The following is a 56504-nucleotide window of genomic DNA, read 5'->3' on the forward strand; positions in this document are numbered from 1 at the left end:
AGCTGCAACGCGGCGCCGAGGCCGCGCAGGCCGACACGCAGGTCGCCCAGGCCGCGATCGACCTCGCGCGGGTCAACGTCGCCGCGCAGGTGGCCGGCAGCTACGTGGAGATCTGCCACGCCAACCACGAGCTGCACGTGGCCGAGCATTCGCTGCAGTTGCAGCAGCGCAGCCGCGACATCACCCAGCGCCTGATCGCTGCCGGCCGCGGCACCCCGCCCGATCTGGCCCGCGCCACCGCGCAGGTGGCGATGCTGGAAGCGGCGCTGCCGCCGCTGCGCGCGCGCCGCCAGGCCGCCGGTTACCAACTGGCCGCGCTGCTCGGCAAGACGCCCGGCGAGGTGCCGGCCGGCGTGGACGACTGTGCGCACGCGCCGGCCCTGCAGCGCCCGATCCCGATCGGCGACGGCCGCGCGCTGCTGGCGCGTCGCCCGGATGTGCGCCAGGCCGAACGCCGGCTGGCGGCAGCCACCGCGCGCATCGGCGTGGCCACCGCCGAGCTGTATCCGGATATCCGTCTGGGCGGCTCGATCGGTGCCACCGGCCTGCTGGCCGACTTCGGTGAGCCGGCCACGCATGCCTGGTCGTTCGGCCCGCTGATCTCGTGGACGCTGCCATCCGGCGGTGCGCGTGCGCGCGTGCGCGCCACCGAAGCCGGCGCGGACGCGGCGCTGGCGCAGTTCGACAACACCGTGCTGCAGGCGCTGCGCGAGGTGCAGACTGCCTTGTCGCGTTACGCGCAGGATCTGGACCGCCTGCACCTGCTGGAACAGGCGCAGCAACAGGCCGACCTGGCGTCGGCGCAGAACCGGCGTTTGTACCAGGGCGGGCGTACGCCGTATCTGTCCAGCCTGGATGCCGAGCGCACGCTGGCCACCGCCGACATGACGCTGGCCAATGCGCAGGCGCAGGTCTCGCAGGATCAACTGCAGCTGTTCCTGGCGCTGGGCGGCGGCTGGGAAGCAGCCGCCGGCCGCACCGACCCGACTGCCGCGCGATGAGTGCGCTGCTGCGCGATCGCCAGGCCTGGCTGTTTTCGGCCAAGACCTTCGCCGCCTCGATCGCGGCGTTGTACGTGGGGCTGGCCGGCAATCTGTCGCGGCCGTACTGGGCGATGGCCACGGTCTATATCGTCTCCCAGCCGCTGCTCGGCCCCACCCGCGCCAAGGGCGTGTACCGCGTGCTCGGCACCTTGCTGGCCGGCGCGGCCACCCTGGTGATGCTGCCGAACCTGGTGGAAACGCCGCTGCTGCTCAGTGCGGCGATGGCGTTGTGGCTGTCGGCCTGCCTGTTCCTGGCGCTGCTCAATCGCGGCCCGCGCGGTTATGCGTTTTTGCTGGCCGGCTACACCACCGCCTTCATCGGCTTCCCGGCGGTGACCGCGCCGGAGGGCATCTTCGACACCGTGGTGGCGCGCAGCGAGGAGATCATCCTGGGCACGGTGATGGCGGTGCTGTTCGCCGCGCTGGTCTTCCCCGCCTCGGTCAAGCCGATGCTCACCGCGCGCATCGGCAACTGGATGCAGGACGCCGCGCAATGGTGCCGGCAGGTGCTGCAGCGCGGCCCGTCGCAGGCACCGCGCAATCGGCTGGCCGCCGATCTGGTGCAGTTCGAGGCCTTGATCGCCTTCGTGCGCCACGACGACCCACGCCATGCCGGTGCCGTCCCCACGCTGGAGCAGCTGCGCGCACGCATGCTGATGCTGCTGCCGGTGCTGTCGTCGATGGCCGATCGGCTGGATGCGTTACAGCGCGATGGGTCTGCGTTGCCGCTCGCCACCGCCGCGCTGCTGGAGGACGTCGCAGCCTGGGTGGGCCAGGGCGAGGACGCACCCAGCGATGCGGACGTCGACGCCTTGCGCGCACGCATCGTCGCACTGCGCCCGGTGGTGGATCAGGACATCGAGCATCTGCTGCTGGCCAGCCTGCTGCTGCGGCTGGAAGAGCTGCTCGACCTGTGGCAGGACTGCCGCGCGCTGCAGCAGGCGGTGGTGCACGGCACGGCGACGCCGGTGCTGCGCGCGATGCCGGGTGCGGCGAGACAAGCTGCAACGGCGGAATCATCCGAACGGGCTGACGCGGCACACAGCGAACCTGCTATGCGTTCGCGCATGCACCCCTCGGTGCTGCAGCGCATGACCCGGTCACCGCGCGACACAACCGATGCGCCGGCAGCGGCCAGCACCACCCGCCATATCGATTTCGGCATGGCCGCGTTTTCCGCACTCAGCGCGGGCTTTGCGTTGATGGCGTACTGCGTGCTGTGGATCGGCATCGGCTGGGAAGGCGGCGGCAACGGCGCGATGATGGCGGCGGTGACTGCCGCATTCTTCGCCGCGCAGGACGACCCGGCGCCGAGCATGCTGTCGTTCCTGACCTGGGCGGTGGTGGCCAGCGTGGTCGCCGGCATCTATCTGTTCGGCATCTTCCCGGCCATCCACGATTTCCCGATGCTGGTGTTGGTGCTGGCGGCGGTGTTCCTGCCGATCGGCGCGTTGCTGCATCGCCCCAAGACCATGCTGGTCGCGCTGCCGCTGGTGGTGAACCTCACCGCGCTGCTGAGCCTGCAGAACACCTACAACGCCAATATCCAGAGCTTCGTCAACGCGGCGGTGGCGATGGTGCTGGGGATTGGATTTGCCGTGGTGCTGACGCGCTTGTTCCGCTCGGTGGGCGCCGAATGGAGCGCGCGCCGGCTGGTGCGCCAGGGCTGGCGCACGCTGGCCGATGCCGCCGAGGGCCGCGGCGCGCAGGACCGGCAGCACTTTGCCGCCCGCATGCTGGACCTGCTTGGCCTGCTCGCACCCCGGCTGGCATTGACCCCGGAAGGCAGCGAGCTGGCCTCGGTGGATATGCTCAACGAAGTGCGCGTGGGCTTGAACATCCTGCAACTGCGCAGCGCGCGGCATGGTTTGCCGCAGCCGAGCGTTGAGGCCGTGAACGCGATCCTGGCCGATGTTGCCGCGCACTACCGGCAACAGATCGCGCACAAGCGCCCGCTGCCTGCGCCTGATGCGCTGCGTGCGCGGCTGGATGCCTCGCTGGCGCGCGTCGGCAAGGTGCCGGCGGGTGCGCATCGCGATGAGGCGCTGCTGGGGTTGATCGGCTTGCGTTACAGCGTGTTTGCGCAGACGGCGCCGCATACCCAGGCAAACGCCGGTACTCGTCCGCCCTTGGCCCCTCTCCCTGCGGGGCGGTAAGGCACTGCCTGCGCGCCACTGGCGCGCGTGCCCTGGAGCGCCCGCGCTGCTGGCGGGGGTTGGGGTGAGGGGTCGTGTACCAATCCACGACCGCAGGATCGATGCTTCACCTTGGCGGCGCGTGGCGACGCGCTCACCACGGTCGGCGTGCCAGTCACCGGAGGTGCCCCGCATCCGCCCCTTCGGCGCCCTTCTCCCGACGGGAGAAGGACAAAGCAGATCAGCGCTTGCGCTGATGCATCGCCGCTTCGTCGTCCAGCCAGTTGCTGCCCTTGTTGGTCAGGAAGAACATGTAGACCACCAACGACACCGCGATCACTGCCGTGGCGTAGATCACGAACTCGCTGACATGGCCGGTCTTCAACGAGGCCTGGTACAGCAGCGGCGCGGTGCCGCCAAAGGCGGAGTTCGCCAGCGCATAGCCCAGGCCCACGCCCAGCGCACGCACATGGGTGGGGAACAGTTCCGCCTTCACCACCGCATTGATCGAGGTGTAGCCGGTCAGGATCACAAAGCCCACGGTGAGGATCGCGAACGCGGTCAGCCAGTCGGTCTGCTTGGGCAGCTCCATCACCAGGAACCAGGTGTAGAGCACCCCACCGATGCCGAAGAACACCAGCAGGCTCTTGCGCCCCACGATATCTGACAACCAGCCGCCAACCGGCTGCATCAGCATCAGCACCGTCAGCGCGACCAGGTTGATGATGGTGCCGGCCATCACGTCGCCACCAGCGAACGCGGTCTGGATCATCTTCGGCCCGGTGACCGAATAGGTGTAGAACGCGATCGTGCCGCCGGCGGTGATCAGGAAGCACAGCAGCAGCGGGCGCCACTGGTTGACGAACAGCTCGCGCATCGAGCCCGACGCCTTGGCCTTGCCGGTGCGCGAATCGGCGATGGATTCGGAGCTCAGCGACTCGTCCATGGTCTGGCGCAGCCAGAACACCACCAACGCACCGATGCCGCCCAGGCCGAATGCCACGCGCCAGCCCCACTCGGACACCTGCGGCGCATCGAAGAAATGCAGCATCACCAGCAAGGTGGTCTGCGCCAGCACGTGCCCGCCAACCAGCGTGACGTAATGGAACGAGGACAAGAACCCGCGCCGGCCGGGAATCGCCGCCTCGGACATGTAGGTGGCGCTGGTGCCGTACTCGCCGCCGGTGGCAAAGCCCTGCAGCAGGCGCGCCAGCAACAGGATGATCGGCGCGGCGATGCCGATCGTGGCCACCGTCGGCGTCACCGCGATGACGAACGAGCACAGCGCCATCATCGACACCGAGATGGTCAACGCCAAGCGGCGGCCGTAGCGGTCGGCGAAGCGGCCGAAGTACCACGCTCCGATCGGGCGCATCAAAAAGGTCATCGCAAAGATCGCCCACACGAACATGGTGGCGTTCTTGTCTTCCTTGGAGAAGAACTGCGATTCGAAGTAGGTGGCAAACACCGAGTAGACGTAGACGTCGTACCACTCGACCAGATTGCCGGCCGATCCCTTGAGCGTGTTGGACACCGAACGGCGAAGGCTACCGGGGGCTGCGCCAGAACCGGCGGCGATCGGAGACGTTGGGGGTGCGCTCATGCAGTCAGAACCTTGTGGGTGGGACACCCCGGAAGTATAGGTGCGTGCTTGTGTGACGCATGTAAGCATTTCGGCGCATATACAGGCCCGGCAACGGCCGGCAGCGGCGCGCGCTTCAGCCCGCTTCCGACGGTCGTCGGTGTGGTGCTTGCGGCCGCGGGCAACAGCGCAACTGCTGGTTTCTGCCAATGACGCCCGGCACTCGCTACGGCAGCACCTGCCTGAGCGTCTCGATGAATGCATGCAGCCCGGGGGAATCTGTCGATGCCCCTTGGTCATACAGCACCAGTCCCGGCACCGCCGGGCACCACGGCTCGCGCACGCGCGTTGGCCACCTGGATGCGTCAACATTGCCGGCATCACTGGCCGCAAGGACGCTTCGGGCGCCGCCGCATGAGCAAGCACCACACCGACATCAGCAAGTTCCTCAGTTTCGTGCTGCGCCACGAACCGCAGGCGATCGGACTCACGCTCGACTCGGAGGGCTGGGCCGAACTGGACGCGTTGATTGCCGGCGCCGGGGCCCACGGCACCGCGCTCGATCTGGAGCTGATCCAGGCGGTGGTCGCCGGCAGCGACAAGAAACGCTTTGCGCTGTCTGCTGATGGGCAACGGATCCGCGCAGTGCAGGGGCATTCCACCCCAACCGTGGCCTTGCAGCTCGAAACCAGGGTGCCGCCCGAGGTGCTGTATCACGGCACCGCCACGCGCTTTCTCGAAGCGATCATGGCCGAGGGCTTGCGCCCCGGCCAGCGCCACCATGTGCATCTGTCCGACAACCCGCAGACCGCCGCATCGGTGGGGCAGCGCTACGGCGAGCCGGTGGTGTTGCAGGTCGACGCCGGGCGCATGCATCGCGACGGCCTGCCGTTCTTCCAGGCCGACAACGGCGTCTGGCTCACCGCGCAGGTTCCGGCAGCGTTCCTGACCCGCCCGCGCTGAGCTGACGCACAGCAGGCCTGCCACCGGCTGCCTGCCACCGGCATCGGTGCGCGGTGCCGGCCAGCACCTGGGCCGGCATGGACACGCGCAGACGCCGGACGCATCCCCCCTTCACGGCCCCCATGCCGCCCGCCTTGCCAGAATGCCGGCCGCTTGGGGCTGTCGATGGCAGGGGAACCGGAGTTGGATGCATGACATGGATCATCGTGGCCACGGTCGTCACCACGCTGGTGGTGGGGCTGCTGCTGCTCAACTTCGCCACGCCCGAGAAAAAGCTCGAGCACATCCCCAGCCATTGCTACGACGTCGCCGACCCGCAGTTCAAACGCGAGATGTCGGTGTTGCTGGGTCCGGCGATCCTGCCCGGCAACAAGATCCAGGTGCTGCACAACGGCAGCGAGATCTTTCCGGCGATGCTGGCCGCCATCCGCAGCGCGCAGCGCACCATCACCTTCGAAACCTATATCTACTGGTCGGGCGAGATCGGCCGCGAGTTCAGCCAGGCGCTGTCCGAGCGCGCGCGTGCCGGGGTCAAGGTGCGCGTCACCATCGACTGGGGCGGCAGCCTGAAGATGGATGCCTCGCTGGTGCAGGACATGACCGACGCCGGGGTGGAGGTGCATCGCTACCGCCCGCTGACCTGGTACAACCTGCACCGCGTCAATAACCGCACCCATCGCAAGCTGCTGGTGATCGATGGCCGCATCGGCTTCACCGGCGGCGTTGGCGTGGCCGACCAGTGGATGGGCGACGCGCAGGACCCGGAGCACTGGCGCGACTCGCATTACCGCATCGAAGGCCCGGTGGTGGCGCAGGTGCAGGCCGCCTTCAACGACAACTGGATCAAGAGCACCGGCCGCGTGCTCAACGGCGCCGAGTACTACCCCGAGCTGGCACCGGCCGGCGACAGCGACGCGCAGCTGTTCGTGGCTTCGCCCGCCGGCGGCAGCGAGAGCATGCACCTGATGTATCTCATCGCCATCGCCGCGGCGCGCAGCTCCATCGACCTGGCCGCCGCCTACTTCGTGCCGGATGCGCTGATCACCCGCTCGCTGCTGGAAGCGCGTGCGCGCGGCGTGCGCATCCGCGTGCTGCTGCCGGGCAAGCATATCGATGCGGTCTCGGTGCGGCTGGCCTCCAAGGCCAGCTGGGAACCGCTGCTGCAGGCCGGCATCGCCATCCACGAATTCCTGCCCACCATGCTGCACACCAAGCTGCTGATCATCGACGGCCTGCTGGTCTCGGTGGGCTCGACCAACTTCGACATCCGCTCGTTCCGCCTCAACGACGAGGCCAGCCTGAATGTCTACGACCGTGACCTGGCCGCGCAGATGACCGAGGTGTTCGAGCGCGACCTGCAACGGGCCGAGCTGTACACGCTGGAGCGCTGGCGCAAGCGGCCGCTGCGGCAAAAGCTGGGCGAGAAGCTGGTGGTCCCGTTCCGCTCGCAGGTGTAGGCAAAGGCCTTCCCCCACCTGGCAGTGAGCGCACCCGCGCTCAGCGCTGCACAGCCTGCAGCCGCAGCTGGCGCAGCCGCCACCACAGCCCGCCAACGTGCACCAGCGAGTACAGCACCAGCGCTGCGGCAATGCCCAGCGTCAACGGGCTGGCCTGCGAGCCGGCCGCCGCCGCGCCCGCGCTGAAGGCGCCATCGGCCCAGCGCCAGGCCAGGCGCCCGAGCAGCACCAGCGTCAGGCCGCCGCCGATCCACGGATTGGGCGTATACCAGCCGCGCCCTTCCACCCATTCGGCATGCGTGTAGCGCAGCGACAGCGCGCCCAGCCCGATGCCGACCAGCGTTCCGGCGGCGATCCCCAGCCGAACCTGCGGCAAGCCATACACCGCAAACGCCAGCGCTGCCGCCGCAATGACCAGCACCACGGTACGCAGCGCCGTGCTCACCGGCTTCCACGGCTGGCGGCCGAAGCTGCGCCGGATGCGCCGGTAGTAGAGCAAGGCGATGGCCGCCATCGACAGATACGGCGTCAGCGGTGCGATGGCAGCAGCGGGCATGGCGATTCCTTTGCGGGGTGAGGTGACCGACGCAGAATGAAACCGGCCCCCATAACGAACAAGGTGCCAAGTGTCACTTTCTGCGCACACAGGCGGCTTGCCCGGGTGGCCGCCGCCGCGCGCGGCAATCGCGACAGGCAACCGACCTTCGCGCAGGACCGGCCTGCCGGCTACTGCCGGTGAACGCCCCAGCCGCGCGCCAGCCATTGCCACACGCGAAGCGGAGCCGCACGGGTAGACTTGCCGGCAGAGTTCCCCCACCGCAGTGCCATGTCCGCCATCAAGCAAGAAGCCCGCACGCTGATCGACACGCTGCCCGAGACGGCAGGATGGGACGACGTGGTTCGCGTCGTGGACACCGCCAGCTTCGAGGCCGCCGTGCTGGACGGCATGGCCGCAGCGGATCAGGGCGCCTTTGCCGCGCCGGCACAGGTGAGCGCACTGTTCGCCAGATGGGGCGTTGATGTTGCGGCGTGACTGGACTGTCCCGGCCGCCAGGCAACTCGCACACGCCCAGGATCACTACCACGCGCTCAACCCGACCGCCGCCGCCGCGATGGCGCGGCAGGTGCTGGAAGCCACCCGCACCCTGGCCGAGCAACCCGGCCGCGGCCGCGCCGGCCGCGTCGCCGGCACCCGCGAATGGGTGGTCAAGCAAACGCCCTACGTGCTGGTCTACCGCGTGCGCGACGACGCGCTGCAGCTGCTGCACGTCCGCCTGCAGACGCAGGACTGGCTGCCGCGCACCGAGCCGCTGATCGAACGCATCGAACCCTGGATCGCCGCGCTGATCAGCGCCCTGCTGCACGTGCTGATGCTGCTGATCCTGCTGTCGGCCTCCACGCCCACCATGACCCCGCCGCAGGGCTCGGCCAGCGGCGGCCGCACCAAGGTGGATTTTGTCGGCGACACCTCCACGCCCGAACAACCCACGCCCTCGCCGACACCGACTCCGCCGTCGCAAACGCCCGCGCCCGTGCAACCGCCGCCGGCCGCCTCGCCGGTGCAGTCCACCCTGGTCAAGACTGCCAAGAACCCGATCCCGCCGGCAGGCAACACCCGCCGCGGCGGCCTGGTCGAGCAGCGCCAGACGCAACCGGTGCAGCGCCCCACCCCGCCGCAACCGCCGGCAGAACCCTCGTCGCCGCCGCAGCGCCGCCCCGAAACCTGGACCGGCCGCCCACCGGGCATGCTCGAAGAAGAAGCTGATGCCGCCGAAGACGGCATGTCCAACACGCCCACCATCAGCGAAGGCCGCCGCCGCGATCGCAACAACGCCCAACCCAGCATGGATGTGGGCGGCTACCAGGTCTATTACGAAGTGCGCAGCGAAACCCAGCTGCGCAATTGGCGCGACCAGGGCATGAAGGAAGTGGCCATCATCCTGCCCGGCACCCAGTACCGCATGGTCTGCCCGCTGGAAGTCGCGCTCAAGCGCGGCTCCAGCAAATGCCGCCTGCTGCCGCCGGACTCGCCGGAGCTCAAAGACATCGGCGATGCCCGCGAGGTCATCAACATGATGGAGGTCTACAAGCAAGGCGAGCCGGTATGGCGCGGGCCCGGACCGTATCGGTGAGTAGTGGGGCCAGGTTGGCCCCGGATTTCACTTCTTGCTGGTGCGGGGATGACTGCTTCGATACCGGGTGACGTTGTGTGAGTGCTTGCACTTTCCTGAAGTGCAAGCAACCTGATTCCTGCGCGAGGGCGGCATGCCTTCTTTCACCGTCCGCAATATCCCCGACGACGTGCATCGCGCGATCCGCGCGAGGGCTGCACTGCACGGCCGCAGCACCGAGGCGAACAAGCCGAAGCTACCTTCGGCGCGTTCACCGATTACCCGGCGGTTGCAGACATCAGCGCCCCTGGTCTTTGCCCAACTTGGTACCCAGGGCTCCCTTCAACGGCGCCGGATTGCTGGTCACCAGGCAGTTGTAGGTCTTGTCGCTGTTGAGAACCAGCACGGACGACTGCGGCCCCTTGAAGTCCAGCCCGACCGAGAACAGCACATAGGTGTTAGGCAGCGCGCTCGGCCGAAATGCACCGAAGGCATACTCCCCGGACAAGCCCAACGGTGACAGCGGTATCGTCACCGTCATCGGCTGCGTGCCCCCCGGGGATGGCAGCGACGAGGACGCAGACATCATCTTGGACTGCACGTCGATGGAGTACTTGGTGGTGACCGCCGAGCCCAGGTACTTGGAACCCGGTGCGGAAACCTGCTTGCGACAGGCCGCGATGTCGTCGGGTTTCTGATCCTGCTGGCCCGTCTGCAGCGTGGCAAAGACATGGCTCAACGTGACCGTATCCGCCCCGGTCACCGGTGCGGCAACGGCAGCGTCCATGCACAACGCGGCCACGACGAGTGAGAGGCCGCAGGCCGCAAGCGCACCGCGATAGCTGGTTTTACGTTTCATTTCGATCGTTCCCTGGTGTGTGATGCAAGGTGTCCGCAGCGACTGCCGCTTGCGCCTTGAATGGACATTCGCAACGGCACCTGTGCATAACGCCAAGCGGCAGATGATCGATTGCGTACGATGACGACATGCGTGTGTGTGGCAGCACCACACCTACGCCACCCAGCTGGCCACGCCGCTGGTGGGTTCATCGTTGAAGACCAAGACCTCGCAAACCCGGCAAATCGTCTCAACGACGTCGTTGCGTGATGCAGTTTGAAATTCGGTGCAAACACCGTGTCTGTTTCTCGAATCAGACATCAGTCGAGACCGCACGCAACGCATCGACCACAAGACCAAACATAATCGGCCGCAGCAAGTGCGCCTCACCGGGAACAAGCGAAATCTAAAGCCGACATCAGATTGGCTGTCTGTCAGACATTTACCGGGTTGAAACTGACGCTGGCTTTCGCTTTGGTTACTTGGGGCTGGCCCAGCTTCACGTTACCGCTTGCGATGCCGGCCGGTGTCTGTGTCGCGTCCGGTTGATGATGTGAGCGCTGGAGCGGGCAGATCGGATACGGTGACCAGACCTCGCGTTGGTGGCGCACGGCCGGCCGGGAACTGGCTACAGTCTGCACAGGGCCGTGTGCGCCCGCTCCATCCACCTGCGTTCCCAAGGATCTGCATGTCTCTGCATCGTCTTGCCCCCCGCCTGGGTCTGGCCGTTGGCCTGTTGTGCGCCTGCTGCGCGCACGCCGCCGCACCGGCAGCGGCCCATCGCCTGCTGCGCGTCACGCTGGACGGGGCGAGCGACCAGCCCGTGTCCGGGCGCCTGCTGGTCTTCGCCACGCTGGCCAAGGACGCCCAGGCCGCGGCCAAGGATGGCAAGGACGGCAAAGCCGGCAAGGTGGAGGAGGTGAGCGTGAACCCGTTCCGCCCGACCGCGGTGGCGGTGGCGGCGCAGGAGGTGACCGCGCTTGCCCCCGGTGCCAGCGTCGAGATCGACCTGGACAACATCGCCTTCCCCAGCGGTTTTTCCGCGTTGCCGGCCGGCGAGTACCTGTTCCAGGCCGTGCTGGATCCGGACCACAGTTACAGCTATGCCGGCCGCGATGGCGGCGACCTGTTGAGCGAGGTCACCGCGGTGACGCAGGGCAAGGGCAAGCCGTTGCCCACACTGAAACTCAGCAAGCAGGTGCCCGCGTCGGACGACCCGTGGCAGGTGTCGCCGCGGGCGCCGCAGGCGATCCGCGACGCTATCCCGGAGGCCAGGCTGCATAGCGCGGACGCCTCGCTGGTCAGCCCGTCGCTGAGCGCGTTCTGGGGCCGGCCGGTGTCGCTGCGCGCCCGCGTGCTCACCCCGCCCGGCTACGACGCCAAGGCCGCCACCCGCTATCCGACCGTGTATGTCACCCACGGCTTCGGCGGCAACTACAACCGCTTTGCCGGCAGCATCGCCGCCACCTGGAGCGCGATGGCGGCCAAGCAGATGCCGCCGATGATCTGGGTGTTCCTGGACCAGTCCACGCCCACCGGCACCCACGAGTTCGCCGACTCGGTCAACAACGGCCCCTGGGGCACCGCGCTGACCGAAGAGCTGATCCCCGCGCTCGAACGGCAGTACAAGATGGACGGCAACGCCAAGGGCCGGTTCCTCAACGGGCATTCTTCCGGCGGCTGGGCCACGCTGTGGCTGCAGACGCGCTACCCCAAGCTGTTCGGCGGCACCTGGTCCACCTCGCCCGATTCGAGCGACTTCCACGACTTCACCGGGCCGGATCTGTACGCGCCCAATGCCAACGTCTACCGGCGCCCGGACGGCAGCCAGTTCCCGCTGATCCGCGACCAGGGCAAGGTGGTGGCCGACCTGGAAACCTTCGCCAAGCTCGAACGCGTGTTAGGCCCGTATGGCGGGCAGATGGCCTCGTTCGACTGGGTGTTCTCGCCGCGCGGGCCCGACGGCCGCCCGGTGCCGATGTTCGACCGCGACACCGGCAAGGTGGACCCGGCCGTGGTGGCCTACTGGCACACGCACTACGACATCGCCGCGCGCGTGGCCGCGCAGTGGCCCACGCTCAAGCCGGATCTGGACGGCAAGATTCACCTGATCGTCGGCACCGCCGACACGTTCTACCTGGATGGGGCGGCGCGCAAGTTCCAGGCGGTGCTGGACGGCCTGGGCGCCAGGAGCGACTTCCGCTACCTGGAAGGCCGCACCCACTTCGACCTGTACAAGGAGGGCGAGGACAGCAACGCCTTGATGAAGAAGATTGCCTGGGAGATGTACGCCGTGGCGCGGCCCAAACAGTAAGCGCGCCGGCGCTGCCGATCGGCGTGCCGGCCACCGGCACGCCAGGGCGCAGCATCACCGGCCCCGCTGCTCAGGCCGAGCGCTTGGGCAATTCCCACTCCAGCTGCTGCCTGAGCACCAGCAGCAGCACTTTCAGGCTGCCGCTGCGGACCAGCGCTGCCGGCGTCTGCCCGTCCAGCGCGTTCATGGGCTTGCGGAACCAGCCGATCAGCGCCTCGTTGTTGCCGGCGTTCAAGGCCCAGGCGTGGCAGACGATCTCGCCCAGGTTCTCGATGCCGGTGCTGCCCAGCAGCTTGAGGTGCTCCGGCGTGAAGGCGAACAGCGACAGCACCAGCTCGGCGTCGGCGGCCTTGCCGTGGTCGACCGCCATCTGCTGGCTGTGCGCAGTGTTGTAGGCCGCCCCATGCGCGCGGAAGTCTTCGGCACGCCGCATGCCGGTGAGCAGTGATGCAATGAGGTCGGCGCGTTCCATAAAGCAGTCCAACGGTGTGATAGCGCGCACGCTATCCGCGTCGCCGCCGCCGCTCAATCAGGAGTCTCCTGACAGCGGCGATGGGCGTCAGCGGCCGTTGCATTACGCGCCGGCGGGGTTGGCGGGCCGGCGGCGGCTTCGGTGGCCGAGTCCCGCTTGCGCGCCCGCCTGGAAGGGGCGCCAACCATTGGCGGCGCTTAACGCGGGGCTTGCTAGCATCCGGGCGCGTCACTGGCAGCAGCCCGCCTGCAGGGCTGCCGTATTGGAGTGTCATCTCATGAGGAGTTGTCAGATGCCCTGGAAATCCGCTCTCGCCGTACTTGCCCTGTCCACCGCCGCGCTGCCGGCCTTGGCCCAGTCCGACCGCCAGGTGGTCGAGGACATGCTCACCCGCTCGGCCAATGTCTGCCCCGGCCACAGCACCGACCGCACCGGCCCCACCGTCAAGGCCGTGCCCGTCGGCGCGCTGCGGGTGATGCTGGAACGCGGCCTGGTCATGTGCCCGGACCGCCGCCTGGATGCCGCCGCGCCGGCGGTGTTCTACGGCCGCCTGGGCGTGTTCGCCTGGAACCCGGAAGTGCCCGCCGGCAAGACGGTGATCGTCAAGCAGATCGACACCATGACCCGCAACGAGGAATACCCCGCCGAGACGCTGGTGTGGGATGCCAAGGGCACCGCGCTCAAGCAGCAGACCGTGCCGATGTTCGAGCCCAAGCCGGGTGCGGCGGTGTTGTACAAGGTGCGTTGAGCGCAGGCACACGCCACCGATGCGCGACCCATTGCAACCACACACCCTGCGCCCGCGCGATCGCGCAAGGCGACGCAGGCGCAGGGTGTGGCTAGGCATCGGTATTGTCCTGCTGCTGGTCGCACTGGGCGGCTACCGCTGCACGGCAAGCCCGGCCGAGCAACGGCAGCAGACGTACTGGCGCGACAAAGCCGAGCGGGAACTGACACCAGGCATGTCGCAAACGCAGGTACTGGCCTGGGCGGAGCGCAATGCGCTGCGTACCGCCATGGGCATGGGCCCCACGCTCATGGCCGCCCCCGTGCGAACGCGGTGGCCGCATTTTCCCTGCGCAACCACGTTCACCATGATTTCGCTGACGTTCGATGCGCAGGGAATGCTGGTTTCCTTCCGAGTCGGTCGAGGGGGCACCTGTCTGTAGAGCGGCAGTTGCCGCCTGGTCCACGACGCGCGCTGCATTGGCTGGTTGCGCTGCGTGTCAGGCCTCAGCGAGCGTCGATTCCGACGCCGGCACCCGCCGGGGCTGCGGACAGCCGCACGTGCCGGCGCGCGGCGTTGGCGATGGCGCTCCCCACCACGTGGATCAGCAACGGCACCGCCCAACTGGCCCATAGCAGCGCCGCGATCGTATCGGGCGATGGCGCCACCCCGGCCCCGACCGCTGCGTAGAGCAACACACGGAACACGACCGGCGCCAAGGTCACCAGATACGCCCGCACCATCCAGCGTCGGTGCCGACCAACCCGCCCGCAACGGATGGCCACCAGGCCCACGGACGCCACCACCAGCCACGCCGCTTCCGTCGCTGCGAAGGCCACGCGGATCGCCATCGGCGCAGGCGAGGTGGCGATCAACCCGGTGGCGCCAAGCATCGCCACCAACATGCCAACGAAATACGCACGCCCAACCCAGCGGTGCACCCATGCATGCCTGCGCCAGCCTTGCGTGGCGAACTGCAGCGTGCCCAGGGCGATGCCGACGGCGCCGCCACCCAGATGGCACCACAGCCAGCCGCGCCGGGTCAGGAACATGGCGTATGCCGGCGACTCCAGCGCGGCGTACTTCAGGTACACATGGCGGACAAACTCGGCCGCGAACACGGCCAGCGCAAGCCACAACAACGCCCACGCCACACGGGCAAACGGCCTGCTACCCGCTACCTCGACACCTTCGCGCATCGGATCGACCCGCATGCCCCGCTCCTTCGGCCAGCCTGCTCTCGGCAGCGGAACGCTAGCATGGACATGCAGCAGGAGCGTGGGCGCGATCGTAGGTGCGGCGCGGAGGGAAGACTTACGCCTGGCGCTGCATTGCGTGCGATGCCGGATCAACACCGTCGCCACCGAGCCGCTGCTCGTAAATCTCATCGACTACACCGCGTACCGCGCGGGCGGCATTGAAGATGCTCTCGCCCAGAACCGACAGACTGGTGGCATCCAGCGGCTTGCCGCTGCACACCGCCACCATGTCGCTCTGCGCAGTGATCGTGCGCAGCAGCGTATGGAACTGGTCGATCTGCTGCAGGGTGACGCCGAAGGTGAAGGGCTCTGCGTGCGCTTCTATCTTGGCCGCTGGCCGCACGCGCTGCCGAGTATTGGTCGTAAGGGCTTTCGAAGTGGTCATGGCGTCCGTCCTCGACGTGAGCGGACGTATGTCCGCAAAGCCACCGTAGCGCGCTTTTTCGGATATCTGAAAACCAGATATTTCGCCTGATTTTTTTAGCGAAGCATAGCTTTGCGTCTCAAGCCGATTTTGTCGGTTCGATCGTCGCGGTGAAGCGCCGAAGCTCACCAGTGATCGGGTCATCGAATGCCAACGTGTGCGCGAACAACTGCAGCGGCCGCTCCGGATCATCGGGCCGCTGATCTTCCAGCTCTGGATAGAAGCGGTCATGCAGGATCGGCGCACCCAGCGCAGCCATGTGCACGCGCAACTGGTGCTTGCGCCCGGTGACCGGTTCCAATCGATACGTCCACGTGTCTGCGCCGCGCGCGACCACATCGATCACCGTCTCACTGTTCGGCTCGCCCATGCCCTCGCGCATGCGGAAGAACGGCTCGCCCGGCTCCAGCCGGCTGCGATGGACATACGGAAACCTCAGCCCCGGCAGCGGTGGCGCGACTGCCAGGTAGTGTTTGCGGATACGTCGCTCGCGGAACAGCGCCTGGTAGATCCCGCGTGTGGCCGGGTTGGCAGAGAACAACACCAATCCGGCAGTGTCACGATCGATGCGGTGCAGTGGCACCAACGCGGGATTATCGAAATGCCGCACCAGCCGCGTGAGCAACGTCTCGCGCACATACACGCCTGCGGGCACCACCGGCAGAAAGTGCGGCTTGCACGCCACCACCACGTGCGCGTCGGCATGCACCACGGCTTCAGCCGCCGCGATGACGGGCTCATCTGCCACTTCGCGGAAGTAATAGATCTCCGCACCCAATCGATACGGCGCCGACACATCCAGCACCTGCGCATTCGCGTCCAGCACACGCCCACGCGCGAAGCGGTCACGCCACGTGGCCGCATCCACACTCGGGAAACATGCGCATAGCGCCTCCAATACCGTGGCCCAGCTTCCCATTGGTAGCTGGAACTGGCTGGCGGCCATGCCACCGAGGATCGGGCGTGTTGAAACCATGGCGACAGCGATGCGCGCTCAAACAGATGGGGTTGGATCGTACCGCGCGCGCGCTTGACTGTTGCACAATCTGCGCAGCGACATGCGCACCTCATCGGCGAAGAATGACTTTCGGGCGATACGCGCGCAGCCCCATTAGGTAATGCTGCGGCTCTTTGCCGAGAGATGGAACTCGATGCGTCGTCCTACGATCTACGCGGCCGTTGCCTGCCTTGCTGCATTCCTTGCACCGGTTGCCGCCGCGGCGCAGACGCCACCGCCATCATTCACCGCATGTGCCGACGCTGCGGCACACACACCATTGGTCGGTAGCGAATGCCTGATCACCGACGTGCCGCTGCGTCATGAAGCCGCGGATGCTGGCACGATCGAGCTATTCGTTCGACGTTTTCCTACGCCGGACCAGAGCAAGCGACGCGGCGAAGTCTGGCTGATTGCGGGCGGGCCGGGCGAAGCCGGCGCATCGCTGTACCCGATGATCAGCACTTACCGGCGCGCCTTTCCCGGCTATGACCTGATCATTCCGGACCATCGCGGCACTGGGCGCTCGGCCCGCCTGTGCCCCGCGCAGGAAGCGCCGCAAAGCGCAGACGGCGTGGGCCTGGCCGGCGCCGAATGGGGCCCGTGCATCGGCGCGCTGTATGCAGATGCGCAAAGAACCAAGGCCTTCACCATCACCGAAGCGGCGCAAGATCTTGCACTGCTGATCCGCCAGCAACGACGCAAGGGCAAGGTGCTGCTATACGGCGTGTCCTATGGCACGCAGCTGGCACTACGCACCCTGCAAGTGGCGCCCGTGCCATTGGATGGGCTGGTGCTGGATGGCCTGGTGCCACCGGAAACTGCCGCGCCATGGGACTTGAGCCACCGCACCGCGGTGGTCGATGCGGTAGGCCGCGCGCTGTTGGACGACGCACACATCGCCACCTATCGCAGCGTGCTCGATCGCAGCGATAGCGCCGCATGGCGCACGCAAATCCCCGGCAAAGACCTCAAGCGCTTTCTCGGCATGCTGCTCAACTTCCCCACGCTGCGCGACCGGATCCCCGCGATCATCGACGGCCTTGCCCGTGACGACGCCACGTTGCTCACTGCCACTATCACCGATCTGCAGACATCACTTGCAGCCATGGGCCAAGGCGGCGACAACCAGCCCGCATTGCCGCTGGTCATGCTGATTGCCGCGTCCGAAAACAATGCGCGGCCAACCCTCACCCGCGAAACGGTCGCGACCGAAGCCAAGGACGCCCTGTTCGTCAGCCCCATCCCCGGCCTGCTGGTGGACGCCGGCCTGCCCACCTACCCGCGCGACGCCTGGTTCGGCCGCAGCCCCGCCACCCTGCCACGCACGCTGGTCATTCACGGCACGCTAGATCCCAACACCCCGTACGCCGGCGCGCAGGCGCATGCCGCACTGCTGAAAACGGCAGGCCCGATGACCTTCAGCACCGTTGAGCGTGGCGCGCATCTGCTCGCGTTTGCAGCCCCTGCGTGTTTTGCGAGTGCGGTTGCGGATTTTGTGGGGCGCCGGAAAGTCGCTGAGCGCTGTCGTGAGCCTGGGGAATGATGATGGGCTATAGAACTGCCATCTTATTGCTCAGTATTTAAAGCGCTCCTCGTCTGCGGCCTACGAAGATGCGCTGATAGCGACACAAGCAAACTCAAGCATTGGCACAACGGCGAGCTCTACCGCAACGGAGCACTTAATGCAGCGCAGTTAATGGGAGATAGATCGCAACGCCGGTTGGTTTGCTGACAAACCTTGTTCCAGCGGTTATGTTCGAACCTGGAACGGGGGTTCTTGCATGGGACGCAGAAAGAAGCAGAGCGGGTTCGAAGCGTTGGCCGCATTGCCGTGGCCGGTTGGCTTCGTGATGGGAATCGCTGCATATCTGGTGGTGCGCTATGGCATCGCCTGGTGGTTCTCTCACCAGAGCGGAATGCTGTCGCAGGGCTTCGCCCAGCAATCGAGTGGAATGTTCGCGCCATTGGCGTGGACGCTGCTCGGCGTCTGCTGGCTTGCCGCGCTGTTCTCCTACCTGGGCACACGCAGCCGGCGGCGCTTTCTGGAAACACGCACAAGCCTGGAGAGCCTGGCCGCCGGCGGCTGGCGCCAGTTCGAACTATTGGTGGGCGAAGCATTTCGCCGCCAGGGCTACAGCGTCGAAGAAACCGGCCTGGGCGGCGCCGACGGCGGCATCGACCTGATCCTGCGCAAGGACGGCCGCCGCACGCTGGTGCAATGCAAACAGTGGAAGCGCCAGCAGGTCGGCGTCAGCGTCGTGCGAGAGATGTACGGCCTGCTAGCCCATCACCAAGCCCACGCAGTAAAGATCGTCTGCATCGGCACCTACACAAATGACGCAGAGCATTTCGCCCAAGGCAAGCCTATTGAACTGATCGGCGGCGAACAGCTGCTGGACATGATTCAAGCGGCTCAACGACAGCCGCCTACCCAACCGATGCAACCAGCAGCGCGCGTCGAGCCTGTATTTGCTTCGGCTGAGTCTAATGCTTCTGCAAACATCACCTCTCCAAGCTGTCCGCGATGCGGCAATGTGCTTGTGCGAAGAAGGAATCGGGGCACTGGCCAAGAGTTCCTAGGCTGCAGCCAATTCCCCGCGTGCAGGGAGACTGTGTAAATGGACCCTGTCCTGCTTGTTCTTGAAATGATCCCTGAAATAAGAATAGGTTTTGAAAATCATGTCATTTAAAAAAATTGCTCTTTTTAATAATAAGGGTGGCGTCGGGAAAACAACAATAACGGTTAATCTCGCCACTGCCATCGCAAAGGCCGGCGCGAAGGTCCTCATGGTTGATGCTGATCCGCAGTGCAATCTCTCGGCTTTTTGCTTGGAAGAAAATGAGCTCGATAATTATCTCCGCAAAAGTGAAGAAGACAAAGGATCAACGACAATTTGGGATGGGATTAAGCCTATTGTGCTTGGTCGAGGCGATATTGCAGAAATAGACGTACTAGAAATATATAAGAACGTCTTACTTCTCGCCGGAGATGTTTTGATATCGCAATATGAGGAAGAGCTTCCGGCTGCGTGGACGGATTCTTTTGCACGAAAGAGTCGCGGATATGATGTGATGGGTGCATTATCAAGACTGGTCAACAAAGTTGCTACTGATTATGGCGCTGATTATGTACTCTTTGATGTAGGCCCGAACGTTGGGCCTTTAAATAGGGCGATACTTCTAGATTCTGATTATTTTCTGGCCCCGGTGGGATCTGATCTTTTTTCACTTCGAGCATTGGGCGCAGTTGGAAAATCACTTCACAGGTGGATTTCAGATTGGAACACCGTCAAATCACTAGCGTCCGACTCATCTAAAGCAACTTTATTGCAGGGACGACCGAAGTTCTTGGGCTATGTGGCTTCCGCGTACAAAGTGAAAACGGGAGGAAAAAGTGCAAAGCCCCATGAACACTGGGAATCAAAAATTGGGCCCCGCGTAAAGCAACGCGTCGTAGATGTTCTAGCTAATTTAGGAGCTGATTTCCATATAAATCCCCCTTACAAACTTGGCGAAATCAAACACTTTCAGTCCCTTGCCGCTGACGCACAAAAATTGAAGCTTCCCTTCAGCGAATTAAAAGGCAAAGTTAATCCAGGACATAATTCTCAGATTTTAAAGGCTGGCCAAGTCTTTGATAAAATTGCCCATGAAGTCATGACTCGAACAGGAGGCGAAAAATGATTTCAAAAGCACACAAATCGGCATTAAAAGTATTCAGTGAGCAAGAACATCGGATCAAACTATTCGCCAGCACTGTTCTTCAATTTTTCGTCTCCCACCCGAGTTTGTCGACAGACGTTCACTCAGTTAAGCTAAGAATCAAGAATAAAGATAACCTTCTCGGAAAATTAAAAAGAAAAAAGGAGTTAGGGGTTGCAGTTTCAGAGAAAAACATATTTAAAGTTATTACCGACCTTGCCGGAGTACGTGTTTTTCACATCCACGCAGCCCAATTCAAACCGATCCATGATGCGATTATGACGCAAGTCAAGTCGGGCGACTGGGTGTTGGGAGAAGACCCAAAAGTTTTCAGTTGGGACCCGGAGGCTGACGAATTTTTCAGAGGATTGGGTTTCGATCCGGAAATTAGACCTACCTTTTATACATCTGTCCACTATCTAGTTCGCCCTAGTGCTGAATCCGATCTTTGTTGCGAGATTCAAGTCCGAACCCTTTTTGAAGAAATCTGGGGGGAAGTGGACCACTCCATGAATTACCCACGACCCGTGCAAAGTATTGCTTGCAGAGAGCAATTACGTGCTTTATCAAAACTCGTTGGAACGGGTGGTCGCTTAGTTGATTCCATCATTCGATCGCGAGCGGAAGCTGACACTTTAAATGCCAGTTTGAGCGCTGTATCTGGAGCTTCATCGATATCCACTAATCGTCGCAAGTCTTTATCTTCCGTACCAAAATAGGGATATAAATAAGCTGGGACATAATTCTTAAAAATTTTCTCCGTTCGATATCTTTGAGATCTTGACCTCCCATACATCCCCCACCCGCCATCCTCGCTCCAGACTCAACTGGAGAACACACGATGATGAAGTGGATGGGCACCGCGCTGGCCGCGGCACTGCTGGTGAGCGGTTGCGCCAAGGAGGAGGGCGAGAAGTTCGTCGGCCACTGGGTCAACGTGCAGACGCAGGAAGAGACGATGGACATCGAGCGCAATGGCGAGACCTTCATGGTCCGCAGCACCACGCCGAAGTTCTTCAGCCGCAAGCCCAAGACCGAGAGCTACCCGGCGGTCTACAAGGACGGGGCGCTGCAGGTCACCAACGATGGCGAGACGGTGAATTTCGCCATCGACGCGGCCAACGGCCACCTCAACACCGGTGGCGAGCAGTACCAGCGCGTGCCGGCCAAGTAAGGCCGCCGCTGTCGCCAGCGCCCGCGTGTGGACCTTGCCGGTCGCACGCGGGCGTTTGCGTTTGCGGCCCTGCCGGCCACGCAGAAGAGCTACTGGTGCACGCTGCGTCGCGCAGACGCCGGGCCGGACACACCGCCCGTCGCCCGGCCTTGCGCTGCCGCTGCCATTCCACCCCACGCAAGCCGTACAGTGCGCAGGCACGCCAGGGTCATGGCGCTGCCCGACCGATCAATCCAGCAACTACGAGGGTGTCATGAGCAAGGGGATGGACCAGAAGAAGAGCCAGAAGAAAGAGCCGACCAAGACGCTGAAGGAAAAGCGCGCGGCCAAGCAGGAAAAGAAGGGCAAGTAAGCCGCCCGGCCTGCCAGACGGCAGACGAGGTCAGGCGCAGGCCTGGCCTCGCGGTGTGATGCCGTGCCAGCCTCAATGACCGCCCAGGCGTAATGGGTGCTCAGGGTTCTCACGGATGAAGCGATCGACCTCCGACAGCTTGGCTGGGAGAGCAACGCACGGATGGCTGCGGTAACTGAAGAACCGAAAGCCAGCGCGATACAACCGCTCGACCTTGCGCCATTGCGCCTGGTTGCGGGCCGGGGGTGCCTTGAACGAACGCCCCATCACGCACAGCGCGTTACCGCAGCCAGGACAGGGGGCCACCTGCTCGCGCGGAGCGATCTTGAAACTTCTGCGGCAACCGAAGCAGGCGTGCGCTAGCCGATAGGCGGCGCTGGTAACGGGCGCCTTGGCCACACGCGGCTGACGAGCACCGACGGCATAACGCAATGCGGTGCGATGGGCTTTGTCGGTGGAACTCATTGACGTGCCTCCGGGCCGACCACGGCTGGCTGACGCTGCACGACATACCGAGTACTGCCATCGCATGACGCAGTGCCGGCCCGATGCGTGGCGGGCAGGATCGCTGCGACCTTGTCAGGCAGAGCCAGTTGCCAATCCAGGTTGGGAAAGGTGGCCGGGAAGGTAGTGCCATTCGGATTGGCAGAGTGCGCGTAGATGCCCGTATCCATCGTGTCCTCACTGAGGTCTGCCCACAGTTGCACCGCTGCACCACGCTGCGCCAGACGTGCTTCCAGGTAGCACAACACCCGCACTGCAACCGCGTTGACCATCTGCCGATGCTCAGCAGAAGAGTGGCCGCGGCCATTCCAGTCCACATGCGTGTGCCACAGGTCGAACCAGCTTTCCGGATCCAACCGGTCAACCGCTGCACGCGCCTTGGCTTCTGCCCGCACCCAATAGCGCTCCATGCGTTTGCGGCGACGTCGGTCCATCGGTGCGGTCCTGTTTCGGGAGCGCAGTTTCCGTCAAAACACTGCACGGCGTCACCCGAGCTGGGGTCCCAAAGCTCTGCAATCGGTCAACCAGCCCAGATGCGCTAATGTGGGTTTGTATGGATTTAGGAGCGCGTCATGAGCCGTTTGACCATTGATCTAAGCGATCAGCAGCATCAGAGCCTGAAGGCGCTGGCGGCTCTGCAGGGCAAGACCATCAAGCAATACGCGCTTGAACGCCTGTTCCCTGGCGACCTAAACGCCGATCAGGCATGGCAGGAGTTGAAGACCCTCCTTGGGGGACGTGTCGAGCAAGGCCTTGCCGGCAAGGTTTCTACCAAGAGCATCAGCACCATCCTGGATGAAGAATTGGCCGGGGGCCGTCGCGGTTGATGCACGGCTACGTCCTCACCGATGCAGCCGAAGCCGATCTGCGCGGGATCATCCGCTACACCTCGGCACGCTGGGGCCAGGCGCAGGTTCGCCAGTACATCGCAGACCTATCGAGGCGTGATCTCGATGCTGTTGGATGTAGCAGTCTTCAGCGACGTCATATCGGCTGAGGTGGTTTTACTCTTTGATTCCTGCTGCTCCCGATAACGTATAAGTGGGTGTACCCCGACCGAGTAATTGCGCCCAGGCATGATCTGGTAACTCAATGACAGATTGAGCGTCCTGACGATTGACTGCCCCGGCTTCAGGACAAGAGATGGCGTGGAACCTCGGACGTTGTGCACATAGATGCCGTGATAGTCGACGGGGCTGCCGTCCTCTTGCATGACCTTGAACAGATTGGTCTGCAACACCCCGCCTTTGTCTACGTCTGGAACATACGAGGTAGCTCGATGGGCTGGTCACCTGCGTTGGCCATCGTGACTGAGACGGATGCTCCAGCTGTCGCTGTATGCGCTGCCTGTCTGTTTTGGAGTCTGATCTCCAGCCTCCCAGCCGCAGTCGCGCTGGAGCAGGCTGACAGCGCGAGAATCCCAAGAACCCATATCGCCTTCATCGTTCACCTCTTACGCGCAAGCGCTTCTTTGTCACCAGTTCTCATGCCATCTCTCCGGCTTGGGGTACGAGCCCTGGACGGGCGGAACCACCGTGGCGGGCGACTCCTGGGCAGACGCTAGTCGCGATTCATCCTCGGAGCGATCTTTCAATCCAACGTGCACTATCGCGCGCGGTTGGGGACCTGACGCTTTGGCGCTTCCCACATCACCGTCTAGCGCAAGTCCTCGTCGGCACCGTCCACCCGGTCTCCTGCATCAAGCTGCTGCAACACGCGATCGAAATCGCTCACGAACAGCTGGTCCTGCACGATGCGGTACTTTTCGAACTCGCTTTCCGCATGCGCTTTGGCGATCTCGGCGGTGACGCGCCCTGCGTCCTGCAACACCTGCCGGTCGGTTGCTTCGATGAAACGATTCAGACGTGTTTCCCAATCCTGCATGGTCATCGGAATCTGCCGCAGTGCCATGTCCTCGGCCAGGTCCAGATAGGCCGATACGAGGCGTTGCAACTGCGCCATCTCGCCGGTGGTCAGGTAGTTCTGGGCAACCGCCACGTCGAACTTCTGGATCTTCCCGCGCGGTGCATCGGCCCAGGTGGTCAGGCCCATGTGCTGCTTGCCGGCATCGGCTCGGTGGTAGACGACTTCTGCTGCGGTTTGCCCGTGGATGGCCCAGTGCAGCTTGTTCTGCACTGTGGCGAAGAACCGCTGGGTTGCCTGCGCGGTGGCATCGTAGTCCAGGGCGGTGGCGTAGATGTCGGTGATCTTCTGGTAGAACTTGCGCTCGGAGAGACGGATCTCGCGGATGCGCTGCAACTGCTCTTCGAAGTAGCGCTTGCCGAGCACCGTGCCGTCATTCTTCAGGCGCTCATCGTCCATCGCGAAGCCCTTGATCGTGAAGGACTCGATGATGGTGGTGGCCCACTTGCGGAACTGCACCGCGCGCTCGGAATTGACCTTGTAGCCCACGGCAATGATGGCCGCGAGGTTGTAGTGCTTGGTGTCGTAGCTCTTGCTGTCGGCGGCAGTTATTCGAAAATTTCGAATAACTGCATCTGGCTGTAACTCGTTGTCAGCGAACACCTTTTTCAGGTGGTAGTTGATGGTGTGGGTTTCGACATCGTAGAGCTGGGCCAGCATCTTCTGCGTCAGCCAGACGTTTTCGTCGGCATACGCCGCCTGCACGCCGCCCTCGCCTGCGGCGGCCACGAAGGTCAGGTATTCGGCCGCCGACGAGCGGACGAGCGAAATTTCATGCTTTTTCGCCATTGATGCCTCCCATGCTGGCGATACCGCACAACCAGTTTTTCTTCTTCCATGATGCTATCCGGGCATGCCCGGTGATGGTGATAGGCGAACGTGCCGTTCTGCCGTAAGTGATGTTGCCATTGCGCCGGCTCGCGTCCATCAGAACAACGACCCCTGCACGGGCAGCGCAGTGGATGGTTCTGTTGCTGGCTTGGCGGGTACCGCCTGCTGCTGCGCACCCAACCGCCACGCCAGACCCGAGATGCGTGCGGCATGCCGGGCGAGCGCGCTGCGGATGACCGCCTCGCTGCCGGCCAGGTGCAGGGCGCGGCGGGCGCGGGTGATGCCGGTGTAGAGCAGTTCGCGGCTGAGCACGCGGGCGTCGCGGGTGGGCAGTTGCAGCCAGACGGTGTCGAATTCGCTGCCCTGGGCCTTGTGCACGGTCATGGCGAAGGCGCTTTCGTGCGCGGGCAGTGCGGCGGGGTGGAAGCCGCGCACCTGGCCGTCGCCGTCGCCTTCGAACCAGGCGACCAATGGGCCTTGGGCACGGCTGTCGGTGCCTGGGTTGTTGCGGTTGGCGGTGCCGCCGGACTGGCCTGGCCCTGGAGAGGCGCCTTCGTCGCTGCGCCCCGAAAAGGGACTCGCGTCGCTTCGCAGGCAGATGCCGACGTCGCCGTTGAACAGGCCGTGGCGGTAGCTGTTTTCGGTGATCAGCAGCAGGCGGCCCTGGAACCAGGGCGAGGCGGCGCCGAGGCGGCGCGCGCCGGAGCCGGTTTCGGCCAGCAGTTGTTCGATGCGGGCATTGAGGCCGCGTGCGCCCTGCGGGCCGGCGCGCACGGCGGTGAGCAGGCGCAGGCGCGCGGCATCGCGCAGGGCGGCGGCCGGGTCGTGCGCGTCGGCCAGCGCGCGCCAGTGGGCGAGCAGTGCGTCGCGGCCCAGGGTGAGCGGGTCTTCGCCGTCTTCGTGGAAGTGCACGCCGGCCAGCTCGCCGCTGCGCAGCAGGGCCAGGGCGGTGTCGGCGTCGCCGGCGCGCACGGCGTCGGCCAACGGGGCCAGTGCAAAGTCGTCCGCCTGCCGGTAGCCGCGCAGCAGGTGCACGCGGTGGCCGGCCAGGCCGCCGCCGTGGGTGGCGGCGGGCGTGGCGCTGGGCGCGTTGCCGAGCAGCGCTTGCAGTGCCTGTGCGTCCTGCGGCTGCAGGGCATCGCCGGGGCCGGCGGCCTGCAGGATGGCGGCGAGCACGTCGCCGGCTTCCACCGAAGGCAGCTGGTCGGCGTCGCCGAGCAGGATCAGCTGGGTGCCATCGGCCACGGCTTCGACCAGCTTGCACATCAGCGGCAGGTCGACCATGGAAGCTTCGTCGACGACGATCAGGTCCAACGGCAGCGGGTTGTCGGCGTGATGGCGGAAGTGCGGGGAATCCGGGATGACGCCGAGCAGGCGATGCAGGGTGCTGGCACCGCTGGGCAGGGCGTCGGCCAGGGCCGGGTCGATGCCGCCAGCGATGGCGCGCGTGACCGCAAGGCGCAGGCTTTCGGCCATGCGCTCGGCGGCGCGGCCGGTGGGCGCGGCCAGGGCGATGCGCGGTGCCGGGGTGTTGGAGGCGTGTGCCTGGGCGATGCGCAGCAGCAGCAGGCGGGCGATGGTGGTGGTCTTGCCGGTGCCGGGGCCGCCGGTGACCAGCAGCAGGGTGCGGCGCAGCGCCAGGGCGGCGGCCTGGGCCTGGCGGTCTGGGTGGTGTGATGGGGCCGTTGGGGCCGCACCTTCCTGTTCGACGGATGGCTCGGGCAGGCGCGTCCCCTCACCCGCCCTTCGGGCACCTTCTCTCATCGGGAGAGAGGAAGCCGGGGGGAATAGCTGCGCGAATAGTGGGGATAGCGTGGCGGCGTCGAAGGGCGGTGGCGACTGGGCGGCGATGCGTTGCAGGCCCAGCGCCAGGCGGCGCTCGTACTCGCGGTAGCGGCGCAGGTAGAGCAGGCCATGTTCCAGGACCAGCGGGCAGTCGGCGGCGGCGGGGTCTTGCGGATTCGGTTGGTCGACCCAGCGCGAGGCGGCCAGGGTGCGTTGCCAGTCGCCTGGGTCCGGGAGTGCGGGCGCTGGGCCCTCGCGCGTGTCCAGCAGCATGCCGGCGCGGCTGGGGTCCAACCCTGCGTGGCCGCTGGTGACAGCCAGCGAGGCGAGTGCGGCGCCGGCCAACACCTGGGGGTCGGTGTCTGGGGCCAGGCGTTGCAGGCTTTGAGCGAAGGCCAGATCCAGCGGGCGCAGCGTGTCGGCCTTGATCAGGGCGTTGAAGAGGGTTGAGTGGTTCATGGGATGGACGCCTCCCGGGCGCAGGCGCCCTCACCCCAACCTCCGCTACGCGCCCCGGCCCGCGCGGCGTGGCGCAGACACTGCCAGGCACGCGCGCCAGTGGGCGCAAGCAGTGTCTGCCCGCCCCGAGGGGAGCCGGGGGTGCGCACAGCGCTGATCGGGCGTGCGGTCTGTTGGGTCATGGCTTGGATGCTTTAGCGGTGGACGTACCCTCACCCCAACCCCCGCTCCGCGCCCCAGCCCGCGCCAGCGGCGCGGGCGCTCCAAGGCACGCGCGCCAGTGGCGCGCAGCCAGTGCCTTATCGCCCCGGGGGGAGCGGGGCTTTGGTGCGTCAGCGGTAAGGGGCTGTGCGCTAGCGGGCATCGGGCGTGCCTGGGTTGCTGGATGTCGGCTCCGGGGCGCTGCCGGCGAACAGGGCGTCCAGGGCTTGGACCAGCGCCGGATCGAAGCGCCAGGCGTGGATGCCGGGTGCGGGCGTGGCGCGGTTGACGGCGTCGGAGTCGGCGTCGGAGTCGAAACCCGAATCGGAGATGGAGCTGGCGCCATTGACGGGGTCGGAATCGGAGGCGGCGCTGGCGCCATTGACGGAGCCGGAGCCGGAGTCGAAACCGGAGTCAGAACCGGAACCGGGGATGGAGCTGGAGTCGGATGCGGGGTTGCGGGTGGCGTCCAGGCCGCGGCAGAACAGGTAGCGCACGCCGCCGAAGTCGCGGGCGTAGTCGTAGCCATCGCCCAGGCGGAAACGCAGCCAGCGGTGCAGGGCCACGGTGTAGATCAGCGCCTGCAATTCGTACTCGCTGTGCGCCATGGCGCGGGCCAGGGCGTCGGCGTCGTAGCTGGGCAGGCGGTTGGACTTGTAGTCGAGCACGTACCAGCGCCCGTCCACGGTGTAGGTGAGGTCGATCAGGCCGGTCATCAGGCCTTCCAGCCGCTGGCGCGCGCCGAAGGCCTGGCGGTCGCCGACCACGCCAAACCGGTGCAGCAACGCGAGCAGCGCATCGACGCGGGTGGGCCGCATGGCGAAGTGGAATTCCATCTCGTTGCGGCGTTGCGGCGCGGGCACGGCGGCCAGGGTGGTGCCTTCGGGCAGGGCCACGGTGAGGGTGTGGCCGATCAGCGCGGTGAGCATGGCCAGGCCGTCGTCCCATTCCTTCTCGACGTATCCACCGCGTTGCAGCGCCTCGAGGATGGCGGCGGCCTGGCCCTCGGGTGCGGGCAGGCCGGGGCGCCAGGCCTGCCACGCGGCAAAGTCGCAACGCTCGAACACGTCGTGCATCACCACGCCGAAGCGGTTGCCGGCAAAGCGCGGGTCGAAGGCGTCGACCTCGGCGGCCACCGCAACGGCCTCGCTGCCGGACGGCTCGTCGCTGCCGCCACTGCCGACCACCGTGGCGCTGGCCATCGGGTCGGTGGCGGCGCCGGCATCGGCATTGGCCAGCTGGGTGAAGCTGTAGACCCACCAGTCCGGGGCGATATGCCGCTGCGGCGCGCGCGCAGGCGGCACCTGCGCCTCGACCGGCGGCGGCAGGCGCGGCAGGTTGGTGGGCGGCGTGGACGTGTCCACCACCACTGCACCCTCGCCGGCCGCGCCCTGCAGTGCGTCCAGCGCGCGCAGCATGCCGGACAGTGCGGTGCGCTCGTGCTGGTGGAATGGGCCGCTGGCGATCCACAGCGCGTGCTCGGCACGGGTCAGGCCGACGTAGAGCAGGCGTGCGTCTTCGGCGCGTTGTTCCTGCTTCCAGGCCGCTTCGGCGGCGCTCCAGGTTGGGTCGTCCTTGTCTGTCTTCCAGTGCAGCTGGCGGCCGAGCTCCGGCGCATGCACCACGCAATGGCGGCCGGCGCCCTTGTCGCTGCGGCCGATGCCGATGTACGGCAGGAACACCAGCGGATACTCCAGGCCCTTGCTCTTGTGCAGGGTGACGATCTGCACGCGGCGCGCGTCCGATTCCAGCCGCAGCTGCTGGGCTTCGTCGTTGTCGTCGGCATTGGCGATGCGGCGCGACAGCCAGTCGACCAGACCGTGCGGGCCGAGTGCGCGGGCGTCGGCCTCCTGCAGCAGTTCGGCCAGCTGCAGGTAGTTGGTGAGGCGGCGCTCGCCATCGACCAGGGCGAGCAGGCGTTGCCCGTGCGCGGCGCCCAGGTCGCCGACCAGGGCGAGCGGGCCGCCGCGCTGCCAGCGCTCGCGCCAGTCCAGCGCCTGCTGCTGCCAGCGGCGGTGACGCTCGCCGTCGTGTGCGAGTGCGGCGATGGCGGCGGCGTCCGCGCCGATCAGCACGGTGGCCAGCGCGGCGCGCAGGCGGCTGTCGTCGCCCGGGTCGAGCAAGGCCTGCAACAGGGCCAGCAGTTCCAGCGCTTCGTCGGTGGCGAACAGGCTCTGCTTGCCGGCCGCCACGGCGGGGATGCCCACCGCGCCCAGCGCCTGTTGCATGCGCGTGGCCTCGCCGTGGCTGCGCACCAGCACGGCGATATCGCCGGCCTGCACCGGGCGGCCATTGACGGTGGCGGTGCCGTCGCGGCCGCCGGCCAGCCAGCCGCGAATCGCCGCCACGCAGGCGGCGGTGGCCAGCTCGCGGGCGCGGTTGGCGCTCCAGGGTTTGGGCTTTCCTGCTTGCTTGGTTTTTGCCGCTGCCGCGGCAGGTGGCGGCGGCGGTTCCGGGGCGCGCCACAGCGTCAGCGCCGGGGCGGCGGCGCCATCGCGTTGCAGGTCGGCATCCAGCCGCTTGGTGCCGGGCCGCACCGGGTGGAAGGCGATGCCATCGGTGAGGAAGGCATCGGTGTAGCCGGCCTGTGCGTACAGTGCGTCGATGGCCGCCAGCACGCCGGGGCGCGAGCGGAAGTTGTGGCTCAGCGGCGGGGCGAGTTCGGCAGTGACGGCGGCGGCCAGATAAGTGCGCACGTCGCCGCCACGGAAACCGTAGATGGCCTGCTTAGGGTCGCCGATCAGAAACAGCGCCGGCTCCAGGCCGGCGGCGCGCGCGAGCGGGCCTTCGCCGAACACGTTGGAAAAGATCGCCCACTGGCGGTCGTCGGTGTCCTGGAATTCGTCCACCAGCGCGATGGCGTATTGCGCGCGCAGCCGCGCGACCAGCGCCTGCGCCTGCGCGCCTTCCAGCGCGTGCGCAACGCCATCGACCAGGTCGTCGTAGGTCTGCACGCGGCGCTGGCGCTTGAGCAATGCCAGCCGCGCAAGGGCGTCCTCGCGCAGGGCGTGCAGCAGGCGGATGCGGCGACGGCTGCGCCATGCTTCGACACCGGCCAGCGCGGTGAGATAGCCGTCGATCTCGTGGCTCAGCGGCGAGGCCGGGGTGCGATCGACGAACTTCTTGTTGGTGCCGGCGGCCAGCTCCGCAGCGGTGAGTTTGATCAGCTTGGCGTGCGGCGTTGTGTGCATCGATGGCGCGGCGGCGAAGCTGTCGAACCAGTACCACAACGCTGTTAGCCACTCCGGCTTGTAGCTGACCTTGCTCAGGATGCCGCCGTCGATGGCGGCCATGATGGTGTCGAAAAACGCGGTGCCGTGCGCCTGGAATGCCGCGGCCAGTGCAGTACTGGCGTCCTGCACCGCTTGCAGCAGCGCAGCGGAATCGTCATTTGTCGTGGCTGCCGCCGGCAGCAGCGTTGGATGGCGCACCAAGGCGCGCAGATCGCTGGCCAGTGCCTCCGGGCCGCCCGACCACAGCGCGATCAGGTCTTCGGCCATTGCCGCATCGGCGGCGCGCTGGCGCCAGAGATCGGCGGCGACTTCGCCGAGCAGTTCTCGGTCGTTGGCGAGCAGTTCCGGGGCGGCGAAGGCCTGGCCGCTTTCCAGCGCATGCTCGCGCAGCACACGCGCACAGAAACCGTGGATGGTGAACACGGCGGCCAGGTCGATTTCTTCCACCGCCTGTTGCAGGCGGCGGCGCAGGGCCGCGGGTGTTTCGGTGCCGTTGGCCAGGTGGGTGGCGAGGATGGCGCGCGTAAGCAGCACATCGGGCGCGTCCTGTAGGAGCGGCCCTGACCGCGACGGGTCATCGGCGAGCTCGGTCGCGGCCCGGGCCGCTCCTACGGGGGCGTCGGGTATTTCGGTGCCAAGGGCCCGGTGCGTGGCGAGAAAGGCGTCGGGCGCTTCGTGTAGGAGCGGACCTGGCCGCGACGGGTCGTCGGCGAGCTCGGTCGCGGTCCGGGCCGCTCCTACGGGGGCGGTGGGTGTTTCGGTGTCAGTGGCCAGGTGCGTGGCGACAAAGGCGTCGGGCGCGTCCTGTAGGAGCGGACCTGGCCGCGACGGGTCGTCGGCGAGCTCGGTCGCGGTCCGGGCCGCTCCTACGGGGGCGGTGGGTGTTTCGGTGTCAGTGGCCAGGTGCGTGGCGACAAAGGCGTCGGGCGCTTCGTGTAGGAGCGGACCTGGCCGCGACGGGTCGTCGGCGAGGTCGGTCGCGGCCCGGGCCGCTCCTACGGGGGCGTCGGGGACCAGGGTTGCGGCCAGCACCAGGCGCTCACGGATGCGGCGGCGCAGTTCCTGGGTGGCGGCCTCGGTGAAGGTAACGGCGAGGATCTGGCCGATGCGCAGGCCACGCTCGACCACCAGCCGGGTGAACAGCGTGGCCAGGGTGAAGGTCTTGCCAGTGCCGGCGCTGGCCTCGATCAGGCGTACGCCATGCAACGGCAATTCCAGGTACGGGTCGGTGACCGGGCTGGCGCTCATTCGGCCTCTTCCTGCGCGCCGTGCCAGTGGCGCCAGCTCTCGATCAATCGCTCCGGATCCAGCGTGGCATCGGCGTTACCGCGCTCGAGCAGGTCGTACACGCGATGGCTGGTGATGGCGAAATCGGCAAAGCGCTGCGCATCGGCGAACGGGTCGCGGCCGCGGTTGACCAGGCGCAGTTCCGGGCTGTGCGATTCGCTCCAACCGAAGCTGGACTGCCACTGCCCAGCAGCGTCCTTGATGGCCTTGTCCAGGTCGTCGCTGCGCGCGGCCTGGTGGTATTTCCAGCTGCTGTAGGGCGCGAACGCCAGCGGCGTCTGCAAGCCCTGCCGGTACACCTGCAGCAGCGCGGCCAACGCGCCCTGCGCCTGGGTCTGCGACAGCGGCTCGGCATCGATGGGATGCGGGCCCAAACCGTCTTCGTCTTCGAAGAAGCGCACATACGGCGCGTGCTCGCCGGCGGCGCGCAGCAGCAGCCATTCCAGGCCGTGGCGGATCGCGCTGCGGCCGCTGAGCGCGCCGACCTGCACCCGCCCCACCCCGCTCGCATACCAGCCGGGCACACGGCCGTGCACCTCGGTCTGGCCGATCTGCACCTGCAACCGGCGCGACTGCGCCGTCGCTTCGCCACGCCAGTGCCGGAATGCCTCGGCATACGGGCGCAGTTGCGCCACCCGCTCATCGAGCTGGCGTCGCCCCAGTGGCCCGGACGGCAGCAGCGCGCGCGCGCGCAGACGCTCGTAAAGCCGGTCGGTGTCGCCGGCCAGCGCGGCGTCGAACACGTGCTGCTGCAGGCCGTATTGCTCCAGCCCGCGCGTGGGCGCGAGCAGCGGCTCCAGATCGCTGTCTTCGCCGGCCGGATCCGGCAAACGCATCCCCAGGCGGTGGCGCAGGAACTGCCCGGCCGGGTCGGCGAACAGGCGGCGCAGCTCATCGATCGAAACGCTGGTCGGCGTTGCGATGTCATCGGCCGGCAACGCGCCGGCCACCCACGGCGCCAGCGGCTGGCGCTGGCCGGTAAGGCTGTCCACCGCAGGCCGCCACTGCCGGCGATAACTGAAACGGCGCGGGTCGGCGCCGTGATCGCCCGGCGCACCGAAGGCAGCGGCGGCAAACGGCTGCAACGGGTGGTGCACCACCAGCGTGTCGATTGCCGCCGGGTCGGCGTGGTACTGCGCGGCGCTGCCCAGCAGCTCGCTGACCAGCACCGACGGTTCGCGCGCGCTGCCGTCGCGCGCATCGGCGCCGAGATAGCTCAGGTAGAACACTTCCTGCGCGGAGGCGAACAACTGCAGGAACAGGAACCTGTCGTCCTCGCGGGTTGAACGGTCGCCGTGCCGGCGACGCTCGGTGCCCAATTCTGCAGTGAGGCGATTGAGCCCGGCGGCCGGGTCGCGGCGCGGGAAGTCGCCGTCGTTCATGCCGAGCAGGCAGATCGCGCGGAATGGCAGCAAGCGCATCGGCACCATGCGGCCGAAACTGATGCCGCCGGTGAGCAGCGGCGCACGCGTGTCCGACTCGCCCAGCACCGCAGCAAAATGCGCGCGCACCACCTCGGCCGGCACGGTGCCTGCGTACTCGGCGCGCACTGCATCGCGGGCGAACTGGTCGATCAAGCTACGCAAGCGGTCCAGCGCGCGCTGCGCACGTGGTGCCGAGGGCGCTTTTGGCATCAATGCCTCCAGCAGGCCGAGCAGCCGCTCGCGCCACTCGACCGGCGTCATCGCCTCGGCCAACACGGACTGGTAGCGTTCGAGCACACGCAGCAGCTTCAACAAGATATCCAGTGCGGCCAGCGCGCTGCCTTCCAGCTGCGGCCAGGGCGCCACACCCTCGATATCGTCGTCGGTGCCGCTGGCATGGCCGAGCAGCAGCCGGTCCAGCGCGAAGCGCCAGGTGTAGGCGTCGTCGCCCGGTGCCTGATGCTGGCGCCGGTGCGCCGCATCCAGCCCCCAGCGCGCGCCGGCCGCATGCAGCCAGCCGCGCAGACGTTCCAGCCCGGCTTCGTCCAGGCCGGCGGCCTCGGCGATCGGCGCACTGGCGAGCAGGTCGAGGATCTCGTGCAGGCCGAAGCGTGCGATCGGCAGGCCGAGCAAGCTCAGAAACACTTCGGCCAGCGGCTCGCTGGCCAACGGGCTGGCATCGGCCAGTGCATACGGAAGCGCGTCGTCGTTGCCGTGGCTGCCGAACACCGCATCCAGATACGGCACGTACGGGTCGATATTTGGCGACAGCACCGCGATCTCGCGCGGCTGCAGCGGTGGGTCGAAGCGCGCATCGTCGAGCAAGGCGCGCAGCTGGTCGTGCAGCACCTGCAGCTCGCGCAGACGGGTGTGGCAGGCGTGCACCTGCAGGCTGGGGTCGTGCAGATTCACCGCCGGCAACACCGCAGGCACGCTGGGCGCGCGGCGATGGAACAGGTCGCTCTGCATGCGCCGCAGCAGGCTGTCGCCCAGGCCGCCGTCGGCCAGTGCGCGGCGGCCAGACTCCAATGGGTCGGCGTAGGCGGCGATCTCGGCCAGCGGGTGCACCACCTCGTAGTCGCCGACCAATGCCATGAAGTCGCGCCCGGCCGCGCCCCAGGCCTGCAGCAGCGGGTTTTCCTGCACCTGCTCGGCAAACAGCTGCACCGCACCGTCTTCGCGACGGCGCTGCCACAGGGTCTGCAGGTCGCCCCAGTAGCCTTGCGTGGGCGTGGGCAGGTAGAAATGCAGCGTGCCCACGCGCGCCTGCGTGGCCAGCACGCGCAGCACGTCGGGCGAGATGTTCAAGATGGCGAAGGCGAACAGGCGCCTGGGCAAGCCCTGCGGCAGCGGGCCGTCCGGGCGCGCGTAGCGATCCAGATACTGGCCGATGCGGCGCGCGCGGTATTGCCGGCCGGTGGCAATGCTGCGCCACAGCCGCGCCTGCGGATCATCGGGGTCGGCGCCGCCTTCCCAGCGCAGCAACCAGTCGCGTCGCCAGGCCTGGTACTTCTCGAACACGTTGCCCAGCTCGCCAGCCAGCGCCCAGGGCTTGAGTGCATCGCCATCGGACAGATAACCAGCCAGGGGCGCCAACGCCGCGTCGCTGCCCAGATCGGCCTGCAAAGCGGTATAGAGGCGCCACTGCGTGGTCGCCATGTCCAGATCGTCGTCGGCCGGGCCAAGATTGCATTCCAGCGCGCGCGCGACGAACTCGCCGGGGGTGAGGAATTCCAGATTGGCCGCCACGCCGTGCTCGGCCGCCAGCGTGGACTGCAGCCAGCGCCGCATCGCCACCTGCGGGATCAGCACCACCTCCGGCTGCAGCAACGGCTGCTCCGGCACCGGCCGGCGCAGCTCCTGTGCGAGCAAGGCAGCCAGCGTATCCAGCGCATTTGAGGGATAGAGGCGGAAATCGGGCGCGGAAGTGGCGTGCATGCGTACGCGCATTGTGCCGGATGCGGCCGTGCTGCGCTGTTGGCCCAGGGCGGCGCGCAGCGAGCGGCGCCGCTATTCGGGCCGTACTGGAGTGGGCAGGCGCGGGGCCGACCATGGCGATGACGGCCGACACGCTGCGGAGCTACTGCACCCGAGCGCAGCAGGCGCGAGCGGATTGCGGGTTGCCTTTGATGCAGTACTGCCTGCGATGCCGTGCGGCCGCGGCGCTCGGCGATATCGCTGCAAGCCACCGTCGACCAACGCGCCCCCAGGCGCCGGCGCCGCCATGCAATACCGTTGCAGCGGCATCACAAAAAGCGATGGGCCGGGGTCTTCGCCCGGCCCATCGCGTTGGCTTGGTGCATGACGCTCGAGGCGATCAGTATTTCTTTTCCAGGTTGATCATCCAGGTCTGATCGTTGTTGCTGTCGCCATCGGTGATGCCGCGGTATTCCAGCCGCGTCGACAGGCCCTGCTCGGTCAGCAACGCCGCGCCGATGCCCACCATCAGGCGGTTGCGATCGAACGCGCTCTGGCCCGCGCGGTAGAACGGCCCGCCGTTCAGATCGGCGTAGCTCAGCGTGGCATCGCCGCGGCCCTGGAAGTCGCGCTGATATTCCACGCGCAACTGCGGGGTCAGCCGGCCCCAGGCCACTTCGCGGCGCCATTCCAGGCGCAGGCCCAGGTTGCCGGTGGTGGTGGCCACGTCCATGTCGTCATAGCGCAGCGCGAACGGCGCCACGCCATCTTCAACATAGCCATCCAGCGTGGCGCGCGCCACATCCACACGCGCATACGGGGTGATCTGCAGCTCGCCGCGTTGCAGGTCCGCACCGGTGGACAGCGAGGCGATCCACTGCTTGCCGTCGCGGTTACCTTCTGCCATCGAGGCGTCGTCGGTGACATAGCGACGCAGGTCGTAGGACAGCAGCTGGTAGCCGACCAGGGTGTCGAAGAAGAACGCCTTGCCCGGATGGAAGCTGGCATACAACGCCATGGTGTAGGCGGTGGCCTTGGAGTGGCTGCCGTTCCTGCCCACATCGCTGTCGTCGCGGCCCCAACCCAGGCCCGCACCGATCGCCAGCGACTGCGCCACCCGGTAATCGGCGCCCACGCTCAGGCCGTCGGTCTGGAAGTCCACGCCGTTGCTGTTGGACTGCTTGTCCAGGCTGCCAGAGCGGATCGCACCGCCCACCCACAGCCCCAGATCGCCCTGGCCCTGCGCGGTGCTGGTGCCGCTGGTGCCGCTGCTGGCCACTGCCGGCGCATCGCGGAAGTCGTTGTCGGCCTCCTGCGTGTCCGGGCTGCACGGCTGCGCACTGATGCCGCGGTCGGCCTGGCGGCAATGCGAGGTCGGCTGGAAGCTCACCGCGTTGCTGAAGGTGCTGCCGCCGCGATGGGTGGCTTCCAGACGGCGCTGGAAGTTGTCGATCTGCGCCCGCGCAAAACGCCGCGTGGACTCGGACTGCGCATCGATCAGGCCACGCACTTCCGCATCCACGCTGGGGTCGCGGCGCGGCGCGATGGTAAACACCACGTTGGCCGGCACCGAGGTGGCGAACGCGTTGGACAAGGTGAACTGCACCGTGGCCTGGCCGACGAAGGCCGGGTTCGGGGTGAAGGTCAGCATGAAGGTGGGCGTCTCGGCCATTGCAGCCGCCGCCGGCGACGGGCCCGATGCACGTGCCGCCGCCGCGGTGGCGAGACCACCAACCTGGGTGATGGTGGCGGTACCGGCCGACGCAGGCAGCACCGCAACCACGGCTGCCGCCACGAACGGCCCGCCGGTGGCATTGCGGGTCAGGTCGACCTGCTGCGCCTCGCCCGGCACTGCCGCCGCAGTCACCGACACCGCCACCGGCCGCGCATTGACCGCGATGGTCACGGTGGCCGCCGCCGAGGTGCCACCGCTACCGGTGACCGTGTAGCTCACCACATCGGTGCCGACGAAACCGGCGGCCGGCGTGTAGACCAGCTCCAGCCCGTTGACCACGGCGGTGCCGTTGGTCGGCGCAGCGGCAATGGCGATCGCGGTGATGTTGCCGGTGTCGTTGGCGGTCACCGCCACCGTCACCGCAGCATCGGACATGGTGGCCGCCACATCCGCTACCGCCACCGGCGCCGCATCGCTCACCGTGAAGCTGTAGGCCTGGGTGGCGCTGGCATTGCCGGCATCGGCCACCGCGATGGTGAAGGACGAGGTGCCCTGCGTCGTCGGCGTGCCCGACAGCGTGCCGTCGCTGGCCAGCGTCAGGCCGGCCGGCAACGTGCCGCTGGCAATGCTGTAGCGATAGGGCGCAACGCCGCCGCTGGCCGTGATCACCTGGTTGTACGCGCTGCCGCGCACCGCCGGTGGCAGGGTCGGTTGCGCCAGCACCAGCGTTGCCGCCGCGATGGTGACCGAGTAGTTCTGGCTGGCCTGCGCCGCCGGGCTGGGCGTGCTGTCGGTCGCGGTCAGGGTGAAGTTGAAGGTGCCGGACAAGGTCGGCGTCCCGCTGAGCCTGCCGGTCGCTGCATCGACGACCACGCCATTGGGCAAGGCGCCCGCAGTCAGTGCATAGCGGTAAGGCGCCGTGCCGCCGGTGGCCGGCGTGATCGCCGCGGAGTACGCCTGCCCGGCCGTGCCTGCCGGCAAGGTGCTGGCCGGCAACGCCAGGTTCGGGCCGGCCACGGTCAGTGCATAGGCCTGCGTGGCGGTAAAGGTGTTCGCGTCGGTCGCGGTCACGGTGACGTTGAAGCTGCCTTCCACCGTGGCGGTACCCGACAACGTGCCGTTGCTGGCCAGCGTGATTCCGGCCGGCAGGCTGCCCGCGCTGACTGCATAGGTGTACGGCGCGGTGCCGCCGCTGGCGCTCAGGGTCTGGCTGTAGGCGGTACCGCGGGTGGCGGCCGGCAGCGTGGTGGGCGCGATCACGACCACAGGTGCCGCGATGGTCAGCGTGTAGCTGCGGCTGGCCTGCGCCGCCGGGCTGGGCGTGCTGTCGGATACGGTCAGGGTGAAGTTGAACGTGCCCGCCACGGTCGGCGTGCCGCTGAGCGCGCCGGTGGCCGCATCCACCAGCACACCCGCCGGCAGGACACCGCCGGTCAATGCATAGCTGTAAGGCGCCGTGCCGCCGGTGGCCGGCGTGATCGCCGCAGAGTACGCCTGCCCGGCCGTGCCTGCCGGCAAGGTGCTGGCCGGCAACGCCAGGTTCGGGCCGGCCACGGTCAGTGCATAGGCCTGAGTGGCGGTGAAGGTGTTCGCGTCGGTCGCGGTCACGGTGACGTTGAAGCTGCCTTCCACCGTGGCGGTACCCGACAACGTGCCGTTGCTGGCCAGCGTGATTCCGGCCGGCAGGCTGCCCGCGCTGACTGCATAGGTGTACGGCGCGGTGCCGCCGCTGGCGCTCAGGGTCTGGCTGTAGGCGGTACCGCGGGTGGCGGCCGGCAGCGTGGTGGGCGCGATCACGACCACAGGTGCCGCGATGGTCAGCGTGTAGCTGCGGCTGGCCTGCGCCGCCGGGCTGGGCGTGCTGTCGGATACGGTCAGGGTGAAGTTGAACGTGCCCGCCACGGTCGGCGTGCCGCTGAGCGCGCCGGTGGCCGCATCCACCAGCACACCCGCCGGCAGGACACCGCCGGTCAATGCATAGCTGTAAGGCGCCGTGCCGCCGGTGGCCGGGGTGATCGCCGCGGCGTACGCCTGCCCGGCCGTGCCTGCCGGCAAGGTGCTGGCCGGCAAGACCAGATTCGGGCCAGCCACGGTCAGGGTGTAGGCCTGGTTGCCGGTGAAGCTGCCCGCATCGGTCGCGGTCACGGTGACGTTGAAGCTGCCTTCCACCGTGGCGGTACCCGACAGCGTGCCGTTGCTGGCCAGGGTGATGCCTGCCGGCAACGTGCCACTGGCGAGCGCGTAGGTATACGGCGCGGTGCCGCCGCTGGCGCTCAACGTCTGGCTGTAGGCGGTGCCGCGGGTGGCGGCCGGCAGCGTGGACGGCGCGACCACGATCGGCGGCGCAGCGATGGTCAAGGTGTAGCTACGTGTGGCCTGCGACGGCGTGCCTGTGGTGCTGTCGGTGGCGGTCACGCTGAAGCTGAAGCTGCCCACGCTGCTGGGGGTGCCGGTCAGGGCGCCGCTGCTGCCGTCGAGCGTGATGCCCGCCGGCAAGGCACCGGCGGTGACGGCGTAGGTGTACGGCGCAACGCCGCCGGTCGCCGGATTAAGCGCACTCGAATAGGCCTGGCCGGCGGTGCCGGCCGGCAGACTGGTCGCCGGGAAGGTGGTCGTGGCCACGGCCACGGTCAGCGTGTAAGCACGGGCGCCGCTGGTGGGGCTGCCGCCGCTGTCGGTGGCGGTCGCGGTGAAGTTGAAGCCGCCGCTGGCGGTGGGCGTGCCGGACAGCACGCCGCCAGCGCTCAGGCTCAACCCGGCCGGCAACGCACCGGCCGTGATGGCGAAAGTGTGCGGCGCGGTGCCGCCGCTGGCGCTCAGGGTCTGGCTATAGGCGCTGCCCGCGGTCGCCGCCGGCAGCGATGCCGGCCCGACCACCACCACCACGTCGTCGTTGACGATGGTGCCGGTACCGTTGGCGCGGGCGATGCTCGCGTTGCTGGCGCCGGACAGGCCGACGCTGAAGGTCTCGTTGGGTTCGACCGCGGTGTCGCCATTGACGGTGATCGCCACGCCCTGCGCGGTAACTCCCGGCGCGAAGGTCAGCGTGCCGGAGCGGGCGGCGTAGTCGCTGCCGGCGGTGGCGGTGCCATCGGCGGTGATGTAATTGACCGACACGGTCTGGCCGCTGGCCGCACTCAGGCTCACCGTGAAGGTGGCCGTGGTGGTGCCGCTGTTGCCTTCATTGACGCTGACGTCGTCGATCGACAGTGCGGGCAGCGCATCGTCGTTGACGATGGTGCCCTGGCCCTGGCCATCGCCCACGCTCGCCCCGGTGACGTTGCTGACGTTGACGAAGAAGGTCTCGTTCGGCTCGCTGAGCGTGTCGCCGTTGACCAGCACGGTGAAGGTGGCGCTGCTGCTGCCGGCGGGGATGGTCTGCCCGGTCAGGCTGGAGGCAACGTAGTCCACGCCGGCAGTGGCGGTGCCGTCGGCGGTGGCGATATCAAAGCTGACGCCGCCGGTGCCGGCCGGCTGGCTGAGCGAGACGGTGAAGGTGGCATTGGTGGTGCCGGCATTGCCCTCGTTCACCGACACGTCGTTGATCGACAGCGTCGGCTGGTCGTCGTTGAGGATGGTGCCGGTGGCGCTATTGGGTGACCCCACGTTATAGCCGGTGCCGCTGGCGAGCGTCAGCACCACGGTCTCGTCCGGTTCGATGGTGGAATCGGCGGTCGGATTGATGGTGATGGTGCCGGTGGTCTGGCCGGCGGCGATCACCAGTGGCGAACTCACGGCCGCGTAATCGGTGCCCGAGGTTGCCGTGCCGCCAACGCTGAAGGCGACCGACACCGCGCTCGGCGCGGCCTGGTCGAGCGTGACGGTGTAGATCAGGTTGGTCGCACCGTCCTCGGCCACGCTGGACGGAGCCACTGCGATCGATGCGTTCGGAAAGTCGTCGTTGACGATGGTGGCGGTGGCGCTGGATGGACTGCCGATGCCATAGCCGCTACCGCTGGCCACGCTGATCACCACCGTCTCGTCGGCCTCAACGGTGGTATCGGCAACCGGGGTGATGGCGAAGCTGGCCGAGGCGGTATTGGCGGGCACCACGATGCTGGCCACCGCGCCCGTGTAGTCGGTGCCGCTGGTGGCGGTGCCGCTGCGGGTAAGGTTGACCGTGGTGGCCGAGCTGCTGGTCTGGCTCAAGGTCACCGTGTAGGTGAACGATGTGCCGCTGTCTTCGTTGGCGCTGGACGGCGAGACCGCGATGCTGGCGCTGATCGCAGGGTTGATGGTGATGTTGAAAACAACCTGGTTGTTGTCCTCGTCCAACAGATAGAACGAGTCCGAGGTCGCACCATCACCGTTGTTGGTATAGGTCACCGTTTGGGTGCCAGGACCAGACTGACCGCTGAGGACGTAGCTGCCATGCGCAGGCGGCACGCCGTCGTCGGTCATACCGGTATTGGACGGACCGTCGCAGTCGCTGACATCGAAGGTCACTGAACCGCCCGCGTTGATGGTGGCGCTTTTCGGGCTTGTGCAATAGGCCGCCAGGGCAACGTGAGAGGTCGCCAACAGCAACAGCGCCAATATCCAGCGCAACAGCGGACGCACGCCACCCACGGCGGCGAAGGTCGTAGACATCATGTTTTCCCCCAAAAAACACGCCACCCCAATGGCATCGGCAACGGTCCTGGTGCCTCGGATCAGCTCAACGCGATGCCTGCGCAGGCATACGGTTGGACTGCGGCGCCATTTAAACAGGAACTGACTGCCAGTTAAAGAATGAAAAATTAATACTTCATCCCAGTTTTGGACGCTGGTGGCTTGTGGTATGCAATCTCGGCAGGTATCAGTACGGCAGTCTCCGACAGTCGGTCGGTGACGTACCTTCGTAGGGAGAGCTGCATGAGCGAGTTCTTCATCGGTCAGATCATGCTGACCGGTTTCGCATTTGCGCCGAAGTATTTTGCGCAGTGCAACGGGCAATTGCTGCCGATCAATCAGAACCAGGCCCTGTTCAGTCTGCTCAGCACGCGCTTCGGCGGCGACGGCAAAACCACGTTCGGCTTGCCGGACATGCGTGGGCGCACCCCGATGGGCTATGGGCCGTCGGCGGATCCGAACTGGCAGCCGACCGCCGCTCCCATGGGCCAGGCGGCAGGCGCGGAGACGGTGACACTGGTGGTGGACAACCTGCCCCCGCACACCCACCTGATGGATTGCAGCAGCGCCAACGGCGACAACCGCACGCCGACCGGCCGCCTGTTCGCGAACAACAGCATGAATGCCGGGACCCCACACGCGTTGTACGGCGCGCCCGGCGCGATGGTGCCGCTGTCGCAGTCCACCGTCGCCAGCAGCGGCGGCAGCCAGGCGCATCCGAATCTGCAGCCGTACACCACGATCAATTTCTGCATCGCGCTGTCCGGCATCTTCCCTTCGCGCAGCTAGGCGCATCCGTATCCGGGGGCGCCGTCGTACGCAGCCTTGCGTACGACGCCCCATCGACCAGGAAGAATTTCATGGGTACTCCCTTCATCGGCGAAATCCGCATGTTCGGCTTCGGCCGCACACCACAGGGTTGGCAGGCGTGCGACGGCTCGCTGTTGCAGATCTCCGACTACGAACCGTTGTATGTCCTGCTCGGCACCGTCTACGGCGGCAATGGCACCAGCACCTTCGCCGTGCCGGATCTGCGCGGCCGCCTGCCGATCCATCAGGGTCAGGGACCGGGCCTGAGCAACTACGTGCTCTCCCAGCACTCCGGCACCGAGACTGTGACATTGACCGAACCGCAGATGCCGGCGCACACGCACACCGCCCAGGCCACCACCGCGGCAGCGACCGCCACCGCACCAGCCGGTCTGCTGCCAGGCACGGTCAACGGCAGCCTGTTCTACGCAAGCGACACCACCGGCAGCACCACGCTGGCAATGTCCGCGCAGAGCACCTCGTTCGCCGGCGGCAACCAGCCACACGACAACCTCATGCCGACGCTGACGGTGCAGTACTGCATCGCCACCACAGGCATCTTCCCGCAACAGGCCTGATCCCATGCGCCGCGCCGACATGGCTGCGGCACGCATCCGCTGCATCGAAGGAATCCGCTCATGACCGAACCCTATATCGGCGAAATCCAGTTGTTCGGCTTCGACTACAACCCTTACGGCTGGGCCTTCTGCAACGGCGCCACCCTGCCGATCACGCAGAACACCACGCTGTACTCCCTGCTTGGCGTGGCCTATGGCGGCAACGGCAGCAGCACCTTCCAGTTGCCGAACTTTTCCGCACGCGCCGGTTGCCATCAGGGCGCAGGGCCCGGACTGACCCCGCACACGCTGGGCAGCAACTTCGGCTCCGCCTCGGAAAGCCTGCTGAGCACGCAGATCCCGATGCACCAACATGGCATCAACGCGTACTCGCAGTCGGACGCGACCAAGAAGACCGGCACGCCGGCCAACGGTGTGGCGCTGTCGTCGCTGAACGTCAACACAGAGCGTCCATTCCTGGCGGTTGCGCCGGACAAACAATTCTCCCCGACCATGTTGCTGCCCACCGGCACCGGCCAGGCGCACGAGAACCGCCAGCCCTATCTGGCAGTGAACTTCTGCATCGCGCTGCAGGGCAACTATCCGGCGTTCAACTGAGCTGCCCTCACCCGGGCGCGTTGCAGAGGCGGCGATGAAGATGCAGTTGGTAACGAGCGCTACCGCTAGTCGGTGCGCGGTGGATCTTGCGCTGCGCCCCGAGCAGCCAGCCGACATCGCGTGGCTGCAGGCGCTTTATGCCAGTACCCGCAGCGACGAGCTGGCACCGGTACCGTGGCCGGAGGCGAGCAAACGTGCCTTTCTTCAGCAGCAGTTTGCGCTGCAGCGCGCGCACTACCAGCAACATTTTGAAGGCGGCGACTTTCTGATCGTCCAGGCCAAGGACCTGCGTATCGGGCGCCTGTATCTGCACCGCGCTGCCACGCAACTTACGCTGGTGGATATCAGCCTGCTGCCGGACTGGCGCGGCCAGGGCATCGGCTCGCAACTGCTCGCCTACGCGCAAGCGATTGCGCGAGAGGCGGGATGCGGACTGTCACTGCATGTGCTGCACTCAAACCCCGCCGCGCAGCGACTGTATGTCCGCCACGGTTTCGTCACGGGCATGAGCAACCAGACGCATCTGCAGATGCACTGGCATTTTCCCAAGCACCGCAGTTGAACGCGCTCAGTTGAAAACGGCCTGATACAGAAACCCGTCGCGCTCGCGCGCCACCGGCACCAGGAAGATGCCGATCTCGCCCAGCCGCGTGTGACGTAACCGATAGGTCTGCTGCGGAAACAGAAATGCCGAGCTGTTGCGGAACAGCAGCGAGAATGGCGCGCGATGCACCGCGTGCGTGGTGGGCAGCGCGCGCGCCTCGACCAGCACGAATGGAACCTCGCCTTCGTTCAATGCAGCCGAGAACGTGTCGTTGACGCTGCCTGCAAAGTGCTCCAGGGTCAGTAAGTCCATTTTGTGCTCATGGTCGGCTGGGAATCCGATCATCCACGTAGGGCATACCTGCGACAACACCTGCGCGTTCGAAGATTGCATTGCGTCATGCATGAGACGGCCTGTTGCATATGCGCCGGCGGTGACGCGTCTGCTGCAGTACAGGCGTCATGCGACAATACTGCACGCGCCGGTTCGGTTATGTTCAGCCGGATGACGGCTACTCTATCGCGTTGGAATTCTGTTAAAGGCTTCGATGACGGCGTCCGCATCCCCTGTCGTGCAGTTGTCCGGTGTCCGCATCGATCGCGGCGGTCGCACGATCCTGCGCGACGTCTCGCTCGATGTGCCGCGCGGCAGCATTACGGCCGTGCTCGGTCCTTCCGGCAGCGGCAAGTCCACCTTGCTGGCCGCACTGACCGGTGAGCTGCGTCCGGTCGCCGGCACGGTCACCCTGTTCGGCAACGCGATCCCGCATGGCAACCGTGCACTGCTGGAGATGCGTCGCAATGTCGGCGTGCTGCTGCAGGGCAATGGCCTGCTGACCGACCTGAGCGTGGCCGACAACGTCGCGCTGCCGCTGCGCACCCACACTCGCCTGCCGGCGCCGGTGCTGCAGCGCCTGGTGCAGATGAAGCTGCATGCGGTGGGCCTGCTGGCCGCCGCCGATGCCTGGCCGCGCGAACTGTCCGGCGGCATGGCGCGGCGTGTGGCGTTGGCGCGGGCGCTGGCACTGGACCCGCCGCTGATGATCTACGACGAACCGCTGACCGGGCTGGACCCGATCGCCTCGGGCGTGATCATGAGCCTGATCCAGCGCCTCAACGACAGCCTTGGCCTGACCAGCATCATCGTCAGTCACCACGTGCACGAAACCCTGCCGATCAGCGACCAGGCCGTGGTCATCGCCAATGGCGGCATTGTGTTCGCCGGCACGCCTGAGCAATTGCAGGACAGCACCGACCCGCTGGTGCAGCAGTTCCTGCATGGCCAGCCGGATGGCCCGATCGCCTTCGATGCGGCGCCGCGGCGCGACCGGAGTGCTGCCTGATGGCCATGGTCGACTCGATCCGCGCCTTCGGCCGTGCCGGGCTGTTCTCGCTGACCGTGCTGCGCGGCTCGGTGCCCACGCGCGATTTCATCGCCGAACTGGTGCGCGAGATCTACAAGGTCGGTGCGCGCTCGCTGCCGATCATCGCCGTCGGCGGCGCCTTCGTCGGCCTGGTGCTGACCCTGCAGGGCTACCGCACGTTGACCACCTATGGTGCGTCGGATGCGCTGTCCACCTTGCTGGGGCTGTCGCTGTACCGCGAACTGGCACCGGTGCTGACCGCGCTGTTGTTCATCGGCCGGGCCGGCAGTTCGATCGCGGCCGAACTTGGCCTGATGCGCGCCACCGACCAGATCAAGGCGCTGGAGCTGATGGCCATCGATCCGGTGGCCAAGGCGGTGGCACCGCGCTTCTGGGCGGCGGTGCTGACGGTGCCGTTGCTCACCGGCGTGTTCTGCTCGCTGGCCATCACCGGCGGCTACTTCGAGGCCGTACACGTGTTGGGCATCGACAACGGCACATTCTGGTCGGGGTTGAGCAACAGCGTGGACTTCTGGGACGACTTCGGCGTGGCGATGCTCAAGTCGGCGATCTTCGGCGGCACGGCCGCGTTGGTCGCCGCCTACGTGGGCTTCCACGCCGAGCCGACCATCGAAGGCACCTCGATCGCCACCACCCGTGCGGTGGTGAACGCCTCGCTGCTGGTGCTGATGTTCAACTTCGTCCTTTCTGCAATGTTGTTTAGGTGAGTGGAATAACTATGGCCATGCGTGGACCACGACTCGAATTCGCCGTCGGCGCCTTTCTGCTGCTGACCCTGGCCTCGCTGCTGGTGCTGGCGGTGGCCTCGACCAACCAGCGCTGGGGCTTCGGCTCCAGCCAGTACACGCTGACCGCACGCTTCAGCCAGATCGGCCAGCTGCGGGCGCAGGCGCCGGTGAAGATCGGCGGAGTGACCATCGGCAAGGTGTCCGACATCAGCCTGGACCCGACCAAGTTCGACTCGGTGGTCACCCTGTCGCTGGACAACAAATACAAGGATCTGCCCGCCGACACCTCCGCCGGCATCTTCACCAGCGGTTTGCTGGGCGAGAGCTATATCGGGCTGCAGCCGGGCGGCGACCCGGAGACGCTCAAGCCGGGCGAAGAAATCGGCTTCACCCAGCCGGCGGTGGATCTGCTGCAGCTGGTCGGCAAATACATGTTCAGTGGTGGCGGTGGTGGCAGCAATGCCCCGGCCGCCACCGATGGCCAGGCCCCGGCGCCTGCCCAGACCGCTTCTCCCTCTACGGAACCACACCAATGAAGACCACCCTGCTTTCCGCCATCCTGGCCTCGACCCTGCTGGTGTGCGCACCGGCCACCGTGCTGGCGCAGCCGGCTGCCGCCAGCGCGCCTGCGCAGGGCGCGGCGACCAAGACCGTCATCGACAGCAGCACCCGCATCCTGAGCACGCTGGATCAGCGCCGCGCCGAGTTCCGCAGCAACCCGGCCGCCCTGCGCCAGTACATCAATGGCGAATTGAACAAGGCCTTCGACCGCGACTACTCGGCCCGCCTGGTGCTGGGCGTCAACGGCCGTGGCGCCTCCGATGCGGACGTCAAGCTGTTCGCCGATGCGCTGGCCGACAACCTGATGCAGCGTTACGGCACCGCGCTGCTGAACTTCGAAGGCAAGCCGACCTTCCGCGCCAAGTCCGAGAGCGCGCTGCCGGGCAACCGCGGCGTCAAGGTGTCTACCGACCTGCTGCGCGCCGGCAACGACCCGACCCCGGTCGACTACATGATGCGTAACGTCGGTGGCCAGTGGAAGATCTTCGATGTGATGATCGAAGGCATCTCCTATGTGCAGACCTTCAAGACCCAGTTCGACGGCCCGCTGCGCGAGAAGGGCATCGCCAAGGTCGCCGCAGAGCTGCGTAGCGGCAATCTGCAGGTCGGTCCGGCACCGGCCAATGGCAAGTAACAGCTCCGTGCAACGCAATGGCGACACGCTGGTACTCACCGGCGTGCTCGACCGCGACGCGGTCACTGCGGCCTGGCCGCAGGCGATCGCGCAGCTGGACGGCATTCGCACGCTGGACCTGTCGGGTGTACAACGCCTGGACAGTGCCGGCGTGGCGATGCTGGCCGAACTGGCTGCGCGTGTGCGCAGCAGCGGTGCCGGTCCTGTCACGGTGGTGGGTGAAGCGTCCGGTCTGGACGAATTGCGTGCCGCCTACCGTTTGTCCCCTACTTTCGATTTCCAGGCCTGAGCGCCACCCCATGACCCAGCTTCGCCCCCTTTCCCTGTTGGCCTGCCTGCTGCTTGGCGCCTGTGCCAGCCATGCTCCAAAGCCCGCACCGCCTGCGGCCGCCGCCGCGCCCGCCCCGGATGCGACGCCCGCGCCGGCACGCGACGACGCCGGTGTGACCGCGCAGCCGGCCGCCGCCGGCTTTGCCGCCCCCGACGCCCTGCCGGCCACCGCGGCGGCGCCTGCCGAGCAGACCAGCGCCGATGCCGGCACGGCCGGTGCCCCCACCTCGGCCGAGGACGACTTCGCTGCGCTCTACGGCCCCACCACCCCGCAGGCCGGCGCCAACGGTGCACCGGCACAACCCGGTGACGCGCCGTCCTACGATCCGTGGGAGCGCTACAACCGCGGCATGCACCGCTTCAACCTGGCGGTGGACCGCGGCGTGGCGCGTCCCTTGGCCACCGGCTACACCAAGGTGGTGCCGCGTCCGGCCCGCCTGGGCGTGACCAACTTCTTCGACAATCTCGGCACGCCGCTGACCATGGTCAATCAGCTGCTGCAGGGCCACCCGGTGTATGCGATGCAGTCGCTGGGCCGCTTCGTGATGAATTCCACACTGGGCGTGGCCGGTCTGTTCGACCCGGCCTCCGCGGCGGGCATCCCGCGCCGCAGCGAGGACTTCGGCCAGACCCTGGGCGTGTGGGGCTGGCGCAATTCGCGCTACTTCGAGTTGCCGCTGTTCGGCCCGCGCACCGTGCGCGATACCTTCGGCCTGGGCGGCGACATTCCGCTGTCGCCGTTGCGCCAGGTCGACGACAGCGGTGCGCGATTCGCCCTGCAGGGTTTGCAGCTGGTGGATACGCGCTCGCAACTGATGTCGCTGGATTCGCTGCGCGACCAGGCACCGGACGAGTACGCGCTGACCCGCGATGCGTGGATGCAGCGCCGCAACTACCAGATCGTGCGCGATCTGCGCAGCCATCGCGAGAAGGACAACGAGTTGCCCGACTACCTGCGCGAGGACAAGGACAGCACTGTGCCGGTGGATGCGATGCCGATCCCGCAGTGGATCCGTTGATGTGTTGAGCTTGCGGTTTGGATGAATACAAAGCCCGGGAGCGATCCCGGGCTTTTTTTGTGCGTTGGTCTTTTACGGCCTTCCGGCTGACGGTGGCGGCTGGGGTAGCTGGAGCACCGTCCGGCCGCGATCGCGCGTGGAGGGAACTCCGCCGGCAAGGCCTTCCCCTTAGATGGCGCGGATCACCGGCAATATAAACAACGACCGCAGCGACGCGGATCAAATCAGTTCGCCACCGCGCCAGGTGCTACGCCGCCAGCGCCGCATCCACTGCTGCACGCAGGCGCGCATCGTCTGCCGGCACGTCGGGGGCGAAGCGATCGATGACCTGGCCGTCGCGGCCGATCAGGAATTTCTCGAAGTTCCACAACACGCCCGGTGCCGGGTTGGGTGCGATGCCGTAGCCGGCCAGCTTTTCGCGCATCGGGCCATCGCCGGTGGCCTGCGGGCGGGCATTGGTCAATGCCTGATACAGCGGATGGGTTTCGGCGCCGGTGACGGCGATCTTGGAAAACATCGGAAAGCTCACGTCGTAGGTGAGCTGGCAGAACTGCGCAATCTCCGCCTCGCTGCCGGGCTCCTGTCCGTTGAAGTCGTTGGCCGGAAAGCCCAGCACCTCCAGCCCCTGTGCCTGCTTGTCGCGATACAGCGCCTGCAGGCCTTCGTACTGCGGGGTCAGCCCGCACTTGGAGGCGACGTTGACCACCAGCAACACCTTGCCGCGATAGTCGGCCAGCGTGGCGGGCTCACCGTCGATGCGGGCCACAGGGATGTCGTACAGCGTCTGGCTCATCGGTGCGTCCTGGACAGGTAGAGCCGAGAGCATAAACCGCCAGGGTGGAGCGAGCGATGCCGCTGGCTCATGGCGCTTGCAGGTATCTGCAGCGACGCGCACGGGCCAATCGACTGATCGGCCTGTGCGCGCGCTTGACCCTGTTCGCAGCCATCAATCGATGCACAACGCGGCCTGGCCCATGCCGCCAATCACTTCCTGGCGGCAACCGAAGCGGTCGCTGTCGCGCTGACAGGTGCCGGAGGTCGCGGTGCCGGTCGGCACGATGCTGGTGGCCAGGCAATCGCCGCTGCAGTCGGAGTTGTCACTGCAGGTCTTGCCGGCATCGGCGTACGGCACCACGCAACGCACCGTCTGCATGCGGCCGACCGGACGCAGCTGCCCGCCCTTTGCCGTGCAGTCGGCAGCGTCGGCAGAAACGGCGCGCGGAGGCTGAGGGGCGTCCGCCGCAGCGTCCGACCTGGCCGCCGGGGTATTGCTGCATGCGGTCAACAGCAGCGCGCAGAGCACTGCGTGGATCCATCGGCTTGCCATGTTGAAACTCTCGTCTTGAACCAGGTGGGTGCCAGCATCGCGGTGGCGATGTCTGCGCGGCGTGCTCGCTATCGGCGCCGGAGGCCTGCGTTGGTAGGAGCGCACCCGGGCGCGATGAGGCGTTATCGGTAATGCCTGGTCGCGCCCGGGTGCGCTCCTACGTCATGGCGTGTGGCATCGCCTTACGCAATGGATCACTCCTGCTCGTCGTTGCTATCGTCTTCGCTGCTGCTTCCGGTGTCGTCGCTGCCGGCATCGTCCAGCAACGCCTGAGACTGTTCGCTGGCCAGGGTTTCCACGCCACGCAGGCGGCGTTCGATGGTGCGGGTCTTGCGGCTGGCTTCGCCCAGGCTCTTGCCGACCGTGCTGATCTGCCGCTCGGCCTTTTCGAGAATGCCGGCGAACTTGCCGAACTCGCTCTTCACCGCGCCCAGCACCTGCCAGACCTCGCTGGAGCGCTTCTCGATCGCCAGCGTGCGGAAGCCCATCTGCAGGCTGTTGAGCAGGGCGGTGAACGTGGTCGGGCCGGCCAGCACCACGCGATGTTCGCGCTGCAGCAGGTCGACCAGGCCGGCGCGGCGGATCACTTCGGCGTACAGGCCTTCGGTCGGCAGGAACATCACTGCGAAGTCAGTGGTCTGCGGCGGGCAGACGTACTTGTCGCTGATCGACTTGGCCTGAATGCGGATGGCGCGCTCCAGCTGGGCGGTCGAATTCTTGATCGCGTCCAGGTCACCCTTTTCCTGCGCATCGATCAGGCGTTCGTAGTCCTCACGCGGGAACTTGGCATCGACCGGCAGCCACACCACGGTGTCGTCGCCACGCCCCGGCAGGCGGATCGCAAAATCCACCGCTTCGGCGCTGTCGGGCCTGACCCGCACGCTACGCGCGTACTGCTCCATCGTCAGCGTCTGCTCGAGGATGTTCTCCAGCTGCACCTCGCCCCAGCCGCCGCGGTCCTTGACGTTGGTCAGCACGCGCTTGAGATCGCCCACGCCGGTGGCCAGCTGCTGCATTTCGCCCAGACCGCGCTGCACCTGCTCCAGGCGTTCGGAAACGAGCTTGAAGGAGGCATCCAGGCGCGTGTTGAGCGTGGTCTGCAGTTTTTCGTCGACGGTGGCGCGCATCAGTTCGAGCTTGCTGGCGTTGTCGTTCTGCAGGTTGGCCAGCTGTTGTTCCAGCGTGGCGCGCATTTCGCCGATGCGCAGTTCGTTGCGCTGGGTGAGTTCGGTCAGACGTTGGCCCAAGGCCTCGGTGAAGCGCTGCTGCGACTCGCCGGCCTCTTGCCGGCCCTTGCGGGAATCTTCGGCCAGCGCATCGCGCAGGGCGGCCATGTGGGTGTCGGTGCGTGCGATCAGCTCGGTCAGTTGCTGGCCGAACACCTGGATGCGGGTTTCCTGCTGCTGGCCGAAACCGTCGAGCTGGGTGCGCAATTCGGTCAGCCGCAGCGTCAGCAGTTCGCCGGTGCGTTGTTGCGCCAGGGCGCTTTCTTCGCGGGCCTTGCGGGCATCTTCGCCGAGTGCGTCGCGCAACAGGTCCAGGCGCTGGTCGGTGCGCGTGGACAGTTCGGTGAGATTGCGCGCGAAGGTTTCCAGGCGGCCATCCTGCTGCCGCGCCAGACCTTCGAGTTGCTCGCGCAATTCGCCGCGGCCGTCGCGTTGCTCGGCGCGCAGCGCTAGCTCCAGGCCGCTGGTGGAAGGACGTCGCAGCAGCGCGATCAGCTGCAGCACCAGGACTGCGACGAGCAGTCCGAGAAGGATCAGGGATTCAGATGACATGTGCGCAGTGTAGCCGGGCCGGTCGCAGGGGCTGCGTCAGTGGCTTGCCGGCCGGCGTCTTCGGCGCGGCTGCAGGGCGCAGTTGGGTGGCGCGCGCACTGCGCCAACGCAGCACGTCGGGGGCCACTTCGCGCAGATGCCTGCAACCGCTGCGCAAAGCGGGCCAGACACCGCCGCGGTGATGGAGTTGCAGGCTGCTCGCAGCGCATTGACCTCAACGTGACCTGCGCATGGCTAGGGTGGGGCTTCGTTCCTGCCAGGCCAGCTGATGACCACTGCCACCAACCAAACCCGTCTGTTCGCGCTGGGCCTGTTCGCGTTTCTCGGCAGCTTTGCGGCAATCGTGTGGTACCTGATGCGGCCGTACGGCACGGCGTATTTCTTCCCGGTGCACTTCTTGATCGGTGCGGCGTTGCCGTTCGGGTTCTATGCAATCGGCGGCACGCGGCTGTGGTTCTGGATCGGGATCGGGGTTACCGCATTGGTGCTGCTGTGGTTCAACTTCTGGGGACATGACGCCAACGGGGCTGCGCCACGCCTGCTCGACTGGACCCACTTTGCCGCCGGTGCGGTGGGACTGGTGGGCGCGTGGGCGGTGCAGTTGGTCTATCGCCATGTGCGTCCACCGCATCGCCCGTCGGTTGAGTGAGCGGGGATTGTGCGGGGCAGTCGCGTTTGGCCGCGGAACGGCAAGGTGCGGCGCGCGCTCACAGAAGGCGGTGGGCGTGTCTGCGCTGCCATGCTTGCGCCGACGCATGACCTTGGACCGATAGCTTTGCTGCGGCGCGTTGGGCGACACTCGGGAATTCTTTGATTCCCGCGAGGTCCGCATGTCGTCTTGGCTCAGGCGCAAATCCATCGATCAGGTCACCGTGCACGAGGCCGGTCGGCAGCTGGTCCGCAGCCTGAGTTGGCCGCATCTGATCGCGCTGGGTATCGGCGCGATCGTCGGCACCGGCATCTATACGTTGATTGGAGTGGGCGCGGACAAGGCCGGCCCGGCGGTGCTGCTGTCGTTCGTGGCCGCCGGCATCGTGTGCGCCTGCGCGGCGCTGGCGTATGCGGAGATGGCCACGATGATGCCGGCTGCCGGCAGCGCCTATACCTACAGCTACACCGCGCTCGGCGAGAGCATCGCCTGGGTGGTGGGCTGGAGCCTGGTGCTGGAGTACTCGCTGGTGGTGAGCACGGTGGCGGTGGGTTGGTCGGGCTATTTCGTCGGCTTCCTGCAGTGGTTGGGGGTCAACCTGCCGCATGCCCTGGTGGCCGGGCCGCACGCCGGCGGCATCGTCAACCTGCCGGCGGTGGTGATCACCTTCCTGGTGGCCGGCATGCTGATGGCCGGCACCAAGGAAAGCGCCACGCTCAATGCGGTGCTAGTGGTGCTGAAGATCGTGGCGCTGGGTGTGTTCGTGGCGATCGCCCTGCCGGCCTTCGACAGTACCAACCTGCAGCCGTTCATGCCGTATGGCTTCCCCAAGACCGCAGGCCCGGATGGCGTGGAGCGCGGGGTGATGGCGGCGGCGGCGATCATCTTCTTCGCGTTCTATGGCTTCGATGCGATCTCCACCGCGGCCGAGGAGACCAAGAACCCGGGCCGCGATCTGTCGATCGGCATCGTCGGTTCGATGATCGGCTGCACGCTGATCTATGTGCTGGTGGCGTTGTCGGCGGTGGGCGCGATGAGCTTCACCGTGTTCGGCAAGAGCCCGGAACCATTGGCGCTGATCATGCGCGAACTCGGCCACGGCAAGGCGGCGTTGGTGATCGGTGCGGTGGCGATCATCGCGCTGCCGACGGTGCTGCTGGCGTTTCTGTACGGGCAGAGCCGCATCTTCTTCGTGATGTCGCGCGATGGCCTGTTGCCGCGCGGCCTGTCCAAGGTCAACGCGCGCACCGGCACGCCGGTGGCGATCACCTTGTTCACGGCGGTGCTGGTGGCCGCGTTGGCCGGTGTGGCACGCCTGGATGAAATTGCCGCATTGGCCAACGCCGGCACCCTGGCCGCGTTCACCGCAGTGGCAGCGTGCCTGCTGGTGCTGCGCGTGCGCGAGCCGACGCGTGTGCGGGCCTTCCGTACACCGCTGGCATGGGTGGTGGGACCGGTGGCGATCCTGGGCTGCCTGTACCTGTTCTGGAGCCTGCCCAGCACCACGCAGGGCTGGTTCCTGGTCTGGAACGTATTGGGCGTGGTGGTGTATGTGGCCTATGGGCGGCGGAATAGCCGCTTGGCGAAGGTTGGCTAGTTCCATCTCCCATCGGGAGAAGGTGGCCCGAGGGGCTGGATGAGGAGCGCCCCAGATATCTTTCAGTGCCATGCCTGACGAACGCGTCGCCACGCGCCTTCAAGCTTGAATCGTCGATGGGAAAGTCCTGGCGGTAGCCGTCCCGTGCTGCACGACGGCTTGCGGATGCACGCTGACCACTGCCTTCTCCCATCGGGAGAAGGTGGCCCGAGGGGCTGGATGAGGGGACGGGCGACGCCTGGTGTTATCCAACTTGGTCAGGGGCTCCGCTCCCTACCCTCACCCCACCCACGCTCCGCGCCCCGGCCCACGCATGCGGCGCGGGCGCTCCCAGGCACGCGCGCCAGTGGCGCGCAAGCTGTGCCTTATCGCCCCGCAGGAGAGGGGCTTTAGCTCATGCTCCGGCAACGTTAGGCCTTTCCCTCGCACTCCCCGCAACCCGGGGAGGAGCGTTGGCTCAAGGCGCGGCTGCAGGCGTGGCGCAGAACGAGGTTGGGAGTGCATCCGCCTGCGTGCCCCAGCCCTGCGTCGGGGGCTGCCTGGTCAGCGCGAACGACAGCGTGCCGCCCTGCTGCAGCTGGGCCCAGTCCAGGAACACTTGCCGCTGCGGTGCGCCGTTGAAACGCACGCTGTCCACGTATTGCAGCGCGCGGCCGTCGGCGCCGGGGGCGTCGATGCGCAGGCGCTTGCCGTTGCCCAGGTCCAGCGTGGCCCGCTTGAAGCGTGGGGCATGCAGCAGGAACTGCCCGCTGCCCGGCACCGCCGGATACAGGCCCAGGGCACTGAACAGATACCAGGCCGACATCGTGCCGAGGTCGTCGTTGCCGGTGACGCCGTTGGGCGCGTTGGTGAACAGCTGCTGGGCGGCGCGCACCACGGTGGCGGTCTTCCATGGCTGGCCGATCAACGTGTACATCCACGGTGCGTGCAGGTCCGGTTCGTTGTTGGGGTTGTAGCGGTACTGGTTGTAGTAGCTGTATGGGCCGACCACCCAGTGCGTGCGCGCGGCGTTGAGCGGGTCCTTCAGCAGGTCGTCGTAGGCGAAGAAGGCATCCAGGCGTTGGCCGGCCTGCTCGCTGCTGTGCATGGCCTGCAGCATGCCGGGGATGTCCTGCTGCACCAGCCACTGGTATTGCCAGGCGGTGCCTTCGTGGAAGCCGTGCTGCGAGCGCGGGCTGTAGCGATCGTCCGAGGGGGCGTACCAGCTGCCGTCTTCCAGCCGGGGCCGTGGAAAGCCGCTGAAGCCGGTGTCGGCATCGCGCACGCCGGCGTCCCAGACGTTGTGCCAGTTGCCGCCGCGTTTGCGCAGCAGCGCGCTGTCGTCGGGGTGGCCGAGCGCCTGCGCCATCTGTGCCAGCGCGCAGTCGGCCAGCGCGTATTCCAGCGTGGCCGAACCGCCGTGATGCGGGTCCACGTCCATGCCCTTGGACGGGAACGCGCGGTCGTACTGCACGAAGCCGTTGGCCAGGTAGCTGGCGTTGCCGGAGCGGCCGGCGTGGCGCGAGTTGATTGGCGGCTGTTCGAAGGCGTTCTGGCGCAGCGCTGCGTACGCCTGCGCCTGGTTGTCCTGCAGCGCGCCGAAGCGCCACAGGTCGACCAGGAACGGGGTCACCGGGTCGCCGGTCATGATGTTGGTATCGAAGTTGGCATAGCCCCAGCGCGGCAGCCAGCCGCCTTGCTGGTGGATCGCCAGCAGCGAGCGGCCGATGTCGCGCGCGCGTGCCGGCTGCAGCAAGGCGAGCAGCTGGTTCTGCGAGCGATAGGTGTCCCACAGCGAGAAATACTCGTAGTAGGTCCAGCCATCGGCGCGGTGGATCGCATCGTCGAAGCCGCGATAGCGGCCATCGGCATCGCTGCCGGTCAGCGGCTGCAGTAGGGCGTGATACAGCGCGGTGTAGGCCACGCTGCGATCGTCGTTGCTGGCGCCATCCAGCTGCAGGCTGGCCAGCTGCTTGCGCCAGGCCTGTTGCGCGCGCTGGCGCATCTGCTCCAGGCCCAGCAGCTTGCCGCCGAGCATGCCGTCGGCGCGCAGGTTGTCGCGTGCACCTTCGGCATCCACGTGCGAGATGGCGCTGACCACGGTCACTGCGCGCGCGTTCTTGTTGTTGCCCAGCGGGAAACTGAGCCAGGCACCATTGGGCTTGAGTTCGCCACCCATGCCGTGGCGCGCGTCGGGCACGCCGCCGTCTTCGCCCCAGACGCCGTGTGCGGTGAACGGGCGGTCGAATTCCAGCCGGAACCAGGTGGTGTATTCGTGGCCGCCGCAGAAACTTTGCGTGGTCAGTTTGCCTTCGACCACGCGGTCGCCGACCACCTGCAGCTGGCTGCCGATCACCACGTGGCGGTCGTTGGCCTGACCCAGGTTGACCAGCACATGGCCAGTGTCGGCGCCGGGGGCGAATGTGTAGCGCTCGGCGGCGGCGCGGGTGAGCGCAGTGGCTTCGGCGTCGATGCCGCCGTAGTCGGTCAGCCGCACCTTGTAGTAGCCGGCCTGGCCGACTTCGCCGTCATGGGTGTAGCGGGCGGCGTAGCGCTTCTGGTCGAAGGCCTTGGCGTCGCCGGTGT

Annotated in this window: 46 protein-coding genes and 2 pseudogenes (2 of these 48 cut by a window edge); 29 read left to right on the forward strand and 19 right to left on the reverse strand. The window is 66.8% G+C overall.

What is annotated here, in order from left to right:
- On the forward strand, nt 1–1001 hold the 3' portion of the coding sequence (locus tag ABQ039_RS19705; protein WP_349778315.1) for an efflux transporter outer membrane subunit. 460 nt of this gene lie to the left of the window's left edge; 1001 of the gene's 1461 nt are visible here — the last part of the coding sequence; the start codon falls outside the window, past its left edge; the stop codon is at nt 999–1001.
- Nucleotides 998–3199: an FUSC family protein gene (locus tag ABQ039_RS19710; RefSeq protein WP_349778314.1), complete on the forward strand. Its 2202-nt coding sequence runs from the start codon at nt 998–1000 to the stop codon at nt 3197–3199. The genes ABQ039_RS19705 and ABQ039_RS19710 overlap by 4 nt, the downstream gene beginning before the upstream one ends.
- A 220-nt stretch (nt 3200–3419) precedes the next feature.
- Here ABQ039_RS19710 and ABQ039_RS19715 read toward each other — a convergent pair whose 3' ends face one another.
- Nucleotides 3420–4781 (reverse strand): MFS transporter, encoded by a 1362-nt coding sequence (locus tag ABQ039_RS19715; RefSeq protein WP_024939637.1) that lies wholly within the window; start codon nt 4779–4781, stop codon nt 3420–3422.
- Between the two features lie 393 nt (nt 4782–5174).
- Here ABQ039_RS19715 and ABQ039_RS19720 point away from each other — a divergent pair, with 393 nt between their 5' ends.
- Together ABQ039_RS19720 and ABQ039_RS19725 are read left to right on the forward strand one after the other, a co-directional pair.
- A complete protein-coding gene (locus tag ABQ039_RS19720) occupies nt 5175–5723 on the forward strand; it encodes an RNA 2'-phosphotransferase (protein ID WP_349778313.1) in 549 nt (182 codons plus the stop codon).
- 191 nt (nt 5724–5914) lie between these two features.
- Nucleotides 5915–7180 carry a phosphatidylserine/phosphatidylglycerophosphate/cardiolipin synthase family protein gene (locus ABQ039_RS19725; RefSeq protein WP_024939635.1) on the forward strand — a complete coding sequence of 422 codons (1266 nt, stop codon included), beginning with the start codon at nt 5915–5917 and terminating at the stop codon, nt 7178–7180.
- 40 nt (nt 7181–7220) lie between these two features.
- On the opposite strand, the gene ABQ039_RS19730 is transcribed toward ABQ039_RS19725, so the two are convergent.
- On the reverse strand, nt 7221–7736 hold the full coding sequence (locus ABQ039_RS19730) for a hypothetical protein (RefSeq protein WP_349778312.1): 516 nt from the start codon (nt 7734–7736) through the stop codon (nt 7221–7223).
- 270 nt (nt 7737–8006) lie between these two features.
- On the opposite strand from ABQ039_RS19730, the gene ABQ039_RS19735 reads away from it, so the two are divergent.
- From ABQ039_RS19735 to ABQ039_RS19745, 3 genes and pseudogenes are all read left to right on the forward strand, one after another.
- Nucleotides 8007–8213, forward strand: coding sequence for a hypothetical protein (locus ABQ039_RS19735; protein ID WP_024939633.1), 207 nt, complete (start codon nt 8007–8009; stop codon nt 8211–8213).
- On the forward strand, nt 8200–9312 hold the full coding sequence (locus ABQ039_RS19740; RefSeq protein WP_126961659.1) for a type II toxin-antitoxin system RelE/ParE family toxin: 1113 nt from the start codon (nt 8200–8202) through the stop codon (nt 9310–9312). The genes ABQ039_RS19735 and ABQ039_RS19740 overlap by 14 nt, the downstream gene beginning before the upstream one ends.
- 133 nt (nt 9313–9445) lie before the next feature.
- Nucleotides 9446–9496 (forward strand): annotated as a pseudogene (locus ABQ039_RS19745) (plasmid stabilization protein); the annotation flags it as partial.
- Between the two features lie 93 nt (nt 9497–9589).
- On the opposite strand, the gene ABQ039_RS19750 reads toward ABQ039_RS19745, so the two are convergent.
- On the reverse strand, nt 9590–10150 hold the full coding sequence (locus ABQ039_RS19750) for a hypothetical protein (protein WP_349778311.1): 561 nt from the start codon (nt 10148–10150) through the stop codon (nt 9590–9592).
- A gap of 667 nt (nt 10151–10817) precedes the next feature.
- On the opposite strand from ABQ039_RS19750, the gene ABQ039_RS19755 reads away from it, so the two are divergent.
- Nucleotides 10818–12443 (forward strand): alpha/beta hydrolase-fold protein, encoded by a 1626-nt coding sequence (locus ABQ039_RS19755; RefSeq protein ID WP_349778310.1) that lies wholly within the window; start codon nt 10818–10820, stop codon nt 12441–12443.
- A gap of 70 nt (nt 12444–12513) precedes the next feature.
- Here ABQ039_RS19755 and ABQ039_RS19760 read toward each other — a convergent pair whose 3' ends face one another.
- Nucleotides 12514–12915 (reverse strand): DUF2384 domain-containing protein, encoded by a 402-nt coding sequence (locus tag ABQ039_RS19760; protein ID WP_046345159.1) that lies wholly within the window; start codon nt 12913–12915, stop codon nt 12514–12516.
- A 292-nt stretch (nt 12916–13207) separates the two neighbouring features.
- Between ABQ039_RS19760 and ABQ039_RS19765 the strand changes: the two genes are divergently transcribed.
- On the forward strand, nt 13208–13663 hold the full coding sequence (locus tag ABQ039_RS19765; RefSeq protein ID WP_054591707.1) for a hypothetical protein: 456 nt from the start codon (nt 13208–13210) through the stop codon (nt 13661–13663).
- Between the two features lie 19 nt (nt 13664–13682).
- Complete coding sequence (locus ABQ039_RS19770; protein ID WP_349778309.1) at nt 13683–14084, forward strand: hypothetical protein; 402 nt, start codon at nt 13683–13685, stop codon at nt 14082–14084.
- A gap of 57 nt (nt 14085–14141) precedes the next feature.
- Here ABQ039_RS19770 and ABQ039_RS19775 read toward each other — a convergent pair.
- The 3 genes and pseudogenes from ABQ039_RS19775 to ABQ039_RS19785 all read right to left on the reverse strand — a co-directional run bounded on the left by ABQ039_RS19775 (nt 14142) and on the right by ABQ039_RS19785 (nt 16301).
- A pseudogene (locus ABQ039_RS19775) lies at nt 14142–14841 on the reverse strand (DUF2306 domain-containing protein).
- A 115-nt stretch (nt 14842–14956) separates the two neighbouring features.
- Entirely contained in the window at nt 14957–15286 is a 330-nt protein-coding gene (locus tag ABQ039_RS19780) for a hypothetical protein (RefSeq protein ID WP_349778308.1), read from the reverse strand.
- A gap of 118 nt (nt 15287–15404) precedes the next feature.
- Entirely contained in the window at nt 15405–16301 is an 897-nt protein-coding gene (locus ABQ039_RS19785; RefSeq protein ID WP_349778307.1) for a pseudouridine synthase, read from the reverse strand.
- Nucleotides 16302–16476: 175 nt separating this feature from the next.
- On the opposite strand from ABQ039_RS19785, the gene ABQ039_RS19790 reads away from it, so the two are divergent.
- The 5 genes from ABQ039_RS19790 to ABQ039_RS19810 all read left to right on the forward strand — a co-directional run bounded on the left by ABQ039_RS19790 (nt 16477) and on the right by ABQ039_RS19810 (nt 21201).
- Nucleotides 16477–17868: an alpha/beta hydrolase gene (locus tag ABQ039_RS19790; protein ID WP_349778306.1), complete on the forward strand. Its 1392-nt coding sequence runs from the start codon at nt 16477–16479 to the stop codon at nt 17866–17868.
- A gap of 238 nt (nt 17869–18106) precedes the next feature.
- Nucleotides 18107–18943 (forward strand): restriction endonuclease, encoded by an 837-nt coding sequence (locus ABQ039_RS19795; protein WP_349778305.1) that lies wholly within the window; start codon nt 18107–18109, stop codon nt 18941–18943.
- A gap of 61 nt (nt 18944–19004) precedes the next feature.
- Nucleotides 19005–20009, forward strand: a complete 1005-nt coding sequence (locus tag ABQ039_RS19800; RefSeq protein WP_184432790.1) for a ParA family protein — start codon at nt 19005–19007, stop codon at nt 20007–20009.
- Complete coding sequence (locus ABQ039_RS19805) at nt 20006–20746, forward strand: RelA/SpoT domain-containing protein (protein ID WP_184432787.1); 741 nt, start codon at nt 20006–20008, stop codon at nt 20744–20746. The genes ABQ039_RS19800 and ABQ039_RS19805 overlap by 4 nt, the downstream gene beginning before the upstream one ends.
- 122 nt (nt 20747–20868) lie before the next feature.
- Complete coding sequence (locus ABQ039_RS19810) at nt 20869–21201, forward strand: lipoprotein (protein ID WP_039513672.1); 333 nt, start codon at nt 20869–20871, stop codon at nt 21199–21201.
- A gap of 424 nt (nt 21202–21625) precedes the next feature.
- Here ABQ039_RS19810 and ABQ039_RS19815 read toward each other — a convergent pair whose 3' ends face one another.
- Both ABQ039_RS19815 and ABQ039_RS19820 read right to left on the reverse strand, forming a co-directional pair.
- Complete coding sequence (locus ABQ039_RS19815; RefSeq protein WP_154832983.1) at nt 21626–22018, reverse strand: hypothetical protein; 393 nt, start codon at nt 22016–22018, stop codon at nt 21626–21628.
- Nucleotides 22015–22491 (reverse strand): hypothetical protein, encoded by a 477-nt coding sequence (locus ABQ039_RS19820; RefSeq protein ID WP_252513612.1) that lies wholly within the window; start codon nt 22489–22491, stop codon nt 22015–22017. The genes ABQ039_RS19815 and ABQ039_RS19820 overlap by 4 nt, the downstream gene beginning before the upstream one ends.
- A gap of 138 nt (nt 22492–22629) precedes the next feature.
- Between ABQ039_RS19820 and ABQ039_RS19825 the strand changes: the two genes are divergently transcribed.
- Both ABQ039_RS19825 and ABQ039_RS19830 read left to right on the forward strand, forming a co-directional pair.
- Nucleotides 22630–22884, forward strand: a complete 255-nt coding sequence (locus ABQ039_RS19825) for an antitoxin (protein ID WP_024939619.1) — start codon at nt 22630–22632, stop codon at nt 22882–22884.
- Nucleotides 22884–23054: a type II toxin-antitoxin system RelE/ParE family toxin gene (locus ABQ039_RS19830; protein WP_374057828.1), complete on the forward strand. Its 171-nt coding sequence runs from the start codon at nt 22884–22886 to the stop codon at nt 23052–23054. Before ABQ039_RS19825 ends, ABQ039_RS19830 begins: the two co-directional genes overlap by 1 nt.
- 659 nt (nt 23055–23713) lie before the next feature.
- On the opposite strand, the gene ABQ039_RS19835 is transcribed toward ABQ039_RS19830, so the two are convergent.
- From ABQ039_RS19835 to ABQ039_RS19855, 5 genes are all read right to left on the reverse strand, one after another.
- Nucleotides 23714–24769 carry a virulence RhuM family protein gene (locus ABQ039_RS19835; protein WP_349778304.1) on the reverse strand — a complete coding sequence of 352 codons (1056 nt, stop codon included), beginning with the start codon at nt 24767–24769 and terminating at the stop codon, nt 23714–23716.
- Nucleotides 24770–24907: 138 nt separating this feature from the next.
- Nucleotides 24908–27055, reverse strand: coding sequence for an exodeoxyribonuclease V subunit alpha (gene recD / locus ABQ039_RS19840; RefSeq protein WP_349778303.1), 2148 nt, complete (start codon nt 27053–27055; stop codon nt 24908–24910).
- 353 nt (nt 27056–27408) lie between these two features.
- On the reverse strand, nt 27409–31737 hold the full coding sequence (locus tag ABQ039_RS19845) for a UvrD-helicase domain-containing protein (RefSeq protein ID WP_374057829.1): 4329 nt from the start codon (nt 31735–31737) through the stop codon (nt 27409–27411).
- Nucleotides 31734–35138: an exodeoxyribonuclease V subunit gamma gene (recC, locus tag ABQ039_RS19850; protein ID WP_349778300.1), complete on the reverse strand. Its 3405-nt coding sequence runs from the start codon at nt 35136–35138 to the stop codon at nt 31734–31736. Before recC ends, ABQ039_RS19845 begins: the two co-directional genes overlap by 4 nt.
- Before the next feature lie 379 nt (nt 35139–35517).
- Entirely contained in the window at nt 35518–41382 is a 5865-nt protein-coding gene (locus ABQ039_RS19855; protein WP_374057830.1) for a putative Ig domain-containing protein, read from the reverse strand.
- Nucleotides 41383–41646: 264 nt separating this feature from the next.
- Between ABQ039_RS19855 and ABQ039_RS19860 the strand changes: the two genes are divergently transcribed.
- The 4 genes from ABQ039_RS19860 to ABQ039_RS19875 all read left to right on the forward strand — a co-directional run bounded on the left by ABQ039_RS19860 (nt 41647) and on the right by ABQ039_RS19875 (nt 43950).
- Nucleotides 41647–42192 carry a phage tail protein gene (locus ABQ039_RS19860; RefSeq protein WP_046345173.1) on the forward strand — a complete coding sequence of 182 codons (546 nt, stop codon included), beginning with the start codon at nt 41647–41649 and terminating at the stop codon, nt 42190–42192.
- 71 nt (nt 42193–42263) lie between these two features.
- Nucleotides 42264–42791, forward strand: coding sequence for a phage tail protein (locus tag ABQ039_RS19865; protein ID WP_184609588.1), 528 nt, complete (start codon nt 42264–42266; stop codon nt 42789–42791).
- A gap of 60 nt (nt 42792–42851) precedes the next feature.
- Complete coding sequence (locus ABQ039_RS19870) at nt 42852–43388, forward strand: phage tail protein (protein WP_054592473.1); 537 nt, start codon at nt 42852–42854, stop codon at nt 43386–43388.
- Between the two features lie 34 nt (nt 43389–43422).
- Nucleotides 43423–43950 (forward strand): GNAT family N-acetyltransferase, encoded by a 528-nt coding sequence (locus ABQ039_RS19875; RefSeq protein WP_054592474.1) that lies wholly within the window; start codon nt 43423–43425, stop codon nt 43948–43950.
- A 6-nt stretch (nt 43951–43956) separates the two neighbouring features.
- Here the strand turns inward: ABQ039_RS19875 and ABQ039_RS19880 are convergent, their stop codons facing one another.
- Nucleotides 43957–44244, reverse strand: a complete 288-nt coding sequence (locus ABQ039_RS19880) for a hypothetical protein (protein WP_016902133.1) — start codon at nt 44242–44244, stop codon at nt 43957–43959.
- Nucleotides 44245–44479: 235 nt separating this feature from the next.
- Between ABQ039_RS19880 and ABQ039_RS19885 the strand changes: the two genes are divergently transcribed.
- The 6 genes from ABQ039_RS19885 to ABQ039_RS19910 are packed head-to-tail and all read left to right on the forward strand — an operon-like array spanning nt 44480 to nt 48588.
- Nucleotides 44480–45274, forward strand: a complete 795-nt coding sequence (locus ABQ039_RS19885; protein WP_024940544.1) for an ABC transporter ATP-binding protein — start codon at nt 44480–44482, stop codon at nt 45272–45274.
- Entirely contained in the window at nt 45274–46023 is a 750-nt protein-coding gene (locus tag ABQ039_RS19890; RefSeq protein ID WP_016902129.1) for an MlaE family lipid ABC transporter permease subunit, read from the forward strand. Before ABQ039_RS19885 ends, ABQ039_RS19890 begins: the two co-directional genes overlap by 1 nt.
- A gap of 11 nt (nt 46024–46034) precedes the next feature.
- On the forward strand, nt 46035–46580 hold the full coding sequence (mlaD, locus tag ABQ039_RS19895; protein WP_016902127.1) for an outer membrane lipid asymmetry maintenance protein MlaD: 546 nt from the start codon (nt 46035–46037) through the stop codon (nt 46578–46580).
- The gene (locus ABQ039_RS19900; RefSeq protein ID WP_024940545.1) at nt 46577–47239 is read left to right on the forward strand and encodes a phospholipid-binding protein MlaC; all 663 of its coding nucleotides are present in this window, start codon (nt 46577–46579) and stop codon (nt 47237–47239) included. Before mlaD ends, ABQ039_RS19900 begins: the two co-directional genes overlap by 4 nt.
- The gene (locus ABQ039_RS19905; protein ID WP_016902122.1) at nt 47229–47528 is read left to right on the forward strand and encodes a lipid asymmetry maintenance protein MlaB; all 300 of its coding nucleotides are present in this window, start codon (nt 47229–47231) and stop codon (nt 47526–47528) included. The genes ABQ039_RS19900 and ABQ039_RS19905 overlap by 11 nt, the downstream gene beginning before the upstream one ends.
- 10 nt (nt 47529–47538) lie before the next feature.
- Complete coding sequence (locus ABQ039_RS19910; RefSeq protein ID WP_184609590.1) at nt 47539–48588, forward strand: VacJ family lipoprotein; 1050 nt, start codon at nt 47539–47541, stop codon at nt 48586–48588.
- Between the two features lie 247 nt (nt 48589–48835).
- On the opposite strand, the gene ABQ039_RS19915 is transcribed toward ABQ039_RS19910, so the two are convergent.
- From ABQ039_RS19915 to ABQ039_RS19925, 3 genes are all read right to left on the reverse strand, one after another.
- On the reverse strand, nt 48836–49381 hold the full coding sequence (locus tag ABQ039_RS19915; RefSeq protein ID WP_102252982.1) for a glutathione peroxidase: 546 nt from the start codon (nt 49379–49381) through the stop codon (nt 48836–48838).
- A gap of 153 nt (nt 49382–49534) precedes the next feature.
- Entirely contained in the window at nt 49535–49939 is a 405-nt protein-coding gene (locus tag ABQ039_RS19920; RefSeq protein WP_184610402.1) for a hypothetical protein, read from the reverse strand.
- A 170-nt stretch (nt 49940–50109) separates the two neighbouring features.
- On the reverse strand, nt 50110–51693 hold the full coding sequence (locus ABQ039_RS19925) for a DNA recombination protein RmuC (protein ID WP_184609592.1): 1584 nt from the start codon (nt 51691–51693) through the stop codon (nt 50110–50112).
- 268 nt (nt 51694–51961) lie between these two features.
- Between ABQ039_RS19925 and ABQ039_RS19930 the strand changes: the two genes are divergently transcribed.
- Together ABQ039_RS19930 and ABQ039_RS19935 are read left to right on the forward strand one after the other, a co-directional pair.
- Nucleotides 51962–52342: a hypothetical protein gene (locus ABQ039_RS19930; RefSeq protein WP_104591313.1), complete on the forward strand. Its 381-nt coding sequence runs from the start codon at nt 51962–51964 to the stop codon at nt 52340–52342.
- A gap of 181 nt (nt 52343–52523) precedes the next feature.
- Nucleotides 52524–53939: an amino acid permease gene (locus tag ABQ039_RS19935; RefSeq protein ID WP_349778299.1), complete on the forward strand. Its 1416-nt coding sequence runs from the start codon at nt 52524–52526 to the stop codon at nt 53937–53939.
- 457 nt (nt 53940–54396) lie between these two features.
- Here the strand turns inward: ABQ039_RS19935 and ABQ039_RS19940 are convergent, their stop codons facing one another.
- Nucleotides 54397–56504 carry the 3' portion of a GH92 family glycosyl hydrolase gene (locus ABQ039_RS19940; protein WP_349778298.1) on the reverse strand. It continues 370 nt past the right edge of the window, so the window shows 2108 of its 2478 coding nt (coding positions 371–2478); its start codon lies off the right edge, out of view — the gene reads right to left on this strand; its stop codon occupies nt 54397–54399.

Origin of the sequence: Xanthomonas sp. WHRI 6108, assembly GCF_040202385.2 — a bacterium.
GTDB classification, from domain to species: Bacteria; Pseudomonadota; Gammaproteobacteria; order Xanthomonadales; family Xanthomonadaceae; genus Xanthomonas; species Xanthomonas arboricola.

Excerpts from the sequence above, each read along its gene's own strand:
- ABQ039_RS19710 (WP_349778314.1), top strand. The coding sequence starts at position 998 with ATGAGTGCGCTGCTGCGCGATCGCCAGGCCTGGCTGTTTTCGGCCAAG.
- ABQ039_RS19715 (WP_024939637.1), bottom strand. The coding sequence starts at position 4,781 with ATGAGCGCACCCCCAACGTCTCCGATCGCCGCCGGTTCTGGCGCAGCC.
- ABQ039_RS19720 (WP_349778313.1), top strand. The coding sequence starts at position 5,175 with ATGAGCAAGCACCACACCGACATCAGCAAGTTCCTCAGTTTCGTGCTG.
- ABQ039_RS19725 (WP_024939635.1), top strand. The coding sequence starts at position 5,915 with ATGACATGGATCATCGTGGCCACGGTCGTCACCACGCTGGTGGTGGGG.
- ABQ039_RS19730 (WP_349778312.1), bottom strand. The coding sequence starts at position 7,736 with ATGCCCGCTGCTGCCATCGCACCGCTGACGCCGTATCTGTCGATGGCG.
- ABQ039_RS19735 (WP_024939633.1), top strand. The coding sequence starts at position 8,007 with ATGTCCGCCATCAAGCAAGAAGCCCGCACGCTGATCGACACGCTGCCC.
- ABQ039_RS19740 (WP_126961659.1), top strand. The coding sequence starts at position 8,200 with ATGTTGCGGCGTGACTGGACTGTCCCGGCCGCCAGGCAACTCGCACAC.
- ABQ039_RS19750 (WP_349778311.1), bottom strand. The coding sequence starts at position 10,150 with ATGAAACGTAAAACCAGCTATCGCGGTGCGCTTGCGGCCTGCGGCCTC.
- ABQ039_RS19755 (WP_349778310.1), top strand. The coding sequence starts at position 10,818 with ATGTCTCTGCATCGTCTTGCCCCCCGCCTGGGTCTGGCCGTTGGCCTG.
- ABQ039_RS19760 (WP_046345159.1), bottom strand. The coding sequence starts at position 12,915 with ATGGAACGCGCCGACCTCATTGCATCACTGCTCACCGGCATGCGGCGT.
- ABQ039_RS19765 (WP_054591707.1), top strand. The coding sequence starts at position 13,208 with ATGCCCTGGAAATCCGCTCTCGCCGTACTTGCCCTGTCCACCGCCGCG.
- ABQ039_RS19770 (WP_349778309.1), top strand. The coding sequence starts at position 13,683 with ATGCGCGACCCATTGCAACCACACACCCTGCGCCCGCGCGATCGCGCA.
- ABQ039_RS19780 (WP_349778308.1), bottom strand. The coding sequence starts at position 15,286 with ATGACCACTTCGAAAGCCCTTACGACCAATACTCGGCAGCGCGTGCGG.
- ABQ039_RS19785 (WP_349778307.1), bottom strand. The coding sequence starts at position 16,301 with ATGGTTTCAACACGCCCGATCCTCGGTGGCATGGCCGCCAGCCAGTTC.
- ABQ039_RS19790 (WP_349778306.1), top strand. The coding sequence starts at position 16,477 with ATGCGTCGTCCTACGATCTACGCGGCCGTTGCCTGCCTTGCTGCATTC.
- ABQ039_RS19795 (WP_349778305.1), top strand. The coding sequence starts at position 18,107 with ATGGGACGCAGAAAGAAGCAGAGCGGGTTCGAAGCGTTGGCCGCATTG.
- ABQ039_RS19800 (WP_184432790.1), top strand. The coding sequence starts at position 19,005 with ATGTCATTTAAAAAAATTGCTCTTTTTAATAATAAGGGTGGCGTCGGG.
- ABQ039_RS19805 (WP_184432787.1), top strand. The coding sequence starts at position 20,006 with ATGATTTCAAAAGCACACAAATCGGCATTAAAAGTATTCAGTGAGCAA.
- ABQ039_RS19810 (WP_039513672.1), top strand. The coding sequence starts at position 20,869 with ATGATGAAGTGGATGGGCACCGCGCTGGCCGCGGCACTGCTGGTGAGC.
- ABQ039_RS19815 (WP_154832983.1), bottom strand. The coding sequence starts at position 22,018 with ATGAGTTCCACCGACAAAGCCCATCGCACCGCATTGCGTTATGCCGTC.
- ABQ039_RS19820 (WP_252513612.1), bottom strand. The coding sequence starts at position 22,491 with ATGGACCGACGTCGCCGCAAACGCATGGAGCGCTATTGGGTGCGGGCA.
- ABQ039_RS19825 (WP_024939619.1), top strand. The coding sequence starts at position 22,630 with ATGAGCCGTTTGACCATTGATCTAAGCGATCAGCAGCATCAGAGCCTG.
- ABQ039_RS19830 (WP_374057828.1), top strand. The coding sequence starts at position 22,884 with ATGCACGGCTACGTCCTCACCGATGCAGCCGAAGCCGATCTGCGCGGG.
- ABQ039_RS19835 (WP_349778304.1), bottom strand. The coding sequence starts at position 24,769 with ATGGCGAAAAAGCATGAAATTTCGCTCGTCCGCTCGTCGGCGGCCGAA.
- recD (WP_349778303.1), bottom strand. The coding sequence starts at position 27,055 with ATGAACCACTCAACCCTCTTCAACGCCCTGATCAAGGCCGACACGCTG.
- ABQ039_RS19845 (WP_374057829.1), bottom strand. The coding sequence starts at position 31,737 with ATGAGCGCCAGCCCGGTCACCGACCCGTACCTGGAATTGCCGTTGCAT.
- recC (WP_349778300.1), bottom strand. The coding sequence starts at position 35,138 with ATGCACGCCACTTCCGCGCCCGATTTCCGCCTCTATCCCTCAAATGCG.
- ABQ039_RS19855 (WP_374057830.1), bottom strand. The coding sequence starts at position 41,382 with ATGTCTACGACCTTCGCCGCCGTGGGTGGCGTGCGTCCGCTGTTGCGC.
- ABQ039_RS19860 (WP_046345173.1), top strand. The coding sequence starts at position 41,647 with ATGAGCGAGTTCTTCATCGGTCAGATCATGCTGACCGGTTTCGCATTT.
- ABQ039_RS19865 (WP_184609588.1), top strand. The coding sequence starts at position 42,264 with ATGGGTACTCCCTTCATCGGCGAAATCCGCATGTTCGGCTTCGGCCGC.
- ABQ039_RS19870 (WP_054592473.1), top strand. The coding sequence starts at position 42,852 with ATGACCGAACCCTATATCGGCGAAATCCAGTTGTTCGGCTTCGACTAC.
- ABQ039_RS19875 (WP_054592474.1), top strand. The coding sequence starts at position 43,423 with ATGAAGATGCAGTTGGTAACGAGCGCTACCGCTAGTCGGTGCGCGGTG.
- ABQ039_RS19880 (WP_016902133.1), bottom strand. The coding sequence starts at position 44,244 with ATGGACTTACTGACCCTGGAGCACTTTGCAGGCAGCGTCAACGACACG.
- ABQ039_RS19885 (WP_024940544.1), top strand. The coding sequence starts at position 44,480 with ATGACGGCGTCCGCATCCCCTGTCGTGCAGTTGTCCGGTGTCCGCATC.
- ABQ039_RS19890 (WP_016902129.1), top strand. The coding sequence starts at position 45,274 with ATGGCCATGGTCGACTCGATCCGCGCCTTCGGCCGTGCCGGGCTGTTC.
- mlaD (WP_016902127.1), top strand. The coding sequence starts at position 46,035 with ATGGCCATGCGTGGACCACGACTCGAATTCGCCGTCGGCGCCTTTCTG.
- ABQ039_RS19900 (WP_024940545.1), top strand. The coding sequence starts at position 46,577 with ATGAAGACCACCCTGCTTTCCGCCATCCTGGCCTCGACCCTGCTGGTG.
- ABQ039_RS19905 (WP_016902122.1), top strand. The coding sequence starts at position 47,229 with ATGGCAAGTAACAGCTCCGTGCAACGCAATGGCGACACGCTGGTACTC.
- ABQ039_RS19910 (WP_184609590.1), top strand. The coding sequence starts at position 47,539 with ATGACCCAGCTTCGCCCCCTTTCCCTGTTGGCCTGCCTGCTGCTTGGC.
- ABQ039_RS19915 (WP_102252982.1), bottom strand. The coding sequence starts at position 49,381 with ATGAGCCAGACGCTGTACGACATCCCTGTGGCCCGCATCGACGGTGAG.
- ABQ039_RS19925 (WP_184609592.1), bottom strand. The coding sequence starts at position 51,693 with ATGTCATCTGAATCCCTGATCCTTCTCGGACTGCTCGTCGCAGTCCTG.
- ABQ039_RS19930 (WP_104591313.1), top strand. The coding sequence starts at position 51,962 with ATGACCACTGCCACCAACCAAACCCGTCTGTTCGCGCTGGGCCTGTTC.
- ABQ039_RS19935 (WP_349778299.1), top strand. The coding sequence starts at position 52,524 with ATGTCGTCTTGGCTCAGGCGCAAATCCATCGATCAGGTCACCGTGCAC.